Annotated in this window: 42 protein-coding genes, 1 pseudogene and 2 riboswitches; of the genes and pseudogenes, 22 read left to right on the forward strand and 21 right to left on the reverse strand. The window is 72.4% G+C overall.

The features are described from left to right. Nucleotides 1-144: 144 nt before the first annotated feature. The 6 genes and pseudogenes from sucB to cobU form a co-directional block, all read right to left on the reverse strand. Nucleotides 145-1,881: a 2-oxoglutarate dehydrogenase, E2 component, dihydrolipoamide succinyltransferase gene (gene sucB / locus ABT015_RS34485; protein WP_350886311.1), complete on the reverse strand. Its 1,737-nt coding sequence runs from the start codon at nucleotides 1,879-1,881 to the stop codon at nucleotides 145-147. 56 nt (nucleotides 1,882-1,937) lie between these two features. After that, nucleotides 1,938-3,326, reverse strand: a complete 1,389-nt coding sequence (gene lpdA, locus ABT015_RS34490) for a dihydrolipoyl dehydrogenase (RefSeq protein ID WP_350886313.1) — start codon at nucleotides 3,324-3,326, stop codon at nucleotides 1,938-1,940. Between the two features lie 407 nt (nucleotides 3,327-3,733). After that, on the reverse strand, nucleotides 3,734-5,239 hold the full coding sequence (locus tag ABT015_RS34495; protein WP_350886315.1) for a leucyl aminopeptidase: 1,506 nt from the start codon (nucleotides 5,237-5,239) through the stop codon (nucleotides 3,734-3,736). Between the two features lie 260 nt (nucleotides 5,240-5,499). After that, nucleotides 5,500-6,279 (reverse strand): adenosylcobinamide-GDP ribazoletransferase, encoded by a 780-nt coding sequence (locus ABT015_RS34500; protein ID WP_350886317.1) that lies wholly within the window; start codon nucleotides 6,277-6,279, stop codon nucleotides 5,500-5,502. 99 nt (nucleotides 6,280-6,378) lie between these two features. Next, entirely contained in the window at nucleotides 6,379-7,494 is a 1,116-nt protein-coding gene (locus ABT015_RS34505; RefSeq protein WP_350886319.1) for a nicotinate-nucleotide--dimethylbenzimidazole phosphoribosyltransferase, read from the reverse strand. Nucleotides 7,495-7,522: 28 nt separating this feature from the next. Continuing rightward, nucleotides 7,523-8,134: pseudogene (gene cobU, locus ABT015_RS34510) on the reverse strand (bifunctional adenosylcobinamide kinase/adenosylcobinamide-phosphate guanylyltransferase); the annotation flags it as partial. Nucleotides 8,135-8,212: 78 nt separating this feature from the next. Here cobU and ABT015_RS34515 point away from each other — a divergent pair. Beyond that, nucleotides 8,213-8,413, forward strand: a complete 201-nt coding sequence (locus tag ABT015_RS34515) for a hypothetical protein (protein ID WP_350886321.1) — start codon at nucleotides 8,213-8,215, stop codon at nucleotides 8,411-8,413. A 17-nt stretch (nucleotides 8,414-8,430) separates the two neighbouring features. Here ABT015_RS34515 and ABT015_RS34520 read toward each other — a convergent pair whose 3' ends face one another. Both ABT015_RS34520 and ABT015_RS34525 read right to left on the reverse strand, forming a co-directional pair. Next, on the reverse strand, nucleotides 8,431-9,171 hold the full coding sequence (locus ABT015_RS34520) for a methyltransferase domain-containing protein (protein ID WP_350886377.1): 741 nt from the start codon (nucleotides 9,169-9,171) through the stop codon (nucleotides 8,431-8,433). A 158-nt stretch (nucleotides 9,172-9,329) separates the two neighbouring features. Beyond that, nucleotides 9,330-9,920, reverse strand: a complete 591-nt coding sequence (locus ABT015_RS34525) for a DUF3043 domain-containing protein (RefSeq protein WP_350886323.1) — start codon at nucleotides 9,918-9,920, stop codon at nucleotides 9,330-9,332. A 298-nt stretch (nucleotides 9,921-10,218) separates the two neighbouring features. On the opposite strand from ABT015_RS34525, the gene ABT015_RS34530 reads away from it, so the two are divergent. Further along, nucleotides 10,219-11,022 carry a PspA/IM30 family protein gene (locus ABT015_RS34530; RefSeq protein ID WP_350886325.1) on the forward strand — a complete coding sequence of 268 codons (804 nt, stop codon included), beginning with the start codon at nucleotides 10,219-10,221 and terminating at the stop codon, nucleotides 11,020-11,022. Nucleotides 11,023-11,059: 37 nt separating this feature from the next. Continuing rightward, on the forward strand, nucleotides 11,060-11,353 hold the full coding sequence (pspAA, locus tag ABT015_RS34535; protein WP_063347300.1) for a PspA-associated protein PspAA: 294 nt from the start codon (nucleotides 11,060-11,062) through the stop codon (nucleotides 11,351-11,353). 97 nt (nucleotides 11,354-11,450) lie between these two features. Here pspAA and nadA read toward each other — a convergent pair whose 3' ends face one another. After that, the gene (gene nadA, locus ABT015_RS34540) at nucleotides 11,451-12,635 is read right to left on the reverse strand and encodes a quinolinate synthase NadA (RefSeq protein WP_502897472.1); all 1,185 of its coding nucleotides are present in this window, start codon (nucleotides 12,633-12,635) and stop codon (nucleotides 11,451-11,453) included. 219 nt (nucleotides 12,636-12,854) lie between these two features. Here nadA and ABT015_RS34545 point away from each other — a divergent pair, with 219 nt between their 5' ends. The 3 genes from ABT015_RS34545 to ABT015_RS34555 all read left to right on the forward strand — a co-directional run bounded on the left by ABT015_RS34545 (nucleotide 12,855) and on the right by ABT015_RS34555 (nucleotide 16,020). Then, nucleotides 12,855-13,778, forward strand: a complete 924-nt coding sequence (locus ABT015_RS34545) for an NADP-dependent oxidoreductase (protein WP_350886328.1) — start codon at nucleotides 12,855-12,857, stop codon at nucleotides 13,776-13,778. A 193-nt stretch (nucleotides 13,779-13,971) separates the two neighbouring features. Then, nucleotides 13,972-14,436, forward strand: a complete 465-nt coding sequence (locus ABT015_RS34550) for an Lrp/AsnC family transcriptional regulator (RefSeq protein WP_063347298.1) — start codon at nucleotides 13,972-13,974, stop codon at nucleotides 14,434-14,436. A 216-nt stretch (nucleotides 14,437-14,652) separates the two neighbouring features. After that, on the forward strand, nucleotides 14,653-16,020 hold the full coding sequence (locus ABT015_RS34555) for a pyridoxal phosphate-dependent decarboxylase family protein (RefSeq protein ID WP_350886331.1): 1,368 nt from the start codon (nucleotides 14,653-14,655) through the stop codon (nucleotides 16,018-16,020). 67 nt (nucleotides 16,021-16,087) lie between these two features. On the opposite strand, the gene ABT015_RS34560 is transcribed toward ABT015_RS34555, so the two are convergent. After that, nucleotides 16,088-16,945, reverse strand: coding sequence for a GNAT family N-acetyltransferase (locus tag ABT015_RS34560; protein ID WP_350886333.1), 858 nt, complete (start codon nucleotides 16,943-16,945; stop codon nucleotides 16,088-16,090). A 246-nt stretch (nucleotides 16,946-17,191) separates the two neighbouring features. Between ABT015_RS34560 and erpA the strand changes: the two genes are divergently transcribed. Beyond that, nucleotides 17,192-17,545 (forward strand): iron-sulfur cluster insertion protein ErpA, encoded by a 354-nt coding sequence (gene erpA / locus ABT015_RS34565; RefSeq protein ID WP_030391519.1) that lies wholly within the window; start codon nucleotides 17,192-17,194, stop codon nucleotides 17,543-17,545. Nucleotides 17,546-17,663: 118 nt separating this feature from the next. On the opposite strand, the gene ABT015_RS34570 is transcribed toward erpA, so the two are convergent. Both ABT015_RS34570 and ABT015_RS34575 read right to left on the reverse strand, forming a co-directional pair. Beyond that, a complete protein-coding gene (locus ABT015_RS34570; RefSeq protein WP_350886335.1) occupies nucleotides 17,664-18,362 on the reverse strand; it encodes a hypothetical protein in 699 nt (232 codons plus the stop codon). 123 nt (nucleotides 18,363-18,485) lie between these two features. Beyond that, the gene (locus ABT015_RS34575; protein WP_350886337.1) at nucleotides 18,486-18,695 is read right to left on the reverse strand and encodes a hypothetical protein; all 210 of its coding nucleotides are present in this window, start codon (nucleotides 18,693-18,695) and stop codon (nucleotides 18,486-18,488) included. Between the two features lie 280 nt (nucleotides 18,696-18,975). Here ABT015_RS34575 and ABT015_RS34580 point away from each other — a divergent pair, with 280 nt between their 5' ends. Further along, the gene (locus ABT015_RS34580) at nucleotides 18,976-19,953 is read left to right on the forward strand and encodes a carbohydrate kinase family protein (RefSeq protein ID WP_350886339.1); all 978 of its coding nucleotides are present in this window, start codon (nucleotides 18,976-18,978) and stop codon (nucleotides 19,951-19,953) included. On the opposite strand, the gene ABT015_RS34585 is transcribed toward ABT015_RS34580, so the two are convergent. Continuing rightward, nucleotides 19,946-21,346, reverse strand: a complete 1,401-nt coding sequence (locus ABT015_RS34585; protein WP_350886341.1) for a cysteine desulfurase/sulfurtransferase TusA family protein — start codon at nucleotides 21,344-21,346, stop codon at nucleotides 19,946-19,948. The two genes, ABT015_RS34580 and ABT015_RS34585, sit on opposite strands and share 8 nt — an antisense overlap. 368 nt (nucleotides 21,347-21,714) lie before the next feature. Here ABT015_RS34585 and ctaC point away from each other — a divergent pair, with 368 nt between their 5' ends. The 4 genes from ctaC (at nucleotide 21,715) to ABT015_RS34605 (ending at nucleotide 26,199) form a co-directional block, all read left to right on the forward strand. Then, entirely contained in the window at nucleotides 21,715-22,569 is an 855-nt protein-coding gene (gene ctaC, locus ABT015_RS34590; RefSeq protein ID WP_350886343.1) for an aa3-type cytochrome oxidase subunit II, read from the forward strand. Next, entirely contained in the window at nucleotides 22,566-24,341 is a 1,776-nt protein-coding gene (gene ctaD, locus ABT015_RS34595) for an aa3-type cytochrome oxidase subunit I (RefSeq protein WP_063347291.1), read from the forward strand. Before ctaC ends, ctaD begins: the two co-directional genes overlap by 4 nt. Beyond that, entirely contained in the window at nucleotides 24,341-24,757 is a 417-nt protein-coding gene (locus ABT015_RS34600; RefSeq protein WP_063347290.1) for a cytochrome c oxidase subunit 4, read from the forward strand. Before ctaD ends, ABT015_RS34600 begins: the two co-directional genes overlap by 1 nt. A gap of 179 nt (nucleotides 24,758-24,936) precedes the next feature. Beyond that, entirely contained in the window at nucleotides 24,937-26,199 is a 1,263-nt protein-coding gene (locus ABT015_RS34605) for a L,D-transpeptidase (protein WP_350886346.1), read from the forward strand. A 19-nt stretch (nucleotides 26,200-26,218) separates the two neighbouring features. On the opposite strand, the gene ABT015_RS34610 is transcribed toward ABT015_RS34605, so the two are convergent. The 5 genes from ABT015_RS34610 to ctaE form a co-directional block, all read right to left on the reverse strand. Further along, on the reverse strand, nucleotides 26,219-26,590 hold the full coding sequence (locus ABT015_RS34610) for a GntR family transcriptional regulator (protein WP_063347288.1): 372 nt from the start codon (nucleotides 26,588-26,590) through the stop codon (nucleotides 26,219-26,221). 106 nt (nucleotides 26,591-26,696) lie between these two features. Further along, nucleotides 26,697-28,349: a cytochrome bc1 complex cytochrome b subunit gene (gene qcrB / locus ABT015_RS34615; RefSeq protein WP_350886349.1), complete on the reverse strand. Its 1,653-nt coding sequence runs from the start codon at nucleotides 28,347-28,349 to the stop codon at nucleotides 26,697-26,699. After that, on the reverse strand, nucleotides 28,346-29,398 hold the full coding sequence (qcrA, locus tag ABT015_RS34620; RefSeq protein WP_350886351.1) for a cytochrome bc1 complex Rieske iron-sulfur subunit: 1,053 nt from the start codon (nucleotides 29,396-29,398) through the stop codon (nucleotides 28,346-28,348). The genes qcrB and qcrA overlap by 4 nt, the downstream gene beginning before the upstream one ends. Nucleotides 29,399-29,406: 8 nt before the next feature. Further along, entirely contained in the window at nucleotides 29,407-30,216 is an 810-nt protein-coding gene (gene qcrC, locus ABT015_RS34625) for a cytochrome bc1 complex diheme cytochrome c subunit (RefSeq protein ID WP_063347285.1), read from the reverse strand. A gap of 188 nt (nucleotides 30,217-30,404) precedes the next feature. Then, complete coding sequence (gene ctaE, locus ABT015_RS34630; protein WP_063347284.1) at nucleotides 30,405-31,025, reverse strand: aa3-type cytochrome oxidase subunit III; 621 nt, start codon at nucleotides 31,023-31,025, stop codon at nucleotides 30,405-30,407. A gap of 395 nt (nucleotides 31,026-31,420) precedes the next feature. Here ctaE and ABT015_RS34635 point away from each other — a divergent pair, with 395 nt between their 5' ends. The 3 genes from ABT015_RS34635 (at nucleotide 31,421) to ABT015_RS34645 (ending at nucleotide 34,701) form a co-directional block, all read left to right on the forward strand. Beyond that, nucleotides 31,421-31,846 (forward strand): response regulator, encoded by a 426-nt coding sequence (locus ABT015_RS34635; protein WP_350886353.1) that lies wholly within the window; start codon nucleotides 31,421-31,423, stop codon nucleotides 31,844-31,846. A gap of 120 nt (nucleotides 31,847-31,966) precedes the next feature. Next, complete coding sequence (gene trpD / locus ABT015_RS34640) at nucleotides 31,967-33,043, forward strand: anthranilate phosphoribosyltransferase (RefSeq protein WP_350886355.1); 1,077 nt, start codon at nucleotides 31,967-31,969, stop codon at nucleotides 33,041-33,043. A gap of 107 nt (nucleotides 33,044-33,150) precedes the next feature. Next, nucleotides 33,151-33,268, forward strand: a riboswitch (SAM riboswitch). 53 nt (nucleotides 33,269-33,321) lie between these two features. After that, entirely contained in the window at nucleotides 33,322-34,701 is a 1,380-nt protein-coding gene (locus ABT015_RS34645) for an aminotransferase class V-fold PLP-dependent enzyme (protein WP_350886357.1), read from the forward strand. 42 nt (nucleotides 34,702-34,743) lie between these two features. Here ABT015_RS34645 and ABT015_RS34650 read toward each other — a convergent pair whose 3' ends face one another. Then, complete coding sequence (locus ABT015_RS34650; protein ID WP_063347281.1) at nucleotides 34,744-35,025, reverse strand: Lrp/AsnC ligand binding domain-containing protein; 282 nt, start codon at nucleotides 35,023-35,025, stop codon at nucleotides 34,744-34,746. A gap of 41 nt (nucleotides 35,026-35,066) precedes the next feature. Then, entirely contained in the window at nucleotides 35,067-35,849 is a 783-nt protein-coding gene (locus ABT015_RS34655; protein ID WP_350886360.1) for a rhomboid family intramembrane serine protease, read from the reverse strand. Between the two features lie 201 nt (nucleotides 35,850-36,050). Here ABT015_RS34655 and ABT015_RS34660 point away from each other — a divergent pair, with 201 nt between their 5' ends. The 6 genes from ABT015_RS34660 (at nucleotide 36,051) to ABT015_RS34685 (ending at nucleotide 43,297) form a co-directional block, all read left to right on the forward strand. Then, on the forward strand, nucleotides 36,051-36,314 hold the full coding sequence (locus tag ABT015_RS34660) for a hypothetical protein (protein ID WP_350886362.1): 264 nt from the start codon (nucleotides 36,051-36,053) through the stop codon (nucleotides 36,312-36,314). A 267-nt stretch (nucleotides 36,315-36,581) separates the two neighbouring features. After that, nucleotides 36,582-37,928, forward strand: coding sequence for an NYN domain-containing protein (locus ABT015_RS34665; RefSeq protein WP_350886381.1), 1,347 nt, complete (start codon nucleotides 36,582-36,584; stop codon nucleotides 37,926-37,928). A 200-nt stretch (nucleotides 37,929-38,128) separates the two neighbouring features. After that, entirely contained in the window at nucleotides 38,129-39,163 is a 1,035-nt protein-coding gene (locus ABT015_RS34670) for a C40 family peptidase (protein ID WP_350886364.1), read from the forward strand. Nucleotides 39,164-39,500: 337 nt separating this feature from the next. Beyond that, a riboswitch (cyclic di-AMP (ydaO/yuaA leader) is annotated at nucleotides 39,501-39,650 on the forward strand. Between the two features lie 10 nt (nucleotides 39,651-39,660). Then, entirely contained in the window at nucleotides 39,661-40,806 is a 1,146-nt protein-coding gene (locus ABT015_RS34675; RefSeq protein WP_350886366.1) for a C40 family peptidase, read from the forward strand. Nucleotides 40,807-41,033: 227 nt separating this feature from the next. Then, entirely contained in the window at nucleotides 41,034-42,080 is a 1,047-nt protein-coding gene (locus tag ABT015_RS34680) for a C40 family peptidase (RefSeq protein ID WP_350886368.1), read from the forward strand. 185 nt (nucleotides 42,081-42,265) lie between these two features. Next, nucleotides 42,266-43,297 (forward strand): hypothetical protein, encoded by a 1,032-nt coding sequence (locus ABT015_RS34685; protein WP_350886370.1) that lies wholly within the window; start codon nucleotides 42,266-42,268, stop codon nucleotides 43,295-43,297. A 64-nt stretch (nucleotides 43,298-43,361) separates the two neighbouring features. On the opposite strand, the gene ABT015_RS34690 is transcribed toward ABT015_RS34685, so the two are convergent. Then, the gene (locus ABT015_RS34690; RefSeq protein WP_350886372.1) at nucleotides 43,362-44,801 is read right to left on the reverse strand and encodes a glycosyltransferase 87 family protein; all 1,440 of its coding nucleotides are present in this window, start codon (nucleotides 44,799-44,801) and stop codon (nucleotides 43,362-43,364) included. A 244-nt stretch (nucleotides 44,802-45,045) separates the two neighbouring features. On the opposite strand from ABT015_RS34690, the gene ABT015_RS34695 reads away from it, so the two are divergent. Beyond that, complete coding sequence (locus ABT015_RS34695; RefSeq protein WP_350886375.1) at nucleotides 45,046-46,182, forward strand: glycosyltransferase family 4 protein; 1,137 nt, start codon at nucleotides 45,046-45,048, stop codon at nucleotides 46,180-46,182. Nucleotides 46,183-46,280 lie beyond the last annotated feature (98 nt).

Consider the following 46,280-nt stretch of genomic DNA (forward strand, 5'->3'; position numbering starts at 1 on the left):
AACGCTCGGCTGGGAAACCCCAGCCGAGCGCCTGCATAAACTCATCGCGGCCTGAACAACCGACCACGTGTTGCAACGATCCCTAGAAACCGCCCAGGGACGACGCGGGGCTCCGTGCAGCCGAAACCGCGGACCAGCAGTGCCTTACAGGCCGAGCTCGACCTCGAACTCGCCGGCCTCCAGGATCTCCTTGACCGCGACCAGGTAGCGGGCGGCGTCGGCGCCGTCCACCAGGCGGTGGTCGTAGGAGAGCGACAGGTAGGTCATGTCGCGGATGCCGATGGCGGTGCCGCCGTCGGCCTCGATGACCACCGGGCGCTTGACGGTGGCACCGATGCCCAGGATGGCGACCTGGTTCGGCGGCACGATCACGGTGTCGAACAGCGCACCGCGCGAGCCGGTGTTGCTGATGGTGAAGGTGGCGCCGGACAGCTCGTCCGGGGTGATCTTGCTGTCGCGGACCTTGGCGGCCAGCTCGGCGGTCTTCTTCGAGATGCCGGCGATGTTGAGGTCGCCCGCACCCTTGATGACCGGGGTCATCAGACCCTTCTCGGAGTCCACCGCGATACCGATGTTCTCGGTGTCGAAGTAGGTGATGGTGCCCTCGGCCTCGTTGATCCGGGCGTTGACGACCGCGTGGGTCTTCAGTGCCTGGGCGGCGGCCTTGACGAAGAACGGCATCGGGGACAGCTTGACGCCCTCGCGGGCGAGGAAGCCCTCCTTGGCCTTGCCGCGCAGCGACATGATCTTGGTGACGTCCACCTCGACCACGCTGGTCAGCTGGGCCTGCTCGTGCAGGGCCTTCAGCATGTTGTCGCCGATGACCTTGCGCATGCGGGTCATCTTGACCGTCTGGCCGCGCAGGGCGGACGGCGCGGCGGCGGCCTTCGGGGCAGCGGCCGGGGCGGCGGCGGCGACCGGGGCCGGAGCGGCCTTGGCGGCCTCCGCGGCGGCGACGACGTCCTGCTTGCGGATGCGGCCGCCGACGCCGGTACCGGCGACGGAGGACAGCTCGACACCGTGCTCGGCGGCGAGCTTGCGCACCAGCGGGGTGACGTAGGCGTCACCGGCGTCGGCCACCGGGGCAGCCGGCGCGACGGGAGCCGGGGCGGCGACCGGAGCGGGCGCGGCCGGGGCCACCGGGGCCGGAGCGGCGGCGACGGGAGCCGGAGCAGCCGGGGCGACGGGAGCCGGAGCAGCGACCGGAGCCGGGGCGGCGACCGGGGCCGGGGCGGCGACCGGGGCCGGGGCGGCGGCGACGGCACCCGCGGCACCGATCAGCGCGAGCTGGGCGCCGACCTCGGCGGTCTCGTCCTCGCCGACCAGGATCTTCACCACGACACCGGCGATCGGCGACGGGATCTCGGTGTCGACCTTGTCGGTGGAGACCTCGAGCAGCGGCTCGTCGACCTCGACCGTCTCACCCTCGGCCTTCAGCCAGCGGGTGACGGTGCCCTCGGTGACCGACTCGCCCAGCGCGGGCAGCAGGACCGGGGTGGCGTCGGCGGCCGGAGCGGCAGCCGGAGCCGCCGGGGCGGCAGCGGCGACCGGGGCGGGGGCGGCGGGCGCCTCCACGACCGGGGCCGGGGCGGCGACGGGCGCGGCCTCGGCGGCCGGGGCCGCGGCGGCGACCGGGGCACCGGAGCCGTCGTCGATGATCGCCAGCTCGGCGCCGACGTCGACGGTCTCGTCCTCGCCGACCTTGATCGAGGCCAGGATGCCGGAGGCCGGCGACGGGATCTCGGTGTCGACCTTGTCGGTCGACACCTCGAGCAGCGGCTCGTCGACCTCGACACGCTCACCCTCGGCCTTCAGCCAACGGGTGACGGTGCCCTCGGAAACGCTCTCGCCCAGCGCGGGCAGTGTTACTGAGACCGCCATGGTTTCAGCGACTCCTATCAAGTCTTGCGTACTGGAAATGGGGGGTGGTGGCGTGATCAGTCGTGCGCGTGCAGCGGCTTGCCGGCCAGCGCCAGGTGCGCCTCGCCCAGGGCCTCGGACTGGGTCGGGTGCGCGTGGATGAGCTGCGCGACCTCGGCCGGCAGGGCCTCCCAGTTGTAGATCAGCTGAGCTTCGCCGACCTGCTCGCCCATGCGGGCGCCGACCATGTGGACGCCGACCACGGCGCCGTCCTTGACCTGGACGAGCTTGATCTCGCCGGCGGTCTTCAGGATCTTGCTCTTGCCGTTGCCGGCCAGGTTGTACTTGAGGGTGACGACCTTCTCCTTGCCGTACAGCTCGACGGCCTTGGCCTCGGAGATGCCGACGGAGGCCACCTCGGGGTTGGAGTAGGTCACGCGCGGGACGCCGTCGTAGTCGATCGGCACCGGCTTGAGGCCGGCCAGGCGCTCGGCGACCAGGATGCCCTCGGCGAAGCCGACGTGGGCCAGCTGCAGGGTCGGGGCGAGGTCGCCGACGGCCGAGATGGTGGGCACGTTGGTGCGCATGTACTCGTCGACCAGGACGTAGCCGCGGTCCATCGCGACGCCGTTCTCCTCGTAGCCGAGGCCGGACGAGACCGGGCCGCGGCCGATGGCGACGAGCAGCAGGTCGGCGTCGATCTGCTTGCCGTTCTCGGTGGAGACGCGGACACCGGTCTCGGTGTACTCGACGCCCGAGAAGCGGGCCTTCAGCTCGAACTTGATGCCGCGCTTGCGGAACGCGCGCTCCAGCAGCTTGGAGGAGTTCTCGTCCTCCAGCGGGACGAGGTGCGGCAGCGCCTCGACGATGGTGACCTCGACGCCGAAGGACTTCCAGACCGAGGCGAACTCGACGCCGATCACGCCGCCGCCGAGGATGACGACCGACTTCGGGATGCGGTCGAGCTTGAGGGCGTGGTCCGAGGAGATCACGCGGTTGCCGTCGATCTCCAGGCCCGGGATCGAGCGCGGCACGGAGCCGGTGGCCAGGACGATGTGGCGGCCCTCGATGCGCTGGCCGTTGACGTCCACCGAGGTCTGCGAGGAGAGCTTGCCCGCGCCCTGGATGAAGGTGACCTTGCGGGAGGCGACCAGGCCCTGGAGGCCCTTGTACAGGCCGGCGATGACGTCGTCCTTGTACTTGTGGACGCCGTTGATGTCGATGCCCTGGAAGGTGGCCAGAACGCCGAACTCGGCGGCCTCCTTCGTCTCGTCCGCGATCTCGGCGGCGTGCAGCAGAGCCTTGGTCGGGATGCAGCCGCGGTGCAGGCAGGTGCCGCCCAGCTCCCCCTTCTCGACCAGGGCGACGCTCAGGCCCAGCTGAGCGGCGCGGAGCGCCGCGGCGTAACCGCCGCTTCCGCCTCCGAGAATGACTACGTCGAAAACGGTGCTGGCGTCGTTCGCCACGTCACGTCCTCCATGCAATGGGGTGGGTCGCCGGGCCGGTCGCGGTCCGGTGGGGTCGGAAGCCTTTGTGAGGCGCCCAGTCGTGCCGGAAATACATCTTCGCACTTGTTCGCGGTGGCTGATGTCCGGGTCCACCCCAGGGGTGTCCCACAGAGCAGTCACCGGGGCGGGAATACCCCCGACGGAAGGGCATCATTGCAGCTCAACGCGGGGTTGACAGCCGCCGGACGGGCGTCGGCGCGGCCTTGCGGTGCCACCTCTTCCGCAGGGTGGAACAAAGTTTCGCCCGCAGCGAACAGAGGTGCGGGCCGGGGTCCCGGTCTACTCGCAGGTAACCGGCGTCGGCGCGCGAACGCCGACGGGGGCCCGGCGCACGCGCGCCGGACCCCCGTCGACTCAGTGCCTGATCAGGCCTTGCCGCCCGCCGCGGTCTGCTCGGCGAACCGGACCAGGGTGCGCACCGCGCTCGCGGTGCCGCCCTTCGGGGTGTAGCCGAACGGGGCGCTCTCGTGGAACGCCGGGCCGGCGATGTCCAGGTGCGCCCAGTCGATGCCCTCGGCCACGAACTCCTTCAGGAACAGGCCGGCCACCAGGCCGCCGCCCATCCGCTCGCCCATGTTCGCCAGGTCGGCGATGGTCGACTCGGTCATGCCCTTGCGCAGCTCGGCCGGCAGCGGCATCGGCCAGGACTGCTCGCCGACCTCGCCCGAGACGGTGTGCAGGGTCTCGCGCAGCTCGTCGTTGTTGGACATCACGCCGAAGGTGCGGTTGCCCAGGGCCAGCACCATGGCGCCGGTCAGGGTCGCCACGTCGACGATGACGTCCGGGTTCTCCTCGCCGGCGCGCACGATCGCGTCGGCCAGCACCAGACGGCCCTCGGCGTCGGTGTTCAGCACCTCGACGGTCTTGCCGCCGTACATGCGCAGCACGTCGCCGGGGCGGGTGGCGGAGCCGGACGGCATGTTCTCGGCCAGCGCCAGCCAGCCGGTCACGTTGACGGCCAGGCCCAGGCGCTTGGCGGCCACCACGGCGGCGAACACGGCGGCGGCGCCGGCCATGTCGCACTTCATGGTCTCGTTGTGGCCGGCCGGCTTCAGCGAGATGCCGCCCGAGTCGTAGGTGATGCCCTTGCCGATGAAGGCCAGCGTGGCCTTCGCCTTCGGGTGGGTGTAGGCCACCTTCACCAGCCGCGGCGGGTTGGCCGAGCCGTTGCCGACGCCCAGCAGGCCGCCGAAGCCGCCCTTGAGCAGCGCCTTCTCGTCCAGCACCTCGACCTTGAGGCCGTGCTCCTTGCCGGCCGCCTGGGCGATCGCGGCGAAGCTCTTCGGGTTCAGGTCGTTCGGCGCGGTGTTGACCAGGTCGCGGGCCCGGTTCATCTCCTCGCCGACCGCGGCGGCGCGCTCCACGGCCGCCTTGGCGTCCTTGCTGCCCTTGCGGGGGGCCAGCACGACCAGCTCGCCGACCGGCTCCTTGCCGCTGCCGTCGGCCTTGTAGGTGCCGAAGGCGTACGAGCCGAGCAGGCCGCCCAGCGCGACGGCCTCGACCTCGTCCGCGGACTCGGTCGGCAGGGCCAGCGCGGCCTTCTTGGCGCCGGCCAGGGTGCGGGCGGCGACACCAGCGGCGCGGCGCAGCGCCTCCAGCTGGTAGCCGGTCTCGGCGGCCTCGCCGAGGCCGACCGCGAGCACGAGCGCGGCCTTCAGGCCGGCGGGGGAGGGCACCTTGACGGCCTCGCCCTCGGCGCCGGTCGCGCCCAGGGTGCTGAGGACCTCGGTCAGCTTGCCCTCGAACGCCTCGTTCACGGCCTCGGAGCCGGGGGCCAGCACGATGCCCTTGGGGCCCTTGGCGACACCGACCACCAGGGCGTCCGCGCGCAGCGAGGCGGCGGAGGAGGTGCTCACAGACAATGCAGTCACGTAATGCGTCCTGTTCTTTCGCGGTCCACGGCCGGTTGCGGCGAGGCTGCCGCACCGGCGCAACCCGCCGTCGCAGGCCGGACCGCCCGGCACGCTCCGGGTCCGGGCCCCCTGGCGCGCGCACCCGCGCAGGTCGCGGCCACGCACACCAGAGGCCCCGGCTCCTCGGGTCACGCCGGGCGGGCAGGACCTGCGACGGTGCAGGGCTGCGGTGCTCCCCGCATGGTAGTCCGCATGGTGGGATCACGCGCCGCCCGGTATCAGCCGAGCAACGCCAGGGCGAACAGCGAGGCGGTCGCGGCGGTTTCCGACATCGCGCCGAGCACGTCCCCGGTGATTCCGCCGAACCGCCGTACGCAGCGCCGGAGCAGCAGCTGGGCGCAGCCGACGCCGAGCGCAACGGCCAGGGGGAGACGGAAGGCTGACGATCCGTCAAACAGTCCGAGTCCTGCCAGGGCGAGCGCCGCGGCGGCCGTCCCCGCGACCGCTCCGGCGGGTGCCACGGTGCCCGCCACCATCGCGCCCAGGCCGCCCGGCCGGGCGGCCGGCACCGACCGCAGGCAGCCCCAGGCGAGCGCGCACCGCGCGGTCACCGCCGACGCCAGCACCGCGAGCGCGCCGCGCGTGGTCGACTCGGCGAACTGTCCGGCCAGCGCCGCGATCTGGGCCAGCAGCACGAGAACGAGGGTCAGGACGCCGAACGGGCCGATGTCGGACTGCTTCATGATGCGCAGCGCGTCCTCGGCCGGTTTCCCGCTGCCCAGGCCGTCGGCCACGTCCGCCAGACCGTCCAGGTGCAGCCCCCGGGTGAGCACGGCCAGCACCCCCACCGCCGCCACCGCGCCGAGCGGTCCGCCGGCCCGCCAGGCCACCAGTGACCCCGCCCCGGCGGCCGCCGAGCCGAGCACCAGCCCCACCACCGGGGCCGCCGTCATCGCCCGCGCCGCCGCGGCCCGGTCCCACCGCTCCACCCGCACCCGCAGCACGGACAGCGTCCCGAACCCGAACCGGAGCCCCTCGGCCCAACTGGCGCCCTGCACGACGTGTTTCCCTTCGAACGGAAGCGCCCCGTCCGATGTGCCGGACGGGGCGCCGATGATCCTGGTGCCTCAGGTTGCCGCGGGTCTCCTACAACCGTCCTACAGCCGCCGCAGCAGGTCCGCCGCCGAGGGCAGCTTCGGCTGCTCCTTCGGTGCCGACGGCACGAACGGCCGCGGGGCCTCGTCCGCGAGCGCGTCGCCCGCGGCCTGGAGCAGCGGCAGGGCCAGCAGCGCGCCGAGGCCCTCGCCCATGGTGATCCCCTGGTCCTGCAACGGCGTCAGGGTGAGCCGGTCGTAGGCCTTGGCCTGGGCGGGTTCGCCACTGGACTGCCCGGCCCGCCACCACTCCGGCGCGCGGAAGGCGATCCGCTGCGCGACCAGCGCGCAGGCCGCCGAGACGACGCCGTCCAGCACCACCGGGAGCCGTCGCACCGCGGCCTGGAGCAGGAAACCGGTGATCGCCGCGAAGTCGGCCCCGCCGGTGGCGCCGAGCAGCGCCAGCTGGTCGCCGAGGACGGGCCGGGCCCGCCGCAGGGAGTCGCGGATGGTGGCGCACTTGACCATCCAGACCCGGTCGTCGATGCCCGAGCCGCGCCCGGTGACGGCGGCCGCGTCCGTTCCGCACAGCGCGCCGACCAGGACGGCGGCGACGGTGGTGGCGCCGACGCCGAGGTCGCCGAGCAGCACCAGGTCGGTGCCGGCGTCGGCCTCCTCGTCGGCGACGGCCATGCCGGCCCGGAAGGCCCGCGCGGTCTCCGCGGGGGTGAGCGCGTCCTCGACGTCGATCCGGCCGGAGCCGCGCCGGATCCGGTGGGTGACCACGTCGTCCGGGAAGTCGGCGGGGTCGGCGTCCACCGCGACGTCGACGACCCGCACCTCGGCGCCGTAGCGCCGGGCCAGCCGGGTGACCGGCGCGGTGCCGTCCAGGACGGCGCGCACCCGCGCGGCGGTGCCGCCCTTGGCGGGCAGCCGGGACACCCCGAGCGCGGCCACGCCGTGGTCGGCGGCGAACAGCAGCACCTTGGGGGCCGACACCGGCCGCACGGGGGATCGCCCCTGTACGGACGACAGCCAGCTGCCCAGCTCCTCCAGCTTGCCGAGCCCGCCGCGCGGTCGGCCGGCCTCCTGCCAGAGTTCCTCGGCGGCCCGTCGGGCGCTCTCGTCGGGGCGCTCGACGAGCGAGGAGAACGTATCGAGATCCACGGTCGTGTCCATCGTCCGGAAGGCTACACGCCGCAGATGTTCAGGCGGCGGCTGGCTTGACGGTCAGAACCTGCCCGGCCACGACCAGCAGCACACGCTCGGAGGCGTCCGCCACGGCCATGTTCAGCCGGCCCAGGGTGTCGCGGAAGCGCCGGCCGGCGGCGGTCGCCGGGACGACGCCCATCCCGACCTCGTTGCTGACCGCGACGGCCGTGCGCCCGGTGGCCGCCCAGGCCCGCGCCAGGGCCTCGCAGCGCCGCTGGACGGCGGCCTCCCCGTCCGCCGCCCAGACCGCGTCGTCCCAGGCGCCGCACTCGTCCATCACGGCGGTCAGCCACAGCGCCAGGCAGTCGACCAGCACCGGCGCCGGGTCGGTCCGGTCGGCCAGCACGGCCTCCAGGTCGCAGGTCTCGGCGGTGCGCCAGCTCGCCGGCCGCCGCTCGCGGTGCAGCGCGACCCGCTGGGCCCACTCCGTGTCGCCGTCCCGGGTGCCGCCGGTGGCCACGTACAGGACGTCCGGGTGGTCGGCGAGCAGCTGCTCGGCCCGGGTGGACTTGCCGGAGCGGGCGCCGCCGAGCAGCAGCGTGCGGGGGAGCGGGTGGTGGATCGCCATGCCGCCCATCCTGCCCGACCGGGCATCCGGACCGTCCGGCCAGGCATACGGAAGATCGGGCCGGGCAGGCTAAGGTGCGCAGCACGCAGGCAGCGTCGTCGGTGGGAGGAGCCGGGCATGGTCTGGACGTGGCGGTACGAGAAGGCGGACGGCACCGCGGTGGTGCCGGAGGGCGCCCAGGAGGAGTTCGCCGGCCAGGGGGACGCCGAGACCTGGATCGGGGAGTCCTGGAAGCAGCTCGCCGAGGACGGCATCGACACGGCGGTCCTGCTGGACGACGACCGGGTGATCTACTCGATGAGCCTGCACGAGGCGTAACCGCCGTCGCGGGGCCGCTACTTGGCCCCGACCACGTGCAGCAGCGCGGCGACCTGCCGGTACGGGTCGGTGCGGCCGGCCCGGTCCTCGGCCTCCAGCAGCTGGGCCAGCTGCCGCCCGTCCACCGGCGGGGTCGCGTCGTCGGGCGCGTTGTCGGTGAAGACCCGTACGCCGTACCAGTGCTTCAGCGGCACCGACACCTCGGAGAGGGTGACGGTGAGGTCGGTGAGGCGGTCGGCGCGCGCGGCCAGCCCGAGCCGGTTGTAGTACCGGTCGCTCTCGAAGGCGTGCAGGGCGGCCCGCCAGTCCCCGGCGGCGGCGGGCCGCAGGGCGAGCGCGTCGCGGTTGCGGACCAGCAGCGAGAGCAGCCCGCCCGGGGCCAGCAGCCGGGCCAGCGAGGCGATCATCGGGTCGGGGGCGGGCAGGTACATCAGGACGCCGTGGCAGAGCACCACGTCGAAGCTGCGCGGGCCGAACCAGCGCCCGCACTGGTGGGCGTCGCCGCTGAGCAGTTGCAGCCGCCCGGCGACCTCCGGCGGTTCCTCGGCGAGCGCCCCCTGGGCGACGCCGAGCGCGACCGGGTCGGAGTCGATGCCGGTGACGTAGTGGCCGGCCCGGGCCAGGCGCAGCGCCTGGGTGCCCTGGCCGCAGCCGATGTCGAGGACGCGCTGCGCGGTGCGGCCGGCCAGTTGCTCGGCGAGCTGCCGGGAGACCAGCTCCTGGCGGACGAAGTTGCGCAGTCCGCCGAGCCGGTCCAGCCAGGCGCCGGTACCGCCGGCGAAGGAGCCGCTGCGCGAGGGCAGCCGGCGCTCCTGGCCGATCCGGTCGTGGCCGCCGTCCCCCTGCCCCGGCAGCGCGTACAGGCCGGGCCCCTCCCAGGACGGGGGGGCCCAGCCGGAGTCCACCGGTTCGGCGGTCAGGGCTTCTCCCCGCGCCGCACCTGCGGCTTGGGCAGTCGCAGCCGACGCATCTGCAGGATGCGCATCAGGCCGTAGGCGACCGCGCCGCGGGTGTTCTGGCCGGCGAAGCGCTCGGCGAACTGCTTGCGCAGACCGAAGCCGAGGCGGACGAAGTCCAGGATCACCAGCACGAAGAACAGCAGGAACAGCAGCGTGGACAGCAGCTGGATGGCGGGCACCTTGATGATGCTCAGCACCAGGATGACCACGGCGGCGGGCAGGAAGAACTCGGCGAGCGACCAGCGGGCGTCCACGTAGTCGCGGGCGAACTTGCGCACCGGGCCCTTGTCGCGGGCCGGCAGGTGGCGCTCGTCGCCCTCCAGCAGCGCGGTGCGCTGCTTCTCGCGCTCGGAGCGCATCCGCTCGCGGGCCTGGCGGGCGGCCTCCTTGCGGTCCTTGGGCACCGTCACCCGGGTGCGCCGGTTGGCCTCGGCCTCACTGCGCTTGGGCGTTGGCCGGCCCTTCTTGGCCTGGGGGTGGCGGGTCTCGTCCGGCTTCTCCAGCACGGTGGCGGAGGCGGCTGCATCATCTGAACGGCGTCGGAACACACCACCAGCGTACGGGGTGCCGGGCGGCTTCTCGGGGTCCCCTCGGACCCAAACGCGTATCAATCCGCGAGGTCGGCGCCCGCCGGGGTTTCCCGGCCCCTTCCCGTAGGGGATCAATCGGATGGACTATGGAGGGGATGAGAGGCGGATCCACCCGGGGGAGGAGGAACTCCGCTGGTCGCTGTAGCAGTCTTGTAGCAGGCAGGTGCACTGCGGCGACGGGCTCGCTGCACATACACTCGTCGTGTCTGGTATCGAGATAGAGACCGCAGGCCGGAGAAGGGGGCACCCGAGGCCCATGAGCGACGGAATCATGAAGCGTATGGGGTTGATCTTCCGCTCCAAGGCGAACAAGGCCTTGGACCGGGCGGAGGATCCCCGAGAGACGCTCGACTACTCCTACCAGAAGCAGCTCGAACTGCTGCAGAAGGTACGGCGTGGCGTCGCGGACGTCGCGACCTCGCGCAAGCGCCTGGAACTCCAGCTGACCCAGCTCCAGCAGCAGTCGGCGAAGTACGAGGACCAGGGCCGCAAGGCACTGTCCCTGGGCCGCGAGGACCTCGCGCGCGAGGCGCTGACCCGCCGGGCCAACATGCAGTCCCAGATCACCGACCTGGAGACGCAGTACCAGGCCCTCCAGGGCGAGGAGGAGAAGCTCACGCTCGCCTCCCAGCGGCTGCAGGCCAAGGTGGACGCCTTCCGCACCAAGAAGGAGACCATCAAGGCCACCTACACCGCCGCTCAGGCGCAGACCCGTATCGCCGAGTCCTTCTCCGGGATCTCGGAGGAGATGGGCGACGTCGGCCTGGCCATCCAGCGGGCCGAGGACAAGACGGCCCAGATGCAGGCCCGGGCCGGTGCGATCGACGAGCTGCTGGCGTCCGGTGCGCTCGACGACTCCAGCGGTCTCGGCCGCAAGGACGACATCGAGGCCGAGCTGGAGCGAGTGGCCGGCGGCACCGACGTCGAGCTGGAGCTGGCCCGGATGAAGGCCGAGCTGGGGGGCCCGTCCTCCGGTCCGGCCGCGATCGAGCAGGGCAAGCCGCAGCAGCCGGAGGCCCACCCCCAGCAGGACACCCCGCGCATCAACTACAACAAGTGATCTGAGCTCCATCCCACGAACCAGGGAGACGCACGGCATGATCATGAGGGTCATGGGTGAGGGGCAGTACGAGGTGGGCGACGACCACCTGAACCTGCTCAACGAGCTCGACTCCGAGCTCGTCACCGCAGTGGAGTCGGGGGACGAGGAGCACTTCCGTCGGGCCTACGGCAAGCTGCTGGACGCGGTGAAGCAGTTCGGCACTCCGGTGCCGCTGGATTCACTGGCGCCGTCCGAGCTGATCCTGCCGAGCGCCGAGGCGACGATCGACGAGGTCCGCGAGCTGTTGATGGCCGACGGCGAGGGTGTGATCCCGGGCTACCCCGAGTAGCCGCCGCGGCTGGTGCCAGACGAAAGGGCGGGTCCCCTCCGGTGGGAGGGGACCCGCCCTTTCGTCGTGTCCCGGTGGCCGGGCCGGCCCGGGCGGGCTACGGCAGGGCCAGCATCCGGTCCAGCGCCGCCTTGGCGTACTTCTCGGTCTCCGGGTCGACGGTGATCACGTTCGGCACCCGGCCCTCGACCAGCGACTCCAGCGCCCAGACGAGGTGCGGCAGGTCGATCCGGTTCATGGTGGAGCAGAAGCAGACCGTCCGGTCCAGGAAGACGATCTCCTTGTCCGGGTGGGCCTTGGCCAGGCGGCGGACCAGGTTCAGCTCCGTGCCGATGGCCCACTTGGAGCCGGGCTCGGCGGCGTCCAGCGCCTTGATGATGTACTCGGTCGAGCCCACCATGTCGGCGGCCGAGGCGACCTCGTGCTTGCACTCGGGGTGCACCAGCACGGTGACGCCGGGGATCCGCTCGCGCACGTCGTTCACCGAGTCCACGCTGAACCGGCCGTGCACCGAGCAGTGGCCGCGCCACAGGATCATCTTGGCGTCCCGCAGCTGCTGGGCGGTCAGGCCGCCGTTCGGCTTGTGCGGGTTGTACAGGACGCAGTCGTCCAGCGAGAAGCCCATGTCCCGCACCGCGGTGTTGCGGCCGAGGTGCTGGTCGGGCAGGAACAGGACCTTCTGGCCCTGCTCGAAGGCCCACTCCAGGGCCCGCTCGGCGTTGGAGGAGGTGCAGATGGTGCCGCCGTGCTTGCCGGTGAAGGCCTTGATGTCGGCGGAGGAGTTCATGTACGAGACCGGGACGGTGACGTCGGCTATGCCGGCGTCGGTCAGCACGTCCCAGCACTCGGCGACCTGTTCGGCGGTGGCCATGTCGGCCATCGAGCAGCCGGCCGCGAGGTCCGGGAGGACGACCTGCTGGGCGTCGCCGGTCAGGATGTCGGCGGACTCGGCCATGAAGTGCACGCCGCAGAAGACGATGTACTCGGCCTCCGGGCGGGCCGCGGCGTCGCGCGCGAGCTTGAAGGAGTCGCCGGTGACGTCGGCGAACTCGATCACCTCGTCGCGCTGGTAGTGGTGTCCGAGGATGAAGACGCGGTCACCGAGCGCGGCCTTGGCGGCGCGGGCGCGCTCGACGAGGTTCGGGTCGGAGGCCGGGGGGAGGTCGCCGGGGCACTCGACGCCGCGCTCGCTGTTCGGGTCGGCCTCGCGGCCGAGCAGCAGCAGAGCGAGCGGCGTCGGAGTGGGGTCGACGCCGTGGGTCTCGGTGATGGTGGTGGTCACGGGCGGGTGCCCTTCTGTGCGGCCGATCAAGCCTGAAGACTTTTCGTCTATCTGACGCTATCTATGATAACCGGTTAGCGTCAGAGTGACGATGGCCATCCTGTCGATGTGACGAGAACCGCTCGCCGAATCGGACCCCGGCGGAACCGGATGACCGTTTTGGGGTGGTCCTCGCGTGGCCGAATCGATATCCGGCCGGGCCCGGGTATGGCTCAGGCCATGAAGGCAATCGCGATCAACCGCTACGGCGGCCCCGACGTCGTCGAGTACACCGACCTGCCCGACCCCAAGGTCGGTCCGGACTCGGTCCTGGTGCAGATGCGGGCGGCCGGGGTGAACCCGGTGGACTGGAAGATCCGGGACGGCGCGCTGGACGGCCTGCTGGACGCGCACTTCCCGCTCGTCATGGGCTGGGACCTGGCCGGCGTGGTCCGCGCCGTCGGCGGCGGCGTCACCGAGTTCGCGCCCGGCGACGAGGTCTACGGCTACGTCCGCAAGGACACCGTCGAGCACGGCACCTACGCCGAACTCGTCTCCGCCCCGGTCCGCACCCTCGCCCGCAAGCCGGCCGCACTGGACTGGGCCCAGGCCGGCGGCCTGCCGCTGGCCGGGCTCACCGCGCTGCAGAGCCTCAAGGCGCTGCGGCTGCGGGCGGGGGAGACCCTGCTGGTGCACGCCGCGGCCGGCGGGGTCGGGCACCTGGCCGTCCAGATCGCCCGGGCCCTCGGCGCCCGGGCGATCGGCACCGCGGGCGAGCGCAACCACGACTACCTGCGCGGCCTCGGCGCCGAGCCGGTGCTCTACGGCGAGGGCCTGGCCGACCGGGTCCGGGCGCTCGCCCCGGGCGGGGTCGACGCGGCCCTCGACCTGGTCGGCCACGGCGCCGTCCCGCTCTCGGCGAGCCTGGTGGCGGACCGGAGTCGGATCGCCTCGATCACCGACTTCGGGGTGAAGGCCCTCGGCGGCCACTACGTCTGGGTCCGCCCGGACGCCGCGGACCTCGCCGAACTGGCCGCGCTCGCCGACGACGGCCGGCTGACCGTCACCGTCGCCTCCACGTTCCCGCTCGCCCAGGCGGCCTCCGCCCAGGCGCTCAGCGCCGAGGGCCGCACCCGGGGCAAGATCGTCCTGCTGGCCGACTGACGGCGGACCGGCTGCCGACCGGCGGCGGACCACCGGCGGACCACCGGCCGTCATCTGCCAGCGGTGAACTCGCTCCTGACATCCGCCAGAATGGTTGGCGAACCGTTTCGGCAGCCGCCCCTACCGCCCTCCGTCCGAGGGCCCGCCGCCCGAGGCCGCAACCGACCCGTACGACCCGTGGAGCCCCGCACCGATGACCAGCAGCCGAGCGCACGAGGTGGTCGGGGCCGACCTGGACGAGACCGACCGGCTCCTGCTCGCCCGGCTCGGCCGCGACGGCCGCGCCTCGTACGCCGAGATCGGCCTCCAGGTCAACCTCTCCGCCACCGCCGTGCGCCGCCGGATCGACCGGCTGCGGGCGCGCGGCGTGGTGCGGGGCTTCACCGTGGTGCTCGACCCGTCGGTGCTCGGCTGGCAGACCGAGGCCTTCGTCGAGGTCTACTGCCGCGAGCGGACCGCCCCCGAGGAGATCCTCGCCAGCCTGCGCCAGTTCCCCGAGGTGATCGCCGCCTGGACGGTCACCGGCGACCCGGACGCCCTGGTCCACCTGCGTGCCGCCGACATGCGCCACCTGGAGGCCGTCATCGAGCGCATCCGACGCGAGCCCGGCGTCCAGCGCAGCCGCTCCTCGGTCGTCCTCTCCCAGCTCATCGGCTGATCACCCACTGATCCGCGCCCCCGCCCGGCCCCCTCCGGCCGGTGCGCAGGAATCCTGCGCGGACCGGCCCGAAGACGCCCGAAAGCTGCCTGACCAGCCGGGTTCCGACGCGCGGCGAACCCCTCCCGCTGCCTACGCTGATCACGTCCGGTCCACGCGGTGAACCGCCCCGCCGACCGGGCATCCCCCGACACCCCACAGCCGAGAGGGACAGCCGTGTCCGCAGCCCCCGACCGCATGCACCGGCCCGACAACGACCTGGTCGACCTGGTTTTCGACTACATGCGGGACCGGCTGCAGTACGACCCCGTCCCGCTCGACCACCCCGGTGACGGCGAGCACCTGCGCGCCCAGCTGGCCGGTCTGCTGAACGCGGACGGCAACGCCCCCGCCGACGTGCTCAAGCTCTACGACCACGAGCTGTCCCGCGCGGTGATCTCCGCCGACAGCCCGCGCTACCTGTCGTTCATCCCGTGCGCCCCGACCAAGGCCGCGCTGCTCTTCGACATGGTGGTCTCCTGCGCGTCCCTGCAGGGCATCTCCTGGCTGGAGGCGGCCGGCGCGATCGCCGCCGAGAACCAGGTGCTGCGCCTGATCGCCGACCGCGCCGGCCTGCCCGCCTCGGCCGGCGGCACCTTCGTCTCCGGCGGCTCGGCGGGCAACCTCTCCGCCCTCGTCGTCGCCCGCGACACCGCCCGCCGCAAGCTGGGCGTCGGGCCGCAGGCGCGGCTGCGGATCGCCGTCGCCGACCAGGTCCACTCCTCGGTCAAGAACACCTTCAACATCATCGGCGTCGAGGCCTTCAAGGTCCCCACCGTGAACCGCCGGTTCACCGGCGAGGCGCTGCGCGCCGCGCTGGCCGCCGACCCGAACCCGGAGACCGTCATCGCGGTCGTGGGCACGGCCGGGACGACCAACGAGGGCATCGTCGACGACCTCAAGGGCCTGGCCGAGGTCGCCCGCGAGCGGGACCTGTGGTTCCACGTCGACGGCGCCTACGGCGGCGCGGGCCTGTTCGCCCCCTCGGTGCGCGAGCGCTACAACGGCATCGAGCACGCCGACTCCTTCGTCGTCGACCCGCACAAGTGGCTGTTCGCCCCCTTCGACTGCGCCGCGCTGATCTACCGCAACCCGCAGCTCGCCCGGGCCGTGCACACCCAGGACGCCTCCTACCTCGACGTCCTGCACACCGAGGGCGACGAGTGGAACCCCACCGACTACGCCTACCACCTCACCCGGCGCGCCCGCGGCCTGCCGCTGTGGTTCTCCCTCGCCGTCCACGGCACCCAGGCCTACACCGACGCCATCGAGGCCGGCCTCACGCTCGCCCGGGACACCGCCCAGCTCATCCGCGACACCGACCACCTGGAGCTGCTGTTCGACCCGCAGCTCTCGGCCGTCTGCTTCAAGCGCAAGGGCTGGACCAACGAGGACTACTACCGCTGGTCGCAGCAGCTGCTCGCGGACCAGATCGGCTTCGTCACCCCCACCGGCTGGGACGGCGAGACGGTCGCCCGCTTCGCCTTCCTGCACCCGGGCACGACGATGGACATGGTCCGGGAGATCCTGGACACCATGGCCTGATCGGCCCCCGGTGACCCGTGGCCCCCGTCGGAGCAGGCAGCCGGCGGGGGCCCCGCCGTCCGGTCGGTCAGAGGAAGGCGCCGCTCGGCAGGTACGGCGCCGGCGGCCGCATCCCGCGCAGCCCGACGAAGCCCCGGCTCTGCGGGGTCAGCCCCACCTCCAGGCCGACGTCCAGCGCCCACTCCTGCTCGGCGGTCAGGAACTCCACCCTCGCCTCGACCCCGTCCGGCACCCGGGCCAGCGCCTCGCGGAGCAGCCGGGCGGCGATCCGCTTGGTGGTGGCCGCCAGCAGCTTCACCTCGCCGCCGTCCCGGTAGCAGTAGCCGCTGCCGGCCAGCGCGTCGGCGATCAGCAGTTCCTCGAAGTGGCCCAGCATCAGCTCGTGGTCCGGGCCGTGCGCGGACCCGCGCAGCCGCCGGTCCACCGAGTCCAGCAGGTGCCGGTGGACGGCTCCGCCCCGGTGCACCGGGATGTCACCCGGGTCGAGCAGCCCGGCCCGGTCCACCCGCCCGGTCAGCCGCATCGCCGGGTGCAGGGTGAACCCGGCCAGCCGGTAGCGGCGGGCCGCCGGGGACGCCGACGCGCAGACCATCCCGCGCAGGCAGCCCCGCGAGTGCGCCGCCGCCCGCTCCAGCAGCAGCCGCCCGACGCCCTTGCCCTGCGCCTGCGGCCGGACCGCGAACAGCGACGGCGCCCACAGACCCTCCCGGCGCATCGACAGCACCGCGCCGACCGGCTCCCCGCCGCTCTCCGCCAGCCAGCAGCCCTCCGGGTCGGTGCGTGCCAGATGTCTGGTCCGGGCGAGCTGCAACGGGGTCGGCGCGGCCGCCGGACCGGGCAGGGCCGGATCGGCGAACGCGGCGAGGGAGAGCTCCTGGACGGCCTCCGCGTCGGCGGCGGTGTCCCTGACCTGGCGCAGGATCATGGCCACCATCCTGGCGTCCGCCGGCCCGGCCCGGGGCCGGTTCCCCGGATTCCGCGGCTCGGACGGTGACCCACCCTCCCGGGTTGTGCGAGCATGGGGAGCGTAGGGGACGCGGGTAGCTCACCCGGCCCACGGAAATTCCGCCGCCGACAGGCCGACGAAGACGACCGCCGTTCGGGAAATGAATCCGGACGGCCGGTGGTTGGCACTGGCGGCAGACCGTTGTCAAAGACCGGGAGAAAGCAGATGACCGTCCAGGACGAGACCACCGTCGAGAGTGGCATCCTCCTTACCGATGCCGCCGCGGCCAAGGTCAAGGGCCTGCTGGAGCAGGAGGGCCGCGACGACCTCGCACTTCGCGTCGCCGTCCAGCCCGGTGGCTGCTCCGGCCTGCGTTACCAGCTGTTCTTCGACGAGCGCTCGCTCGACGGCGACGTGCTCAAGGACTTCGACGGTGTCAAGGTCGTCACCGACCGGATGAGCGCCCCGTACCTGGGCGGCGCCACCGTCGACTTCGTCGACACCATCGAGAAGCAGGGCTTCACGATCGACAACCCGAACGCCACCGGCTCCTGCGCCTGCGGCGACTCGTTCAGCTAGGCCCAGGCAGCACCGCTCGACGCTCGTTCGAGCCGCGGTACGGAGGCGGCCCCGGGGATCATCCCCGGGGCCGCCTCCGCGTTTGCGCACCGTCGTCGCGGCTACCGGGTCGTCCCGGCTACTGGCCGGCGACGTCCGGAGTGACCGGGTCCGGGCCCATGTGCGGATCGGCGTCCAGCGGCACGTTCTGGCCGCTCGACTGGTCGGTCACCGTCCGCCCGGCCAGCGGCGAGCGCAGATCGGCGGACACCGACTGCCGCTTGGCCAGCGCGTTGCAGACCTGCCCGGGCTGCACCGGCGCCGCCACCACGATCCTGACGTCCACCCGGCCGGCGTGCGACTCGTCCGCCTTCAGCGCGTACTTCTGGCAGACCCCGCCGAAGAAGTAGACGGTCAGCCCGTTGCTGCCGTCCACCCGGTAGGAGACCGCCGGGCGCGCCCCCGACCCGGCCGGGTCGGGCTCGCCCACCGCGATCCCGGGGCCCGGGGGAGTGCCCCCGGAGCCGGCCGTCGACGGCTGCCCCGGGGCGGGCGAGGCCGCGGTGGGGGCCCACTTGGTCGGCGGCGTCCGGCCGGGCTGGTCCGACGTGGCCGACGGGCTCGCCGCCGGAGCCGGCGCGGACGGGGCGCCGGAGGACGCCGGGGCCTCGGGGGAGGCGCTCGCGCCCGCCGAGGTCGTGGCCGCGCCGCCCGCCGCCGAGTCCGAGGAGGTCTTGCCGTCCCCGTTGCACCCGGCCACCGTCACCACCGCCGCCAGTGCCAGGCCCGCCAGGGCCACCGCCCGCCGACCGCGCCGGGGCATCGTCTCCAGGTCCATCTGCACATCCTCCCGAGGGCTCAGCGGTGCCGCCCGCTCGGCCGCTCCGCGCGGATGTGACGTGACCCGGTCGGATCCGGTTCCACTCCGGTTCCACCCGCCCCGGCCGGGGCGGGCGCCGGGTCACATGCCGTACTCGGCCATCCCGGCGACCAGCCGCTGCGCGTCGGACGGCACCCGGAAGCCCTCCCGGGCGGGCGCGGCCGGCTCGGGACCGGTCGCCAGCAGCGGCCAGAACCGGCGCAGCCGCCGGGACGAACTCACCAGCGCGTCGAGGCTCTCGCCGTCGGCTTCGGTCCGGAGGGCGGGCAGCGGGGCGTGGCTGGGCATCATCGGGCATCGCTCCGATCCATGGCCGTGGCCGCACTGCCACGGTCGACGACGGGGCCCGCCCGGCTCGGCGGGGCCCCTGCTGCCGACCCTAGGCCGGGGTTCGGCCCACCCACCAGTGCTACCCGGAGGTAGTACACGTTCGACGGCGACGGGTGCCACGATGGCACTGCGGGCCGGCGGATTGCGGCGGTCTTGCTGCCGCCCGCCCCGAGCCCGGTACCGTGTGTGGGTTCACCCGTGCTTGCCCGTTGGCCCCGCAGCCATCCTGAGGAGACCTCCCGTGCGTATCGCCGTCGCCGGCTCGATCGCCACCGACCACCTGATGACGTTCCCCGGTCGGTTCGCCGACCAGCTCGTCGCCGAGCAGCTGCACACCGTGTCGCTGTCCTTCCTGGTCGACACCCTGGACATCCGCCGCGGCGGAGTCGCGCCGAACATCGCGTTCGGCATGGGCGTGCTCGGGCTGCGCCCGATCCTGGTCGGCGCGGCCGGCGCGGACTTCGCCGAGTACCGCAGCTGGCTGGAGCGCAACAACGTGGACTGCAACTCCGTCCACATCTCCGAGACCCGGCACACCGCCCGCTTCATGTGCACCACGGACGAGGACCACAACCAGATCGCCTCGTTCTACACCGGCGCCATGGCGGAGGCCCGCAACATCGAGCTCAAGCCGATCGCCGACCGCGTCGGCGGCCTCGACCTCGTCCTGATCGGCGCCGACGACCCGCAGGGCATGGTCCGGCACACCCAGGAGTGCCGCACCCGCGGCTTCGCCTTCGCCGCCGACCCCTCCCAGCAGCTGGCCCGCCTGGACGGCGACGACATCCGCGACATCGTCGACGGCGCCGCGTACCTCTTCACCAACGAGTACGAGGCCGCGCTGATCGAGAGCAAGACCGGCTGGGACGCCGAGGAGATCCTCACCCGGGTCGGCACCCGGATCACCACCCTGGGCAGCAAGGGCGTGCGGATCGAGCGCAAGGGCGAGGCGGCGATCCTGGTCGGCTGCGCCGCCGAGGAGGCGAAGGTCGACCCGACCGGCGTCGGCGACGCCTTCCGGGCCGGCTTCCTGGCCGGCCTGTCCTGGCAGCTCGACCTGGAGCGCGCCGCCCAGCTCGGCTGCATGCTCGCCACCCTGGTGATCGAGACCGTCGGCACCCAGGAGTACGAGCTGCGCCCGACCGCCTTCCTGAAGCGCTTCGAGGACGCCTACGGCGCCGAGGCCGCCGCGGACATCCGCGCGCACCTGGTCAAGTAGTCCGCCGGACGACGAGGTAGGCCGAGCCCCGGTCGCCGCCGTAGTCGGCGGCCGGGGCCTCGCCCGCGTACTCCTGACCGCGCATTCCGCACCAGGCGGGGATGTCCAGCCGGGCCGCCTCGTCGTCCGCGAGCACGGCGACCGTGCCGCCCTCCGGCACCTCGCCGATCCGCTTCGCCAGCTCGATGACCGGCAGCGGGCAGCGCTTGCCCAGCGCGTCGATCACCAGCAGGGGCCCGGCCGCCGGCTCCGGCTCCGGGGCCGGCAGGTCCAGCCCGAGTGGCGCCCGGACGCCCGCGACCAGCTCCGGCAGCACGGTGAGGAAGCGTTCGACGTCGGCCTCGGCCGTCCCGGGCGGCAGCGAGACCCGGACGTTCCCCTCGGTGAGCACCCCCATCGCGGCCAGCACATGGCTCGGCGTCAGGGTGGACGAGGTGCAGGAGGAGCCGGAGGAGACCGCGAAGCCCGCCCGGTCCAGTTCGGTGAGCAGCACCTCGCCGTCCACGTACAGACAGGAGAAGGTGACGATGTGCGGCAGCCGCCGCACCGGGTCGCCGACCACCTCCACCTCGGGCACCAGCTGCGGCACCCGGGCCCGGATGCGCTCCACCAGGGCGTGCAGCCGGGCGTTCTCCCGCGCGGCCTCGGCCCGGACGGCCCGCAGCGAGGCGGCCGCGGCGACGATCGCCGGGACGTTGACGTAGCCGGGCACCCGCCCGCCCTCGCGTTCGTCGGCCGGCAGCGGCGAGGCGTACCGCACGCCCTTGCGCACCGCCAGTACCCCGACTCCGGGCGGCCCGCCCCACTTGTGCGCGCTGGCGGTCAGCAGCGACCAGCCGGCCGGGACGTCCATCCGCCCGACGCTCTGCGCCGCGTCGACCAGCAGCGGGACACCGGCCTCGCGGCAGTGTCCGGCGACCTCGCCGACCGGCTGGACCGTCCCCACCTCGTGGTTGGCGCTCTGCAGGACGGCCAGCGCGGTGTCCGCGCGCAGCAGCGCGGCGAACACGTCGGGGTCGACCCGTCCGGCGCGGTCCACCGGCGCCACCGAGACGGTGCCCCCGCCCGCCTCCTGACGTTCGGCGACGTGCAGCACGCTGGAGTGCTCGACCGCCGAGTGCACCAGGTGGCCGCCGCGCCGCCGGTGGCCGGCCAGCGCGCCCAGCATGCCGAGTTGCACCGCCTGCGTCCCGCTCGCGGTGAAGGCGATCTCGTCCGCCCGGGCGCCCAGGGCCTCGGCCACCGTCTCGCGGGCGGCGTCCAGCAGCATCCGGGCCTGCCGGCCGGAGCGGTACAGCCGGGCCGGATCGGCCCAGCCCTCGTCCAGGGCGGCGGTCAGCGCCTGCCGGGCCACGGGGTGCAGAGGGGCCGTCGAGGCCGCATCGAAGTACACGGTCACATTTAACGACACACCCGGAGCCGTTCCGGTCCGACGACATCGCTTACCGGCCGTCAGTCGATCACCCCGAATGTCCGCTTCGTCCGCGTCCGACGGACCGTCACCCGCGTAGTTCGAGGTCGTCCCCCGATCGGGCGTAAGGACCTCGAATGCCTACGATGACCTGCGGCGCAGCCCCTGCCGGGCCTGATCGGGCGACCGGGCGGCGCGTTACCGGGGGCTGCCCGTCAGGAGCGCATAAGGCTGGAGTAGGGTTTGGCCCGCATAAGCATTCAAACCGTGCCCGTGGACGGGTCGCCGGGGAGGCTCACAATCCTCCGCGGGGCGACGCGAAGGCGGGCGAGACTTCGGGAAGGCGCTACGTGAGTCCCAACGGCTCCGACCGCTCGCCGCGGCGCACGATGCGGCGGAAGCTGCCTCAGGCGCTGGCACTGGGCCTCGTCATCGCGACCGCCACCGGCTGCTCGGCCAACGACCTCCCCAGGCTTGGCCTCCCGAGCCCCGTCACCAAGGAAGGGCCGATGGTCCTCCAGATGTGGCAGGGCTCCTGGATCGCGGCGCTGGTGGTCGGCGTACTGATGTGGGGTCTGATCATCTGGAGCGTGATCTTCCACCGGCGCAGCCGCACCGGCGTGGAGGTCCCCCCGCAGACCCGGTACAACGTGCCCATCGAGGCGCTCTACACCGCGGTCCCCATCATCATCGTGTCGGTGCTCTTCTACTTCGTCGCCCGCGACGAGTCGAAGCTGATCGCCGTCTCCGAGAAGCCGCAGCACACGGTCAACGTGGTCGGCTTCCAGTGGAGCTGGGCGTTCAACTACGAGAACACCGAGAACCCCGACCCGGCCAACAAGGACGCCGCGTACGACGTCGGTACGCCCAAGGAGGTTCCGACCCTCTGGCTGCCGGTCAACGAGTCGGTGCAGTTCCGGCTGACCTCGCGTGACGTCATCCACGACTTCTGGCCCGTCAACTTCATGATGAAGATGGACGTCGTGCCGGGCGTGGTGAACAGGTTCGAGGTCACCCCCACCGTCAAGGGCGAGTACATGGGCAAGTGCGCGGAGCTCTGTGGCGTCGACCACTCGCGCATGCTGTTCAACGTCAAGGTCGTCGACCGCGCCGACTACGACAAGCACCTGGCGGACCTCCGGGCCAAGGGCCAGACCGGCGCGTTGCCCTCCGGCATCACGACCATGGGAAGTGAAGAGAAGTGACCATCCTCAACGAGCCCGCCGCGGCCGGCGGGGGCGCCGGGGCCGTCACGGTCGGGGCGCAGCGGACCCGCAAGCCGGGTTCGACCATCATCAAGTGGCTGACCACCACCGACCACAAGACGATCGGCACCCTGTACCTGGGCACGTCGTTCGCCTTCTTCCTGATCGGCGGCATCCTCGCGCTGGTCATGCGCGCCGAGCTGGCTCGTCCCGGGACCCAGATCCTGTCGAACGAGCAGTTCAACCAGGCGTTCACGATGCACGGCACGATCATGCTGCTGATGTTCGCGACGCCGCTGTTCGCCGGCTTCGCGAACTGGATCATGCCGCTCCAGATCGGCGCCCCGGACGTGGCGTTCCCGCGTCTGAACATGTTCGCGTACTGGCTGTACCTCTTCGGTTCGACCATCGCGGTGGCGGGCTTCCTGACCCCGAACGGCGCGGCCAACTTCGGCTGGTTCGCCTACTCCCCGCTGTCGGACGCGGTCCGTTCGCCGGGCGTCGGCGCCGACATGTGGATCATGGGTCTGGCCTTCTCCGGCTTCGGCACGATCCTCGGTGCGGTCAACTTCATCACCACGATCATCTGCATGCGCGCCCCCGGCATGACGATGTTCCGGATGTCGATCTTCGTCTGGAACGTCCTGCTGACCGCCGTGCTGGTCCTGCTGGCCTTCCCGGTCCTGGCCGCCGCGCTGTTCGCCCTGGAGGCGGACCGTAAATTCGGGGCCCACGTATTCGATCCCGCCAACGGCGGGGCGATGCTGTGGCAACACCTGTTCTGGTTCTTCGGCCACCCCGAGGTGTACATCATCGCGCTGCCGTTCTTCGGCATCGTGTCGGAGATCATCCCGGTCTTCAGCCGCAAGCCGATGTTCGGCTACTCCGGCCTGATCGCGGCCACCATCGCGATCGCCGGTCTGTCGGTGACGGTGTGGGCGCACCACATGTACGTCACCGGGCAGGTGCTGCTGCCGTTCTTCTCCTTCATGACCTTCCTGATCGCGGTCCCGACCGGTGTGAAGTTCTTCAACTGGGTCGGCACCATGTGGAAGGGCTCGCTGAGCTTCGAGACGCCGATGCTCTGGACGGTCGGCTTCCTGGTGACCTTCCTCTTCGGTGGTCTGACCGGTGTGCTGCTGGCCTCCCCGCCGATCGACTTCCACGTCTCGGACTCGTACTTCGTCGTCGCCCACTTCCACTACGTGGTCTTCGGCACCGTCGTCTTCGCGATGTTCGCCGGCTTCCACTTCTGGTGGCCGAAGATGACCGGCAAGATGCTGGACGAGCGCCTCGGCAAGATCACCTTCTGGACGCTGTTCTTCGGCTTCCACACCACCTTCCTGGTCCAGCACTGGCTCGGCGCCGAGGGCATGCCCCGCCGCTACGCCGACTACCTGGCCTCGGACGGCTTCACCACGCTGAACACCGTCTCGACCATCGGCTCGTTCGTGCTCGGCGCCTCGATGCTGCCGTTCCTCTACAACGTGTGGAAGACGGCCAAGTACGGCGAGAAGGTCGAGGTCGACGACCCGTGGGGCTACGGCCGTTCGCTGGAGTGGGCGACCTCCTGCCCGCCGCCGCGGCACAACTTCCTCACCCTGCCCCGGATCCGCTCCGAATCCCCGGCCTTCGACCTCCACCACCCGGAGATCGCCGCGCTGGACTACCTGGAGAACCACGGTGAGCCGGCCAAGCACCTCGCCGGCGTGACCCCGGCGAAGTACGACGCCCCGAAGCTGGACAAGGGCAAGAAGGAGGGCGACGTCTGATGAAGGAACAGGGAAAGATCTTCCTCGGCCTGGCCGTCTTCGTCCTCGCGATGGCCGTCACCTACGGCCTGTGGACCAACCACTCGGAGCACGGGATCGAGGCGGCCGGCACCACGGCGCTGTTCCTCGCCTTCGCGCTCTGCGCCTTCATCGGGTACTACCTCGCCTTCACCGCCCGCCGGGTGGACAGCGGCGCGGGTGACAACCCCGAGGCCGAGGTGGCGGACGACGCCGGCGAGCTGGGCTTCTTCGCCCCGCACAGCTGGCAGCCGCTCTCCCTGGCGATCGGCGGTTCGCTGGCGTTCCTCGGAGTGATCTTCGGCTGGTGGCTGCTGTTCTGGTCGATCCCGATCATCCTGATCGGTCTCTTCGGCTGGGTCTTCGAGTTCTACCGGGGCGAGAACCAGAACCAGTAGGTTCCCGGGTTCCGCCGACGACGACAGGGCCGGTCCTCCCCGCATGGGGAGGACCGGCCCGTTGCGTCTCCAGGGTGACGAAACCACTCACCCGGGTGAACACGGGGTCGCTCCGATGTCGCTTCGGGGGGCCTCGTTCCTACGATCTGAGCAATCGTGCGGACCCTCGGAGGCGTTTCATGGCCGACAGGCGCGGAATCGCAGGTATCGGCGGCATCTCGCTGACCCTCGCAGTACTGGCCCCGCTGGCCGCCTGCTCGTCCGGCGGCGGCGAGGCGGTCGGCCCCCACCGGATCGACGCGGCCGTGCTCGTCCACCTCTCGGCCGAGGGGGAGGGCAAGGTCGACCCCTCCAAGCCGGTCACGGTGACGTCCGTGCCCGGCAGCCGGCTCACCGACGTCACCGTGACCGGCCCGGACGGCCGGGTGGTGGCCGGCCAGCTCGCCGAGGACCAGCGCAGCTGGCAGACCACCGGCCGGCTGAAGGCCGACACCGACTACTCGGTGCGGATCGCCGCGGACGACGGCAAGGGCGGCCGCGGCGACACCACGGCGGACTTCAGCACCCTCGCCGCCCAGCGCCTGCTCACCGCCAAGCTGGGCCCGGACTCCTCCGGCAGCGGCCTCTACGGCGTCGGCCAGCCGCTCACCGTGCAGCTCTCCGAGGCGGTGCAGGACCCGCAGGCCCGCCAGGAGGTCGAGCGCGTCCTGACCGTCAGCTCCCAGCCCGCCGTCACCGGCGCCTGGTACTGGGTGGGCGACAAGGAACTGCACTTCCGCCCGCAGGAGTACTGGCCGGCCGGGACCACCGTCTCGCTGGCCTTCGACGGCACCGGCGTCCGGATCGCGGACGGCCTCTACGGCGGCGACCGCAGCACGCTGGGCCTGCGGATCGGCGCACGGGTCGAGACGGTGGTCGACGCGGCCGCCCACCTGCTCACCCTCAGCCGTGACGGCGAGCTGCTCCGGAGCATCCCGGTGACCACCGGCAAGCCCGGCTTCGACACCCGCAACGGCGTCAAGGTGGTGCTCGGCCAGGAGCGGTCCGTCCGGATGAACGGCGAGACGATCGGGATAAAGGCCGGGAGCTCGGAGTTCTACGACCTCAACGTGGAGTGGGCCACCCGGGTCACCTGGAGCGGCGAGTACGTCCACGCGGCGCCCTGGTCGGTCCGCTCGCAGGGCCTGGAGAACGTCAGCCACGGCTGTACCGGCATGAGTACCGAGAACGCCAAGTGGTTCTACCAGAACACCAGGGTGGGGGACCTGGTGACGGTGGTGAACAGCCGCGGCGCCACCATGGAGCCCTTCGGCAACGGCTTCGGGGACTGGAACATCTCCTGGACGGACTGGCTCAAGCACAGCGCCCTCGGACAGCCCGTCAGCACCACCGCGCCGGCCTCCCAGGCCCACGCCTCGGGGATGATCCGCCCGGAGGCCTGAGGGCCCCTGGAGCGCCTCCTCAGGCCTCCTGGTAGGCCAGCCGCAGGGCGGCGTCCACCGCGGCCAGCGCGTCCGCCCGCGGGAGCCCGAGCCGGGTCGCCCGCTCGGCGTACTCGGCGGCGGCCGCGGCGGCCAGCCGGTGCGCGGTGTCGCCGGTGGCCGCGATCAGCGTGCCGCGCCGGCCGTGGGTCTCCACCACGCCGTCCGCCTCCAGCTCCCGGTACGCCCGGGCGACCGTCCCGGCGGCCAGCCCCAGCTCCTCGGCCAGGGCCCGGACGGTGGGCAGCCGCAGCCCGGTCGGCAGTTCGCCGGAACGGGCCCGCTCGGCGATCTGGGCCCGGATCTGCTCGTACGGGGGAGTGGCGGCGGCGGGGTCGACGGACAGCTGCACGGGAGCTCCTGGAGGGTGCGGACGGGGGACGGGAAAGCCCGAGGGCCGCCGACCAGAAGAACTCTGGTCAGCGGCCCTCGGGTGTGACGCTGCGGGGCGTACGGGATCAGTGGTGGCCGTGGCCGCTGGTGATCTCGTGGTGCTCCTCGGAGGTCGGCTTGGGGATCTGGGCGCCGCCGCCGTAGAAGCCGCGGGACAGCTTGGCCCGGGTTCGGCCGAGCAGGCCGGCCTTGCTGGCCACGCCGTTCTCGTCCGTCTGGGCCGGCAGCTCGACCGGCTGCACCTGCTCGTGCGCGGTGAGCTTGTACAGGTCCTTCTGCGGCAGCTGGGCGTGCACCTCGACGAACTCGCCGTGCGGCAGGCGCTTGATGACGCCCGTCTCGCGGCCGTGCAGCACCTTCTCCTTGTCCCGGCGCTGGAGGCCGAGGCACCAGCGCTTGGTGATGATGAAGGTGATGACCGGCACCGCGAAGAAGCCGACGCGGACGAAGTAGGTGATCGAGTTGATCGACAGGTGCAGGTGGGTGGCGAACAGGTCGTTGCCACCACCGACCAGCAGCACCAGGTACAGGCTGATCCAGGCGGCGCCGAGCGCGGTGCGGACGGGCGCGTTGCGCGGGCGGTCCAGGATGTGGTGCTCGCGCTTGTCACCGGTGATCCAGCCCTCGATGAACGGGTAGACCGCGATCGAGACCAGGACCAGCGGGAAGATCATCAGCGGGATGAAGACGCCCAGGTTCAGGGTGTGGCCCCACAGGCCGACCTCCCAGCCCGGCATGACGCGGATCAGGCCTTCGGAGAAGCCCATGTACCAGTCGGGCTGGGCGTCCGTGGACACCTGGTCCGGGCGGTACGGGCCGTACGCCCAGATCGGGTTGATCGTGGCGATCGCCGAGATGGCGGCGATCAGGCCGAACACCAGGAAGAAGAAGCCACCGGCCTTGGCCATGTAGACCGGCATCAGCGGCATGCCGACGACGTTCTTCTCGGTCTTGCCCGGGCCCGCCCACTGGGTGTGCTTGTGGTAGAAGACCAGGATCAGGTGCGCCACCAGCAGGCCGAGCATGATGCCCGGGATCAGCAGCACGTGGATCGTGAAGAAGCGCGGCACGATGTCGTGGCCGGGGAACTCGCCCCCGAACAGGAACATCTGGATGTAGGTGCCGACCAGCGGGACGGCGAGGATCGCGCCTTCCATGAAGCGGATACCGGTACCCGACAGCAGGTCGTCCGGCAGCGAGTAGCCGAAGAAGCCGTCGAACATGCCCAGGATCAGCAGCAGGAAGCCGAAGACCCAGTTGATCTCACGCGGCTTGCGGAACGCGCCGGTGAAGAACACGCGCATCATGTGCACGAGCATCGCGGCCACGAAGACCAGGGCGGCCCAGTGGTGGATCTGCCGGATCAGCAGACCGCCGCGGATCTCGAAGCTGATGTCCACCGTCGAGGCGTACGCCTCGGACATCCCGATGCCCTTGAGCGGCACGTACGAGCCGTTGTAGACGACCTCGGCCATCGACGGCTTGAAGAACAGCGTCAGGTAGACACCGGTCAGGATGATGATGACGAACGTGTAGAGGCAGATCTCGCCCAGCATGAAGGACCAGTGGTCCGGGAAGATCTTGCGCAGGTTGGCCTTGGCGAGGGAGTAGATCCCCACCCGGCCGTCCGTCCAGTCAGCAGCGGCCTCCCACTTGTTGGCGGGCTTGGCGCGCGTGCTGGCGGGCTTGGCGGCACCGGTGGTGCTGCTCGTACTCATCGAGCACGCTCCCAGTAGCTCGGGCCGACGGGCTCGTCGAAGTCGCCGGTGGCGACCAGGTAGCCCTTCTCGTCAGTGATGATCTTCAGCTGCGGCAGCGGGTGGCCGGCCGGGCCGAAGATCACGCGCGCGCCGTCCGCCAGGTCGAAGGTCGACTGGTGGCAGGGGCAGAGCGCGTGGTGGGTCTGCTGCTCGTACAGGCTGATCGGGCAGCCGACGTGGGTGCAGATCTTGGAGTAGGCGAGGATGCCCTCGAAGCCCTTCTCCCGCGACCGGTCGTCCTTGATGTCGTCCGGCGCGATGCGCACCAGCATCAGGGCGTCCTTGGCGATCGCCTGCTGGAAGTCCTCGTCGTGGACGTGCAGACCCTCGGGCATGGCGAAGGTCAGCGAGCCGATGACGATGTCCTCGGCCTTCATCGGCAGGTTGGTGTTCATGTTGATGAGCTGCAGGGGCTTGGCCGGGGTCGCCTCGATCCAGCCCGTCTCCTTCAGCTTCTTCTCGGGCAGCGGCCCGAGGTCGCGGAGCAGGACCACGCCGGAGAGCGGGACCAGCGCCATGGAGCCGATGAGGGTGTTGCGGATCATCTTGCGGCGGCCGAAGCCGGACTCGGCGGCACCGGTCTTGAACTGCTCGATGACGTCCGCGCGGACCTCGTCGTCAGCCTCGATCGGGTGGCGCTCGGCCGGCAGCTCGACGTCCGACATCAGCGTGCGGGCCCAGTGGACCGCACCCGCGCCGATCATGAACAGCGCGATGCCCAGGGTCAGGCCGAGCGCGAAGTTCAGCGCGCTGACGTGACCGAGCGGGAAGATGTAGACGATCTTGTCCGGGTCGATGGCCACGTACGAGGCGATGAACCCGATGGTGGCGAGCATCGAGACCACGAACATCAGCGAGACCTGGCGCTCGGCCCGCTGGGCGGCCCGCTCGTCGATGTCGGTGCGGCGGGGCTCGTGGGCCGGCAGGCCCGGGTCGGCGAACGGGTCGCCGTGCGCGGCGACGTCACCGGCGGAGCCGTGCGACTCCGGCAGCTTCTCTTCTGACATGTCGTGGCTCATGACTTCTTGGCCTTGGTGGTGTGGGCGGCGACCCAGATCGCGACCGCGATGAGCGTGCCGAGACCGAAGATCCAGCCGAACAGACCCTCGGTCACCGGACCGAGGCTGCCGAGCGTGAGACCACCGGGGTTGGGCTCATCGGAGGTGGTGTGGCGGACGAAGGCCACGATCTGCTTCTTCTGCTCCTCGGGCATGGTGGTGTCCGGGAACGACGGCATGTTCTGCGGGCCGGTCTGCATGGCCTCGTAGATGTGCTTGGCGTCCACGCCCTCCAGCGACGGGGCGTACTTGCCCTTGGTCAGGGCACCGCCCTGGCCGGCGAAGTTGTGGCACTGGGCGCAGTTGGTGCGGAACAGCTCGCCACCCTTGGAGATGTCATCCGGGTTGGTCGAGGTGTACTGCTCCGGGGTCGGCGTCACCGGGCCGGGGCCGAGCGAGGCGACGAAGGCGGCGAGCTGGTCGATCTCCGCCTGCGAGTAGATGTTCTTCTTGCGCGGCACCTGGGCGCCGGGCTGCTGGGCCGGCATGCGGCCGGTCCCGACCTGGAAGTCGACAGAGGCGGAGCCGACGCCGACCAGGCTCGGACCGTCGCTGCTGCCCTGGCCGTTCAGGCCGTGGCACGAGGAGCAGCCCACGGCGAAGAGCTTCTTGCCCTCATCGATCGCGAGCGACTGCGCGGCGACGTCGGCCTGCGCCTTGTCGGCGGGCGCGAACGCGGCGTACAGCCCCCCGGTTGCCGCCAGGGCGAGAAGTAGGACGACCAGCGCCGCCAATGGGTGGCGCCGTCGTGCGGAGAGCTTTTTCACGGAATAACCCCGGTGTCAGGATCTGGTCGACTGGTGGGTGCACCCGGCGGCCGGTCTGGCCGGCACGAGGCTGCCTGTCTAGGGCTGCGCGCGCGGTCGGTCGGTGGGAGCGTCGCCCACCGGCAGAATCGGCCCGACGCCGGTGAGGGCGGGGACCGAAGCCGGTGGCCAGCGACCTGATCAGCTGGTTACTTGATCAGGTAGATGGTCGCGAACAGGCCGATCCACACGACGTCGACGAAGTGCCAGTAGTACGACACGACGATCGCGGCGGTGGCCTGCTCGTGCGTGAAGCGCTTGGCTGCGTACGTCCGTCCCAGGACCAGCAGGAAGGCGATCAGACCACCCGTCACGTGCAGACCGTGGAAGCCGGTGGTCAGGTAGAACACCGTGCCGTACGGGTCGGAGGACAGCGAGAGGCCGTCCTTCTTGACCAGCTCGGTGTACTCGAAGATCTGGCCGCCGATGAAGATCGCGCCCATCACGAAGGTGATGACGAACCACGAGCGGAGCTTCTTCACGTCCCCGCGCTCGGCAGCGAACACGCCGAGCTGGCAGGTCAGCGAGGAGAGCACCAGGATCGTGGTGTTGACCGAGGAGAAGGGCACGTTGAGGGCGTGCGCCTTCTCGGTCCAGAACTCGGCTCCCTTGACGGAGCGGAGCGTGAAGTACATCGCGAAGAGGGCCGCGAAGAACATCAACTCGGAACTGAGCCAGACGATCGTTCCGACGCTGACCATGTTCGGCCGGTTGACCGATCCGTGCGCGTGCCCGGTTTCTACTGCTGTTGCTGTCGCCACGACGGACATTATGTCGGTCCCTTATTCCGTCTTCACGCCGGGGGGTGTCCCTCGGAGTGTCCGGTGCGTGCGGTATGCCCCCCTGGAGGGCGGTGGGGGGTCCCAATGGCGGCTGAGCAGCGGCGTGTCCCTTTTCTGACGGTTCCTCGAAGGGGCCCGGGGCCCCGTTGCCCAGCGCGTCGTTGCACGCTTGGCGGAGCCTCCGGGGGTAACGCGAGGGCCCCTTATCGGCCGTACGGGTGGTCTGGACGGGTCCGGGTGACGGGCCGTCCTCCGGGCGGGTGAGTCGCGGGCGCGGCGGCTTGAGGAGGAAGGTCCGCGAGGGGGACTCGGCGACGGGTGATCGGGAGTAGCATCCGGATCAGGCGAACGTGGTCCGGATCACACTTGAGGGAGCAGGGCCCATGGCGTACACGACCGACGAGACGCTCACCGTCCTCGTCTACAGCGATGACCGCAACACCCGCGAGCAGGTGCTGACGGCACTCGGCCGCCGGCCCGTCGAGGACCTTCCGGAACTGTCCTACCTGGAGTGCGCGACCACCCCCGCGGTGCTGAAGGCACTGGAGAAGGGCGGCGTGGACCTCTGCATCCTGGACGGCGAGGCGGTGCCGGCCGGCGGGCTCGGGCTCGGCCGCCAGCTCAAGGACGAGATCTACGGCTGCCCGCCGGTGCTGGTGCTGATCGGCCGGCCGCAGGACTCCTGGCTGGCCGCCTGGAGCCGGGCCGACGCCGCGATCTCCCGCCCGGTGGACCCGGTGGCGCTGGCCGAGGCGGTCGCCACCCTGCTGCGGGCACGGCTGGCCAAGCGGGCGCCCGTCAGCCGCTGAGCGGTGCCGTCTCAGGACTAGAGAAGACGCCGCCGCGGGAACCCCGCCGGTCGATAGGCTGACTCCATCCGTACGGACGTCCCCCCGACGCGGGGAACCCGACAACAGCTGGAGTCAGCCATGGTGAACGTGAACCCTGCGAACGGTGGTACCGCACCCGCGCAGGTGGTCCGCACCTGGCCGGACGTCCTGGCGGCGCTGTTGAAGGGGGAGGACCTCGACCGCTCGGCCACCGCGTGGGCGATGGACCGGATCATGAGCGGCGAGGCGTCCCCCGTCCAGGTGGCCGGGTTCATGGTGGCGCTGCGGGCCAAGGGCGAGACGGTCGACGAGATCACCGGCCTGGTGGACGCGATGTACGCGCACGCCGAGCCGCTGGACATCCCCGGCCCGGCCGTGGACATCGTCGGCACCGGCGGCGACCGGGCCAAGACCGTCAACATCTCCACCATGTCGGCGATCGTCGCGGCCGCGGCCGGTGCCAAGGTGGTCAAGCACGGCAACCGGGCCTCCTCCTCGGCCAGCGGCTCCTCGGACGTGCTGGAGAAGCTCGGCGTCCGCCTCGACCTGTCGGCCCGGCGGGTCGCCGAGATCGCCGAGGAGGTCGGGCTGACCTTCTGCTTCGCGGCCAAGTTCCACCCGTCGATGCGGCACGCCGCCACCGCCCGGCGCGACCTCGGGGTGCCGACCGCGTTCAACATCCTCGGCCCGCTGACCAACCCGGCCAAGGTCACCTCGCACGCGATCGGCTGCTTCGACACCCGGCTCGCCGGACTGATCGCCGGCGTGCTCGCCCGGCGCGGCTCGACCGGCCTGGTCTTCCGGGGCGACGACGGCCTGGACGAGCTGACCATCACCACCACCTCGCAGGTGTGGATCGTGCGGGACGGGACCGTCACCGAGACCTCCTTCGACCCGCGGGACGTCGGCGTCGAGCTGGTCGGCATCGAGGCGCTGCGCGGGGCGGACCCCTCGTACAACGCCGAGGTCGCGCGCCGGCTGCTGGCCGGCGAGCGCGGGGCCGTGCGGGACGCCGTCCTGATGAACACGGCGGCGGCGCTGGTCGCGCTCGACCTGGGCGAGGCGCCGCTCACCGAACAGCTCGCGGCCGGCATGGCACGGGCGGAGCGGGCCATCGACTCGGGCGCGGCGCAGGAGCTGCTGCAGCGTTGGTCGGAGGCCACCAGCCAGGCGTGAGGCGGTACTTGGGAGCCCGTGCCGGAACGCCGGCGCGGGCTCCTCGGCTGTCCGGATGGTGGATGCCTGTTTGACCACTCGCTGGGCGCGACCTAGAGTCTTGGCCAGGTCATGAGTGACAGCACCAAGCCCCAGCTTGCTGTCCGGCAACCCTCCGTCCGTGGCGGGGTGCCCTGGGTGAGGACCGGGTCGCTCGGCGAATCGTCCGTGCGGCAAGCGCGGACGCCCGACGACTTAGCACTCCCGGGGTCCCATACCCCCAGAAGGAGTGCATCCTCATGTCGATTGCCACCGAAATCTGCGCCCCCCTCGCCGTCCTCGGCCACGACGTCCAGGTCCCGCTCGCCAGCGGCGAGAAGGTCGGGTACGCGGCCCTCGACTACGCGGCCAGCTCCCCGGCGCTCCAGCGGGTCTGGGACGACGTCTCCGCCTACGCCCCCTACTACGGCAGCGTGCACCGCGGCGCCGGGTACCTCTCCCAGCTGTCCACCGACCTGTTCGAGCAGAGCCGCCGCACCGTCGCCGAGTTCCTCGACCTGCGCGAGGGCGACCAGGTGGTCTTCACCCGGGCCACCACCGACTCGCTGAACCTGCTCGCCTCGGCCGTCCCGGCCGGGACCCGGGTGTTCGCCTTCGAGACCGAGCACCACGCCTCGCTGCTGCCCTGGGCGCATGCCGGGCTCGACGTCCACTACCTGCGCGCGCCGCGCTCGCACGCCGAGGCGGTCGCCGCCCTGGACGCCGCGCTCGCCGAGGCGCCCGAGGGCCCCAAGCTGCTCTGCGTCACCGGAGCCTCCAACGTGACCGGCGAGCTGTGGCCGGTCGCCGAGCTGACCGGGACCGCGCACCGGCACGGCGCCCGGGTGGTGCTGGACGCCGCCCAGCTGGCCCCGCACCACCGGGTCTCGGTGCGCGAGCTGGACGTCGACTGGATCGCCTTCTCCGGCCACAAGATCTACGCGCCCTTCGGCGCCGGCGTGCTGGCCGGCCGGGCGGACTGGCTGGACGCGGCCGACCCGTACCTGGCCGGCGGCGGGGCGACCCGGACGGTGGCCCGGGAGAACGACGGCTCGGTGGCCGTCCAGTGGCACTCCGGCCCGGCCCGGCACGAGGCGGGCTCGCCGAACGTCATCGGCGCCTACGCGATCGCCTCGGCCTGCCGGGCGCTGAGCGAGGCGGGCTTCGACGCGCTGGAGGCCCGGGAGCGGCAGCTGATCGCCCGGCTGACCGCCGGGCTGGCGGAGATCCCGCAGGTCAAGGTGCTGAACCTGTTCGGCGCCGAGGCGGCCCGGGTGGGCGTGCTGTCCTTCGTCGTCCAGGGCTGGAACAGCTCGCACTTCTCGGCCGCGCTGTCCGCCGAGTACGGCATCGGGGTCCGCGACGGCCTGTTCTGCGCGCACCCGCTGCTGCGCACCCTGCTCGGGGACGAAGAGGTCTCCCCCTCCGAGTGCGGGGCGCCCGAGCCGTCGCTGCCCGGCGAGCGGAGCCTGAACGCGATCCGGGTGAGCTTCGGGGCCGGGACCCCGGACGAGCACGTCGACCGCTTCCTGACCGCCGTGCGCGAGCTGGTCACGGACGGTGCCGCGTGGAACTACCGCAACGAGGGCGGGCGCTGCGTCGCCACCGTGCAGGTCGACCGGGGGCGTCAGCAGGGCTGAGGGGCCCGGTCGGCGGGGCCGGGGGTCGGGGGGCGGGGGGGCCTACTCGTCCAGGCCGAGGGCGAAGGCGGCCTCGAGGTCGTGCTGGGAGTAGGTGCGGAAGGCGATCTGGGTCTCGGTGTGGGCCACGCCCGGGACCTTGTTCAGCCGGCCCGGGATGACCGCGGCCAGATCGTCGTGCCGGCGCACCCGGACCATCGCCACCAGGTCGTAGCCACCGGTCACCGAGTACACCTCGCTGACGCCCTCGATGGCCGCGATGGCCTCGGCGATCTCCGGGATGCGGTCGACACTGGTCTTGATCAGGACGATGGCGGTGATCACTGTTCGGGCTCCTTTGTGGGGTGCCGCCAGCGTATCGGGCGTCAGCCGGGTCGTCTCGGGGGGTGGCTGACCACCGTGCAGGCGTAGAGGAAGCCCGCCGAGAAGCCGATCACGTGGACCAGATAGGCCACGCCGGGCCCGGCCGAGTGGACCGACCACCACTGCAGGGCGAACCAGAGGCCGAGCACCAGCCAGGCCGGGAAGCGCAGCGGCAGGAACAGCAGCAGCGGGACGAGCGTCGTCACCCGGGCCCGCGGATGGAAGCGCAGGTAGGCGCCGAGGACGGCGGAGATCGCGCCGGAGGCGCCGATCAGGACCCGGGTGGAGCCCGGGGAGTGCGCCTCGGCGAGGGCGAAGCCGTACGTGGCCAGGCTGCCGGCGGCCAGGTAGAAGACGGCGAACCGGGCCCGGCCCAGCCGCTGTTCGACGGTGGGGCCGAAGACGTGGAGGAAGAGCAGGTTGCCCAGCAGGTGCAGCCAGCCGGCGTGTACGAAGAGCCCGGTGAGGACGGACAGCGCCGGGTGCTTGCGCGGGGTGGGCGCGGCCGGGCAGCCCGGGGCCGGGTCGGGGGCCTGGGCCAGCTGCTCGGCGGTCAGCGGGCGGCCGGCCAGCACCTCGGCGGGGATGACGCCCCAGCGCTGCTCGTACCGCTGCTCCGCGCAGAGCCGGGACTGGCCGGTGCCGTACAGCGGGTTGAGCCCGGCGGCCGGGCCCAGCAGGAACACCAGGGTGTTGAGCGCGATCAGGGCGTAGGTGACCGCCGGGGCGGGCACGGACGGGTACTCGCCCCGCGCGTCGGTGTGCCCGGGGGCCGTCACTGCCATGGGGCCAAGCATCCCTCCGTGTCGGGCGTGTGACACGGCCTTGTACGGCAGGTGGACTAGCCCGCTCGTTCTCCTGACCGGTGGCCGTGATGGTTGCCTCAGGCAATAGGCTTGGGGCGGGCAATCCCGCCTCCCGCCGCCGACGCCGGGGCTCCGGGGGGAGCGCCTAGCCCACCCAGGGACCACCCGAGAGGACCCCCGATGACCGTCCCCGCCCTGACCGCCGAGACGCGCTGGCGCTGCACCCTGTGCGGAAACCTCACCCGCTTCGACGTGACCCGCACCGCGCGGGTCACCGAGTTCCTGCACTTCGACCTGGCCGGCGAGTCCAAGGTCGAGGAGACCGAGGTGCTGAGCGAGACGATCGAGTCGGTGCGCTGCCGCTGGTGCAACGCCGTGGACCAGGTCGAGCTGGTGGCCCGTCCGGGCGCCGAGAACGCGGAGGCCTCCGCCGAGCAGGGCTGACGCCCGACGGCGCGGGGGGCGGGTGCACGGCGCGCCTGCCCGCCGCGCTGGGACAATACAGACAGGACGCACGGAGCGTGACGACAGGGCGGCGGCCGCGGGCCGTGACCCCGTAGGACCAGGATCGGAGCCGAGGACGTGGTGGACGCAGCGAGGGAGCCCGCCGAAGCGCAGGGGCTTCAGCCCGCTGCGGCCGCGCAGGCGCAGGCCGCCGACGCGGCCCCGTCCGAGCCCGCGGCCGTCGGCGGGGCGGCGGGTTCGGGCGAGGTGGCGGGTTCGGGCGAGGTGGCGCCGGAGCGTGCTGCCGAGAAGCTGGACCGGCCGCTGCCCGAGGGCGTGCGCCGGCGTGTGGTCGGCCTGGCCTCGGACGCGCTCGGTGGGCTGCCGCCCGGCGAGCTGCCGCAGAGCCTGCGCCAGTACGTCAAGTTCACCCCGGCCCGGCGGGCCAAGTACGCGGCCACGGCGCTGGCCGCGGCGCTGGAGTCGGAGCCGGCGTTTCGGGTGCGGATAGCGGAGCGGCTGAGACTGGGCCAGCCGGACCTGGTGAAGGCGTTGGAGTCGGGCAGCGTCCCGGGCGCCGCCGATCCGATGGACGTCGCCGCCGCGGCTTACCTGGTGCGGGCGGCCGGCTGGAGCCGGCTGGTGGCCGAGGCCGGGGAGGAGGCCGAGCGGGCCGGAGCCGAGGGCGCGGCCGCCGAGGCCACCCGGCTGGTGGAGAAGTTGCAGGCGGAGCTCGCCGAGCTGCGGTCCGCCGCCCGGGCGGACCTGGAGCGGCAGCGCTCGGAGTCCGAGGACGTCCGCCGGGAGGCCGAGTCGCTGCGGAAGAAGGTGCGCTCGCTGGAGAGCGACACCCGCCGGGCGCAGGCCGAGACCAGGCGGCTGACCGCCGAGCTGGAGGCCGCGAGGGCGCAGGCGGCCGCCGAGCGTGGCGCCGCGGAGTCCGAGGCGCGGCGGCTGCGGCACCGGGTCGGCGAGCTGGAGACGGCGGCCGAGCAGGGCCGCCGGTCGGCCCGCGAGGGCCGCAGCGTCGAGGACATGCGGCTGCGGCTGCTGCTGGACACGGTGCTGCAGTCGGCTCAGGGGCTCCAGCGGGAGTTGGCGCTGCCGGTCTCCCAGATCCGGCCGGGGGACCTGGTGGAGGCGGTGGTGCCGGGTGCGGCCTCGCCGCACGACGTGGCCCGGCGCGGTCTGGCCGACGACGATCCGGCGCTGCTGGACCAGCTGCTGGCGATCCCGCAGGTGCACCTGGTGGTGGACGGCTACAACGTGACCAAGACGGGCTATCCGACGCTGCCGCTGGAGCAGCAGCGGATCCGGCTGCTGGGCGGGCTGGCGATGCTGGCCCAGCGCACGCAGGCGGAGGTCACCTGCGTGTTCGACGGGCAGGACCTGGACGTTCCGGTGATCATGGCGCCACCGCGCGGGGTGCGGGTGCGGTTCAGCAGGACCGGCGAGACCGCGGACGAGCTGATCCGCCGTCTGGTGCGGGCCGAACCGCAGGGGCGTCCGGTGGTGGTGGTGTCCACCGACCGGGAGGTCGCGGAGGGCGTGCGGAAGGCCGGCGCGCGCCCCGTGGCTTCCGTTCTGCTGCTGAACCGGCTGGCGCGGCCCTGACGGCTGCCGCAGCGGGATGACGCCTGGTCAGCGCCCGGTTTGCGGTGGTGTGCACATCGGGTGAAGCCTGCGGGGGAAGTGGAGTTCACGCCTTCGGGGGAGTGGCAAAACCCGTGGATCTTCCCTAGGGTGTGGCGTCAAACCTATTTTCCGGATTCTCACCTGATCGGGTGAGGCCGATGGAAGAAGGAGCAATTCCCTTGGCCTCCCACCGCCGTCCCAAGCAGCCGAGCCGCGCCCGGGTCTCCGTGCTCACCGCTGCCGCGGCGACCGCGGTCGCCCTCTCCGCGCAGGTCGCCGCGCACGCCGCGCCCCAGCCGAGCAAGAGCGACGTCAAGGCGCAGATCGACCAGCTCCAGCAGGACCAGGAGCAGGCGGCGGAGAAGTACAACGGCGCCAAGGAGCGGGCCGACCAGCTCCGCAAGCAGTCCGACCAGCTGCAGGACAAGGTGGCCCGCAGCCAGGACGAGATGACCCAGCTGCAGACCGGCCTGGCCGGCGTGGCGGGCGAGCAGTACCGCACCGGCGGCATCGACCCGTCCGTCCAGCTGATGCTCTCCTCCGACCCGTCCGGCTACCTGGAGAAGGCGTCCAGCGCCCAGCAGGCCAGCGCCAGCGAGTCCGAGGCGCTCAAGGGCCTGCTGGACCAGCAGCGCCGGCTGGACCAGGAGAAGTCCGAGGCCGCCGCCGTCCTGGCCTCGCTCGACTCCACCACCAAGGACCTGAACCAGGCCAAGACGGACGTCAACCAGAAGCTCAAGGCCGCGCAGGACCTGCTGAACTCGCTCAGCGCCTCCGACCGCGCCGCGCTGCGGGCCCAGCAGCAGCAGGACGACCGCGCCTCGCGCGGCAGCGACCGCGCCGACCTCGGCAGCCTCCCGCAGGCCGGCGGCTACGCGGGCGTGGCCGTCGCCAAGGCGATGAGCAAGCAGGGCTCGCCGTACGTGTGGGGCGCCACCGGCTCGACCACCTTCGACTGCTCGGGCCTGATGGTCTGGGCGTACGGCCAGGCCGGTGTCTCGCTGCCGCGCACCTCGCAGGAGCAGGGCAACGTCGGCACCAAGGTCTCGCTGGACCAGGCCCAGCCGGGCGACCTCGTCATCTACGGCCCCGACCGGCACCACGTCGGGATGTACATCGGCAACGGCATGGTGGTGCACGCGCCGCACACCGGTGACGTGGTGAAGGTGATGAAGGTCGACGCGATGCAGATCAACACGATCCGCCGGGTCTGACGTCCTGACACGCCCGAAGGGCCCGTCCGGGCCTGTGATCCACGCCACCCTCCGACCGGGGGTGGCGTTCGGGTTTTGTCCGCAGCACGAGTCCCTGGTGAAGAGTGATCAGCTTTGCGTGCGGCGGTGATCACTATGTGTCATATTCACAAAAGAACTTTGGTCTTCTTCCGTCTTTTTTCTGACAAGGATTTGAACGGATCACGGTTCAGTTACTAGGGTCGTGCCCCGAACCACCGCACTCCCGATCGCCCAGCCAGGGTGACGGCGGTGGTTTCCGTCGAGTTCGTGACGCAGCGGGGCGGGCCCAGTGCCTGCCCGACGGGGAGCCCAGCAGTCGGGGGTGCTGTCGAACGGAGCCGGGGAACCACGTTCCTCCGGGGTGAATCGGCGCCAGGTCGGCCGGTGGAACGGCCGTGAGGCGTCGTAGGGCACGCTTCCGGCCCGAACCCGTCAGCTCACCCGGTAGACGGCGTAGGAAGAAGGAGTCCGCCTTCGTGGCGTCCCATCGTCGTCCCAAGCCCGCCAGTCGCACCCGGGTCTCGATCCTGACCGGCTTCGCCGCGGCGGCCGTCGCGCTGTCCGCGCAGTCCGGCGCCCACGCCGACCCGCAGCCGACCAAGGACCAGGTCAAGGAGCAGGTCGACCAGCTCAACGACCAGGCCGAGGTCGCGACCGAGAAGCTCAACGCCGCCCAGGAGAAGCAGCAGCAGCTGCAGAAGCAGGTCACCGACCTCCAGGACCAGGTGGCGCGGCAGCAGGGGCAGGTGACCGACCTCCAGGGCGGCCTGGCCGAGATCGCCGGCGAGCAGTACCGCAACGGCGGAATATCCCAGACCGTCCAGCTGATGTTCTCCGCCAGCCCGGACACCTTCCTGAGCCAGGCCGACACGCTGAACCAGGCCGGCGGCACCCAGAAGGGCCAGCTCAAGCAGCTCCAGGACGAGCAGCGCAAGCTCGACCAGGTGCGCTCCGAGGCCCAGGACAAGCTCGCCGAGATGGAGACCACCACCCAGCAGCTGAAGAGCGCCAAGGACGACGTCCAGGGCAAGCTCAAGGCCGCGCAGGACCTCTTCAACACCCTGTCCGAGCAGGAGCGCCAGGCGATCCGCGCGGCCGAGGAGAAGGCCGCCGCCGAGGCCAAGACGAAGGCCGACGCCGCCGCGAAGGCCGCCCAGCAGCAGGCGGCGGCCCAGCAGGCCGCCGACCGCTCCTCCCGCGACAACAGCCGCACCGACCTGAGCGCGTCGCAGGCCCCCGCCGCGCCGGTCACCAAGCCGAGCGCCGGCAGCTCGCGCGGCGCCGCGGCGCTGTCCATCGCCGCCTCCAAGATCGGCAGCCCGTACGTCTACGGCGCCTCCGGCCCCGGCTCCTTCGACTGCTCGGGCCTGATGGTCTGGGCGTTCAACCAGGTCGACGTCTCGCTGCCGCGCACCTCGCAGGAGCAGGCCCACGCCGGCACCCGGATCGGCAGCGACCTCTCCCAGGCCCAGCCCGGCGACCTGCTGATCTTCTACGGGGACGCCCACCACGTCGGCATCTACGCGGGCAACGGCCAGGTGCTGCACGCGCCGAAGCCGGGCGCGTCGGTCCGCTACGAGGCCGTCAGCAACATGCCGCTGACCTCCGTCGTGCGGGTCTGATCCCCGCGCAGGCCTTCCCAGGCCCGGCCTTCCACCACGGAAGGCCGGGCCTGCGGCTTTTCCGGTTCCTCGGACGAATGTCCGATTGCGGGTCAAATATTCGGGTTGGCAGGGGTTTGGACTCGGTTGCCCGGACTCGCTAACGTCTGCCACCGGACTCCGCTTCCAGGGCCGCCCGCGTCGGGGCGGCGGCGGGGCCCCACCGCCGGATCGGAGCAGCTGCCGCCATGCCCGTGCACCGTCGTTCCCAACTGCTCGCCCGTGCGCTGGTGCTGACCGCGGCCGCCACCACCGCCCTGGGCGTGACGACGGGCGGCAGCGCCCAGGCCGCCCCCGCCGTGCCGGACACGCCCACCCGCAAGGACGTCAAGGCGCAGGTGGAGCAGCTCTACGGCGAGGCCGAGCAGGCGTCCGAGAAGTACAACGCCGCCCAGGAGACGCAGCAGCGGCTCCAGGGCGAGACGACCGTCCTCCAGGGCGAGATCGCCGTCGCCCAGGACCAGCTCAACCAGTTGCGCGGCGACCTCGCCACCGTGGCCGGCGCCGAGTACCGCGGCGGCGGCATGGCCCAGACCGCCCAGCTGATGCTCTCCACCGACCCGGAGGGCTACCTGTCCCGGGCCCGCACCCTCGGCCAGGCCGCCGAGCGGCAGCAGGAGACTCTGCACGAACTGGCCACCCGCGAGCGCCGGCTCGACCAGCGCCGCACCGAGACCGCCGGCAAGCTCGCCGAACTCGACCAGGCCCGCCGCTCGCTCGCCGACAGCAAGCAGCAGATCCAGCAGCGGCTCACCAAGGCCCAGCGGCTGCTCAACAGCCTGGGCGTCGCCGAGCGGGCCCGGATGGCCGCCCAGGACGCCCGGGAGGCCGAACAGCGGGCCACCCGGGGCACCGACCGGCTGGACCTCGGCACGGCCCCGCCCGCCTCCGAGCGCGGGGCGGCCGCGCTGGCCGCCGCGGTGCGGATGATCGGCTCGCCCTACCTCTACGGATCCACCGGGCCCCGAGCCTTCGACTGCTCCGGTCTGATGTACTACAGCTGGCGGCAGGCCGGAGTGACCCTGCCGCGCACCTCGCAGGCCCAGGCGTACGCCGGGCAGCGGGTCAGCCTCTCCGAAGCGCGGCCGGGAGACCTGGTGATCTTCTACCGGGACATGCACCACGTCGGGATGTACGCCGGCGGCGGGGTGATCGTGCACGCCCCCTACCCGGGCGCCAGGGTCCGCTACGAGAGCGTCAACGCGATGCCGGTCGCGGGGGTGGTCCGGCTCTGAGCCCGGCACCGTCCGACCCCGACGCCCCCCACCCGATAGACGGCGCCCGCCGGACGCTGTCCCGGCGCGGTGCGCTGCTGCTCGCGGCCGGCGGGCTGGCCCAGCTGTCGCTGCCGCCGGCGGCCCCGGCCCCCTCCGCGGCCGGGCGGGCGTCGGAGCGGCGGGCGTCGGAGCGGCGGGCCGAGGTGGCCGCGCTGCTGGACGCGCGGGCCCGGGCGCTGCCCTCCTGGTCCGGACCGGCGGCGATCGAGGCCGGCTACCGCAACCTGGTGCTCGGCGCGGACGCCGGACCGGAGCGGCTCACGGCCGCCGCCGACCTGGCGGTCCGGATCACCGGGTACGACGACTACCCGGTGGTGTACCCGCGCCGGATCGACCTGGTCCTGGCCGGCGGCGGCTGGCGGGTCGACCGGGAGGAGAGCGCGAGCGGGCCCCCGGCGCTCTGGGACCTCGGCACCGCCCGGTCCGCGGCGGGCGCGCACTGCCTGGTGCTCGGTCTGGCCGACGGGCCCGACCCGGCCGGTCTGGTCGCGGTGGCCGACCGGGCCGCGCCCGCCGTGAGCGAGGTCTGGGGCACCGGCTGGGCGGGCCGCCTACTGCTCGAAGTGCCCGCCACCGCCGAGCAGTTCGCCCGGCTGCTGGAGGTCGACCCGGCGGGCTGGGCGGGCATGGCGGCGGTCACCTCGGCCGCCCCCGGCGCGCCCTGGCACACCCCCGCCGACCGGGTGCTGGTCAACCCCGACACGTTCGGGCGGCTCAGCGACTTCGGTCGGCAGGTGGTCGTCACCCACGAGGCCACCCACGTCGCGACCAGGGCCGATACCCGGGCCTGGACACCGCTCTGGCTCTCCGAGGGCGTCGCCGACTGGACCGCCTACCGGGACTCCGGCCGGCGCCCGCAGCAGATCGCCCCCGAGCTGGCCCGGGACGTCGCCGCCGGCCGGCTGCCCAGCACGCTGCCCGCCGACCGGGACTTCACCGCGGGGGCCGACGGCATCGCCCAGGCGTACGAGCAGGCGTGGCTCGCCTGCGAGCTGATCGCCCGGCGCTACGGGCCCGAGCGGCTCGTGGCGTTCTACCGGGCGGTCGGCGCGGCCGACGGGCAGGGGGAGGACCGGGACCGCCGGCTCGACCGGCTGCTCCGGGCCGGACCGGGCGTCGGCCTGGCCGAGTTCACCCGGCTCTGGCTGGACGAGGTGGCCGCGCTGCGCGATTAGGGCGTGTCCGGTGTCGCGGGCCCGGCAAGATCGGCCGGACCGGGCCTGACGGCGCGCGCGGCGTTCAGCGCCGCTGCCTGACCGGGGTACCGGGCCGCTGCCTGACCGGGGTGCCGGGCCGGTCGATGCCGTCCAGCAGGTCCTGCTCGTAGGCGATGCCGGGGCGCACCGGGTAGGCGCCGGCGGGCACCGGCTCGGGCTTGGCCAGCACCACCGTCGCCGGGAGCTGTGCCGGGCCGCGGGTGGCGCGCCAGAGCCGGACGCAGGAGAGCACGGTGGCGGCCAGCAGCAGCAGGTTGCGCAGGCTGAGCACGGTGACGCCCCAGGGCTCGCTGGCGAGGATCCGGCTGAACATCAGCGGGAACTCGGCCAGCGTCAGCGGGCAGGCGAGCAGGATCAGCAGGGCCACCGGCCGCTGGCTGCTGCCGCGCACGGTCAGGCAGACCGCGGCGACGCCGATCAGCCAGACCAGGTACTGCGGGCTGATCACCCGGCTGGTGACGGTGAAGATCAGCAGCGCGCTCAGCGCCGCGTCGTACATGGTGGCCGCGTTGCGGCGCTTGGCGGTGAAGCGCCAGAGCAGCAGCCAGGCGAAGCCCAGCACGGTGCCGGCCATCATCACCTTGCTGATCACGGGGACCCACGGCCCGAGCATCTCCGGGGAGCCGTAGTTCATGGTGACCTTGCCGTCCCAGGCGTCCGCGAGCCGGGCGAAGTGCAGCGGCAGCGCGCCGAGCGACTCCACCTCGATGCCGCGCTCCTTCTGGAAGGCGAGGAAGCCGAAGGCGCCGTTCATCCCGGCCGCGAGCAGGAAGCCCACCGAGACGGCGGTGGCCGCGGCCAGCGTCCAGGCGCGGCGGGTGCGGCGGCCGGAGGGGGTGCCGATCAGGGCGAGCAGCGGCCAGATCTTGATGATCCCGCCCAGGCCGAGCAGCATCCCGCCGATCGCCGGGCGGCGGATCAGCGCCAGCAGGCCGGCCAGGGCGATCGCGGTGACGATGATGTCCAGCCGGTTGTAGACCATCGGGCCGAGCAGCGGTACGGCCACCACCCACATCCAGGCGCCGGTCAGTGCCCGGCCCCGGCGCAGTCCGGTGCGGACCAGCAGGGCGGTGGCGGCGACGTCGGCGATCCCGCAGATCACCCAGAAGGAGACCAGGTAGGACCAGGGCAGCAGGCCCGGCAGCAGGATCACCAGGGCCGCGCCGGGCGGGTACTGCCAGGTCACGTCGTCGAACGGGAAGGTGCCGGTCTGCAGGACGCCGTACCAGGCGTGGTAGATCATCCAGACGTCGGCGGTGATGTCCCCGCCGAGCCCCTTGACCACGCCGGTCATCAGCAGCACCAGCACCGTCCGGGTGGCCAGCCAGGTGGCACCGAGTGCGGCGAGCGCCCCGAACGGGCGGCCGGGGGCACGGGCCGGCTCCTGCCGGGCGGCCGGCGTCGGGCCGGGGCCGGCGGCGCCGCTGGGTGTACCGGACTCGGTGGCCGGGGCCAACTCCACTGCGCTCCCTCGTTCGTCTCGGACGTCCCACCGGAGGCGCCGCGCGACGGACGCCCGGGCGGTCGGAGGGGCGGGCGCGGCACGCTTGGCCGGGCCGCCACCGGCCGCCTAGGTACTAGGACTGACCCGGGGGTGAAACGGTTGCCGTGCGCGGATCCGTTCCCGGCGGGTCATGGTGTTGACCTATCGTACGGATCACCCAGCGGTACACCGAGCACCCCCCGACAAGCGAGCCGTGGCCTGAATGCACCGAACCTTGATCGTCACCAACGACTTCCCGCCCCGCCCCGGCGGCATCCAGGCCTTCGTGCACAACATGGCTGTACGTCAGCCCGCCGGGAGCATCGTGGTGTACGCCTCCACCTGGCGGGACGGCAGCGAGGTGGCCCGCTTCGACGCCGAGCAGCCGTTCCCGGTGATCCGGGACCGGACGAAGGTGATGGTTCCCACACCGCGGGTCACCCGGCGGGCCGCCGAGATCCTGCGGGCGGAGAAGTGCGACTCGGTCTGGTTCGGCGCCGCCGCCCCGCTCGGGCTGATGGCGCCCGCGCTGCGCCGGGCGGGTGCGGTGCGGCTGCTCGGCATGACCCACGGGCACGAGGCGGCCTGGGCCCAGCTGCCGGCCGCCCGGCAGCTGCTGCGGCGGATCGGCGCGGGCACCGACGTGCTGACCTACCTGGGGGAGTACACCCGGTCCCGGATCGCGGGCGCGGTCGGGCCGCAGGCCGCGGCCCGGATGGTGCAGCTGCCGCCGGGCGTGGACGAGACGACCTTCCACCCGGGCTCGGGGGGCGCCGAGGTGCGTCGCCGGCTCGGGCTGGCGGACCGGCCGGTGGTGGTCTGCGTCTCCCGGCTGGTGCCGCGCAAGGGCCAGGACACGCTGATCGAGGCGATGCCGCAGATCCTCGCCGACGTGCCGGACGCCGTGCTGCTGATCGTCGGTGGCGGCCCGTACCGGGCGGACCTGGAGAAGCTGGCCGACGCCACGGGGGTCCGGGCCTCGGTGCGCTTCACCGGCGCGGTGCCGTGGGAGGAGCTGCCCGCCCACTACGGGGCCGGGGACGTCTTCGCGATGCCCTGCCGGACCAGGCGCGGGGGGCTGGACGTCGAGGGCCTGGGCATCGTCTACCTGGAGGCCTCGGCGACCGGTCTGCCGGTGGTCGCGGGCGACTCCGGCGGCGCGCCGGACGCGGTCCTGGAGGGCGAGACCGGGTACGTGGTGCCGGGCGGCTCGGCCGCCGCGGCCGCCGAGCGGATCGTCCGGCTGCTGGGCGACGAGGAGCTGCGGCGGCGGATGGGCGAGGCCGGACGGCGCTGGGTGGAACGCTCCTGGCGCTGGGACCTGCTGGCCGGGCGGCTGACCTCGCTGCTGGCGTCCTAGGCCCAATGCCAGTGACTTTGGGGTGCCTGTCTCGTTGGTTGTGGTGTGGCGAGAGTGGGGCAGGTCAAGTCGCCTGCGAGTGAGCGGTTGTCGGACCG

This window comes from Kitasatospora sp. NPDC094016, assembly GCF_040304045.1.
Lineage (GTDB): Bacteria > Actinomycetota > Actinomycetes > Streptomycetales > Streptomycetaceae > Kitasatospora.

What these genes read in the sequence shown, in the direction of transcription:
- sucB (WP_350886311.1), bottom strand. Translation starts at nt 1,881, where the DNA reads ATGGCGGTCTCAGTAACACTGCCCGCGCTGGGCGAGAGCGTTTCCGAG.
- ABT015_RS34505 (WP_350886319.1), bottom strand. Translation starts at nt 7,494, where the DNA reads ATGGACACGACCGTGGATCTCGATACGTTCTCCTCGCTCGTCGAGCGC.
- ABT015_RS34515 (WP_350886321.1), top strand. Translation starts at nt 8,213, where the DNA reads ATGGTCTGGACGTGGCGGTACGAGAAGGCGGACGGCACCGCGGTGGTG.
- ABT015_RS34530 (WP_350886325.1), top strand. Translation starts at nt 10,219, where the DNA reads ATGAGCGACGGAATCATGAAGCGTATGGGGTTGATCTTCCGCTCCAAG.
- pspAA (WP_063347300.1), top strand. Translation starts at nt 11,060, where the DNA reads ATGATCATGAGGGTCATGGGTGAGGGGCAGTACGAGGTGGGCGACGAC.
- ABT015_RS34545 (WP_350886328.1), top strand. Translation starts at nt 12,855, where the DNA reads ATGAAGGCAATCGCGATCAACCGCTACGGCGGCCCCGACGTCGTCGAG.
- ABT015_RS34550 (WP_063347298.1), top strand. Translation starts at nt 13,972, where the DNA reads ATGACCAGCAGCCGAGCGCACGAGGTGGTCGGGGCCGACCTGGACGAG.
- ABT015_RS34560 (WP_350886333.1), bottom strand. Translation starts at nt 16,945, where the DNA reads ATGATCCTGCGCCAGGTCAGGGACACCGCCGCCGACGCGGAGGCCGTC.
- erpA (WP_030391519.1), top strand. Translation starts at nt 17,192, where the DNA reads ATGACCGTCCAGGACGAGACCACCGTCGAGAGTGGCATCCTCCTTACC.
- ABT015_RS34570 (WP_350886335.1), bottom strand. Translation starts at nt 18,362, where the DNA reads ATGGACCTGGAGACGATGCCCCGGCGCGGTCGGCGGGCGGTGGCCCTG.
- ABT015_RS34575 (WP_350886337.1), bottom strand. Translation starts at nt 18,695, where the DNA reads ATGATGCCCAGCCACGCCCCGCTGCCCGCCCTCCGGACCGAAGCCGAC.
- ABT015_RS34600 (WP_063347290.1), top strand. Translation starts at nt 24,341, where the DNA reads ATGAAGGAACAGGGAAAGATCTTCCTCGGCCTGGCCGTCTTCGTCCTC.
- ABT015_RS34605 (WP_350886346.1), top strand. Translation starts at nt 24,937, where the DNA reads ATGGCCGACAGGCGCGGAATCGCAGGTATCGGCGGCATCTCGCTGACC.
- qcrB (WP_350886349.1), bottom strand. Translation starts at nt 28,349, where the DNA reads ATGAGTACGAGCAGCACCACCGGTGCCGCCAAGCCCGCCAGCACGCGC.
- qcrA (WP_350886351.1), bottom strand. Translation starts at nt 29,398, where the DNA reads ATGTCAGAAGAGAAGCTGCCGGAGTCGCACGGCTCCGCCGGTGACGTC.
- ctaE (WP_063347284.1), bottom strand. Translation starts at nt 31,025, where the DNA reads ATGTCCGTCGTGGCGACAGCAACAGCAGTAGAAACCGGGCACGCGCAC.
- ABT015_RS34635 (WP_350886353.1), top strand. Translation starts at nt 31,421, where the DNA reads ATGGCGTACACGACCGACGAGACGCTCACCGTCCTCGTCTACAGCGAT.
- trpD (WP_350886355.1), top strand. Translation starts at nt 31,967, where the DNA reads ATGGTGAACGTGAACCCTGCGAACGGTGGTACCGCACCCGCGCAGGTG.
- ABT015_RS34645 (WP_350886357.1), top strand. Translation starts at nt 33,322, where the DNA reads ATGTCGATTGCCACCGAAATCTGCGCCCCCCTCGCCGTCCTCGGCCAC.
- ABT015_RS34655 (WP_350886360.1), bottom strand. Translation starts at nt 35,849, where the DNA reads ATGGCAGTGACGGCCCCCGGGCACACCGACGCGCGGGGCGAGTACCCG.
- ABT015_RS34660 (WP_350886362.1), top strand. Translation starts at nt 36,051, where the DNA reads ATGACCGTCCCCGCCCTGACCGCCGAGACGCGCTGGCGCTGCACCCTG.
- ABT015_RS34680 (WP_350886368.1), top strand. Translation starts at nt 41,034, where the DNA reads ATGCCCGTGCACCGTCGTTCCCAACTGCTCGCCCGTGCGCTGGTGCTG.
- ABT015_RS34695 (WP_350886375.1), top strand. Translation starts at nt 45,046, where the DNA reads ATGCACCGAACCTTGATCGTCACCAACGACTTCCCGCCCCGCCCCGGC.